The sequence below is a fragment of the Acinetobacter sp. PC34 genome (genome assembly GCF_051789135.1).
Lineage (GTDB): Bacteria > Pseudomonadota > Gammaproteobacteria > Pseudomonadales > Moraxellaceae > Acinetobacter > Acinetobacter johnsonii.
Genome location: NZ_CP196664.1, coordinates 1,786,731 through 1,842,823 on the forward strand (window position 1 = coordinate 1,786,731; position 56,093 = coordinate 1,842,823).

A 56,093-nucleotide genomic window follows, 5' to 3' on the forward strand; every position below is an offset into this window, starting at 1 on the left:
ATCACAAAGCGATAGTTTGGATATTTGGCGTAGAGCAATTTTGCAGCATCTAAAACCAGTGGACCGAGCTTTTCAATTTCACCACGTCGACTTCCCGGCAATAAGGCAATATGCCTTTGGGTCAGATCTAAACCCAGTTCTTCTTTGGCTTGTAAAATTGGGTTTTCCAAAGGCAATTGGCTCGCCAAGGGGTGTCCTACAAACGCAGCAGGAACATCCCATTTTTTATAAAATGCTTTTTCAAACGGAAATAAACACAATACCAAATCAATTGAGGCTTTGATGCCATGAACCCGTCCCTGACGCCATGCCCAAACGGAAGGACTAACATACTGCACGGTTTTTATGGGCAGTTGTTTTTGTTTTAAACTTTTTGAAAGGCGCAGATTAAAGTCTGGCGCATCAATCCCAATAAACACATCGACAGGATGGGCTGTCCATTTCTCTACCAGCCCATCACGTACAGCAAAAAGCTTTTTAATGTCTTTAAGAACCTCAACCAGCCCCATGACCGACAAGATATCCATCGGATAAAAGCTCTTGAAACCCTCTGCAATCATTTGCGGGCCACCAATACCCTCAAATTCTGCATCAATTCCTTGCTCACGAAAACTGCGAATAAGTTTAGCACCTAAAGTATCACCCGATACTTCACCCACTACGATTCCAATTTTAAGTTTCCGATTTTGCAAAGCATTATTCCTTATTTTTCAACCCATGCATCATAACATAGCGTCTTTTGGGATGGGTATTGGTCGAGTCTTTCTATTTATGCTGCAGATATAAAATGAGTGACCTATTTGACTCATATAAAAAGTACGAAAAAAGGCGAGTTAATTTAAATTTTCGATCATTTAAATATTGCACAGGATACCTATTAGAACATAGAATTACTGAGAATCATTATCGTTAATTCTATCTATGCTTTGTTCCTCAAGTTACACTGCTCAATCTCACTATTTTAGTATGTAGACTGCTTAACTCGTGATAGAGATAGCTTTGCTTAAATATTAAATTTAGGTTCGATGCTTAATGAGTACAACGTTAAGCCCCTTTATGACTTCATTCATGTGATCTTTATGCCCCTAAGTCAGCTTAATTACCCTATAACCGTTATGTTTCGGTTTTTGATCGCATTTGGCTTAGGCTATTTATGTACATCCATGTTATCAGAACTGCTTACCCTTAGTTTTCACCTTCACTTCGCTAAAGCAGAATCCATTTATTTGGCGGCTTTTCTATCTCTTATTTTCTTTACCACTTTTGTCATTGTAAGCTTTTGTGCTCAATCCCTGAAAAAGTTAAGCGCTTCAACCATTTCGCTTTCCCTTTGCTTTTTTGTATTGCTGAAGTTCGTAGGTTAAACCATGCAAAAATCTGTTCGCCAATCAATGGCATGGCTACACTCTTGGCTTGGACTAACACTGGGATGGTTATTATTTGCCATTTTTTTAACAGGTGCTGCGACCTATTACCGTCATGAAATAAATTTATGGATGCAACCTCAATTTGCCACCATGCAGGTCAAACAAGACACTGCGATGAATTCGGCATATCAATACTTACAAAAAAATGCTGCAGATGCGCAAAGTTGGTATATCGGCGTAGCTAGTCCGAGTTCACCTGTTAATAAAATCTACTGGCAAAAGGCCGATGGTGGCTACGAAAATAAGACTTTGGATGCGAACACGGGTGAAGAAGTCACCTTATCTGCAACTCAAGGCGGTGAGTTTTTCTATGGCTTTCACTATCAGCTGTATGGTGTGCCCTATTTTATCGGTAGGCTTTTGGTCACTATTGCGGCCTTCTTAATGTTGATCATCCTCATTTCAGGCATCATCACACACAAAAAGATATTCACCGAATTTTTTACCCTAAGAGCCTTCAAGGGTCAACGCTCGTATCTAGACTTTCACAATGTCACCTCTGTTATTGCTTTGCCTTTTTTCCTGACCATTACATTCACTGGTTTAGCCATTTTCTTTTATCTCATTCTTCCCAATGGCATGAAGAAACTTTATCCAGAGCAACCGTTCCAATATTTTGATGAAATTAGAAATATTAGCATCAGCTCTGAGGCTAAACCGACACCTGCTACGATGCGACCGATTGAGTACTTCATACAACAATCTGAGCAGCGTTGGGGGAAAACAGAGATTGACAATATTACGGTCAAACATCCCAACGCCAATATCGCTCAGGTGAACTTGGTTGAGTCAACTGACCGAAGCATCATGCGAAACCAAGCCCAACTCAGCTTTAACGGCGAATCTGGTGCCCTGCTCGGTGACACTCGGAACAATAGCGCAATTGCCACGCTCAATAATGGAGTCTATGGTTTACACATGGCACACTTTGCGCAGCCCTTATTACGCTTTGCGTTATTCTTCTCAGGGCTTTTAGGCTGTGCCATGATTGCGTCTGGACTTTTACTCTGGAGCTTAAAACGTCAGTTACAAAATAAGAAACAAAGTTTCCACTTTGGACATTATGCGGTTAACCGCTTAAATACGGCTGCCATCATTGGCTTGCCGATTGCAATGCTCAGTTATCTTTGTGCAAATCGTTTACTTCAGTTAGAAGCAGGTCAACCCAACTACGAAATCTACGCATTTTTCGGCACTTGGTTACTCAGCTTAGTCATTGCATTGCTCACTCCACAGCAACACCTTTGGAAAACTCAACTGAAAGTCTTCATTTTACTGGCTGTATCTTTGCCTATTTTCAATCTTTACTATTTAATCAGCCACCAATATGTGCATAACTTGAATGAATATTGGTTATTCTTGCGAGTTGATCTTATGATCTTCATCCTTGCGATATTGACTATTTTCTTACATCAAAAAATCCAGCCCATTCAACAAAAAGCTGTACAAAAAATTCAGAAAAAATATGCCAATACTGCGGTTCAGGAGTCCAATTCATGATCTACCTGATTGCAGGACTTCTCATCACTTTCGCGTGCTATGTATTATTTCTGGTGAGCGATAAGCAGCGCCCTAAAACTCAAAAGTCACGTTGGGCCAAGTGTGCAGAACATTATCAAATCTGCCGATATCTGGCTTTTGGTGTACTGGCCGCGACATTAATTTTATTGATTCAATTCACGGGTCGCGGTGTGGGGAGTGTCAGTTTATTTGTATTTGCAACCCCGATACTTTTTATACTGATTTTAAGCATCAATGACTTAAAACCCAAAAAAACAGCTCAATCTAAGTAAGTATTTACTCTACAACTCACACACTTTTTTATTTCGATCATGAGCCAAATAAAAAGGTATGTAAATATATGAGCCAGAACAATTGCAACAGAATTTTAGAGACTAATCAAAATCATTTAAGTTGAAGCACCGTGATTTTTAGTTATAACACGCTAAATAATAAGCACTTTTATAGATATTTTCACGGGGCAAACATTGCGTTCAGCTTTAGATTGGTCACAACAAGAAATCATCATACCCTTTCAACAGCTCTGCAGTTGGTCGAAGCATCATTTTGGCTGGACACTTTTTATTTCCCTCATTTTCAATTTGCTTGTATTTATTTGTTTCCCAAGCAGCTGGATCCCCACTCAGATTCAGAGTAAAACCTTTGATGAAATCACCGTTGAAATCAGTAAAGGACGAATCAGCACGTTGAAATTTAAACAACAGCATCATTTATGGATCGCAAACTGCGCATTGATGGGAGAACCTGTTCAAACACTATGTGACCAGTCATCACATCGTCACCAATTTACGGCAAAGCAGGTCGAGGTTTACTATTTTGAGCATATTTTTTGGAACCTAAAAAATGCAAAAAAGGAGGCATTTATTCATCAGATCACATTAGCTGATCCACGTCAGCAACACTTAGATATGACAGATAGCTCGACCGCAGCGGATTTTGAGCAATGGAAAAAGCATCAGCTAGCCCCTCTTTATATTTTACGAACACTCATAGGTTTCAATCTATGGTGGTTGCTGACAATTGTAGGCTTAAAAATAAAAGCACGGATACAGCTCAAACAATAACTCCTATATCTCTTTTTAGAATAAGTAAATCAACAATCAAGACAACGACTTATATGAAAACGTCATAAGATATGCACGTTTTTTGATATTTTGGCATATAACAATGTTTGGTCCACTCGAATTTATTCTCGCAGGTGTTTTAGTCGGTTTTTGTGTGGGAATTACTGGTGTAGGTGGTGGTTCATTAATGACACCGATCCTCATTAGCCTTTTCAGAATTGAACCTCACATTGCCATTGGTACAGACTTGCTCTATGCCGCAATTTCAAAATTCTGTGGTTCATTTGTACATGCAAAAAAACTAAATATTGTGTGGCCAATTGTGCTTTGGCTTGCAATTGGCAGTATTCCAGCTTCCTTTGCAACGCACTGGGTACTCGACAACTATTTGAGCCAATCTACCCACTACAAAGCCGTGCTCACTATGGTTTTAGGCTTCATGTTGACCATTACAGGTTTATCAATTGTCTTCCGTAATCAAATTGAAAAATTTTTCAACAAATTACGTAAAGATGAGCTCCCAGACATGACCGAAGACTTAGAAAAAGTTCAGCTTCAAACCAGCAATAAACGTAAGTACATTGTGATGATGGGTGTGGTTCTTGGGGTCTTCGTGACACTGTCATCAGTTGGTGCAGGTGCTTTCGGAATCATGGCTTTGGTCATTATGTTCCCAAATCTACCAATGATTCGTATTATTGGTTCTGACGTTGTGCATGCGGTGTTACTTACTTTCGTTGCAGGTATGGGTCACATGACTTCAGGCAACGTCGACTTCCACCTCCTTATGTGGTTATTGGTAGGGTCTATTCCAGCAATTATTATTGGAACACTGATTAGTTCACGTCTTCCTGAAAAAATCATCCGTAAAGTGTTGGGTATTACCCTGTTCGCGCTGGGTGTGAACTTCATGTTGAATCCGATCAAAGCCAAACCAGTGAAGCCAGCCGAAACTGTTCAAGTCATTCAAATTTCAACAGTTAAGAATGCCTCAGTGTAGGCATTCTGATTTAAAATAAACCTAAGATTCATCACTTTTTTTTCAAAGATTCATTCGACTTTTTTATAACCTTTTATCAGCTAAACCGTGTTATATTCAGCTTATAAAGCAACTTAATACGATCGAACCAGTGACGGCAATGAATACTCTACAGTCAAACTCTATTACCCAAAACGACATCGATGACGTGAATTTACAAAGCATTCATCCGCTAGTTACCCCAGCGGAATTAAAAACTGAATTGCCTCTCACTGAGTCTGCATATCAAACTGTACTTCACGGTCGTGAAACGATTCGCAATATTTTAGATGGTAAAGACAAACGCATTTTTGTGGTGATTGGCCCATGTTCAATTCATGACCCAGTTGCTGCTCACGAATACGCAGACCGTTTAAAAGTTTTAAGCGATAAAATTAAAGACTCAATCTATATCGTAATGCGTGTTTATTTTGAAAAACCACGTACCACTGTGGGTTGGAAAGGTCTAATCAATGACCCTGACATGAATGACTCATTCAACATTGAAAAAGGTTTACGCATTGGTCGTAAGCTTTTGGTTGAGTTAAATGAAAAAGGCTTGCCGTGCGCGACCGAAGCACTCGATCCAAACTCACCACAGTACTACCAAGACTTAATCTCTTGGTCAGCGATTGGTGCACGTACGACTGAAAGCCAAACGCACCGTGAAATGTCTTCTGGTCTTTCTTCACCCGTAGGTTTCAAAAATGGTACAGATGGTGGCTTAACTGTTGCAACCAATGCCATGCAGTCGGTGAAACATGGTCACCACTTCTTGGGTCTAAACAACCAAGGCCAAGTGTCTGTTATTCGTACTTCAGGTAACCCGTATGCACACGTGGTACTTCGTGGTGGTAACGGTAAGCCAAACTACGATGCTGGTTCTGTAGCAGAAGCAGAAGCAGCATTGGCTAAAGCGAAAGTCAGCACCAAAATCATGATTGACACCAGTCATGCAAACTCGAACAAAGACCCGTTCCTTCAACCACTTGTTCTGAAAAATATTACCGAACAAATTATTGATGGAAATAAATCTATTATCGGCATTATGGTTGAAAGTCACCTTAAAGGTGGTCGTCAGGAAATTCCTGAAAACCTATGCGATCTTGAATACGGCAAGTCAGTAACCGATGGTTGTATTGACTGGGATACCACAGAAAAGGTATTACTAGAGATGCACGAAGCACTCAAAGACGTTTTACCGAACCGTTAAGTTTTTAAAACGCCATCTTCGGATGGCGTTTTTCATTCTAAGATTAAGAAATAATTATGAACGCTATTGAAACACACTTAAGCCAAACACTTAACTTTCAATTTATCCACGAGCATTTGTTTACTTCTGGACAACCGACTGCTGAGCAATTACAGCAAATTAAAGAGTATGGCGTAAACACGGTCATCAATCTTGCGCTCAGTAATAGCAATAACTATTTAGCCAATGAAGATCAAATCTGTTTAGAGCTCGGTTTGAACTATATACAAGTGCCTATTTCGTGGGATACACCGTCTGATGATCAATGTTTATTGGTCTTAGATATGATTGATCATTTGGTTCAAGAACAAACCATTTGGGTCCATTGCTCAGAAAATTATCGCGTCAGTAGTTTGATGTATTTATATCGTCAATATTATATAAATATCGATATGCCAACCGCACATGAAGCCATGCATCAAATTTGGGAACCGAATGACACATGGACAGGTTTGGCGCATGCTGTTGCCTTACAACTTCAAGGTCGTAAAGCGACACAAGAATTGAAGCTGGCTATGATCAATCCTGATCATTTTGCATGAGAAATCAGCACTGTAGCTGTAGATAAAATACCTTCCTGACGACCCGTAAAACCCAGTTTTTCCGTGGTCGTTGCTTTGATGCTAATCTGTGTGATTTCAACATCAAGAACGTCTGCAATGCTTTGGCGCATCGCTAAATTATGCGGTGCCAACTTCGGACGTTCACATGCCACAGTAATGTCAGCATTATTTAACTGATAACCACGATCTAAAATAAGCTGATAGACATGGTTGAGTAATACTCGACTGTCTGCCCCTTTAAAGCGAGGATCGGTATCGGGAAAGTGCTGACCAATATCGCCTAAAGCCAACGCACCCAATAATGCATCTGTTAAAGCATGCAAAACCACATCACCATCTGAATGTGCTTTTAAGCCGTGTGTATGTGGAATTTGAATACCTGCCAGTGTGACAAATTCACCCTCTTCAAAAGCATGTACATCTAGTCCCTGTCCAATTCGAATATGTGCAACCATGCTCAGTTTCCTTTAAGAAATAAATGATTGAAATCTTGTATTCACGCTTTCTCTTTCGCTATAGTTACAAGCAGCGCAACATAGTGAAAGTATAAGCGATCATGCTGTTGAAAACCGACATAAAACTTATGAAAAAATTTAGTATTTTAGTGTGTCTAAGTTGTCTTTGTACCAGCTTTAGTTATGCTCAAGTCATTAACTGTGATGATCCGACCTCGTCTAGCCTTAAAAAGATCTGTAGCGATCAATTTAAAGACATTCGACAAAAATTAGACACACAATCAATGACTGCTTTTTTAATCAGTGATGCGCCGCAGCGTTTATTGGTCGATACCCATCAGCTATGGCTAAACCGCCTACAGCAATGTAAATCCTTAGCATGCTATCAGCAGCAAATGGACTTCCGAATTGATGATCTGAACTTCTACACATCATTAAATCAAAGTTTGACGCAACACTATTTAAAGTTTGAACATGGGGCCATTGCCAAACAACCTGTGCACCTACAAGTGCATCAGCTGTCTAAAGATAAAATTAAGATCGAAGGTGTTGCATATCGTAGTCCCAATAACCGCATAGAAACCCAAACCATTTCATTTTTGGCCTATACCACACCCGATCAAAAGCAAAACATCACGGACAATGAAAACAACTGTCACTACCAGTTCAACTTTCAAAAAGCCATTCTTTCTGTAAAAAGTGAAAGTAAAGCATGTAATCGTTTTGTTGGTGTGTACCGTGTTTATGACTAAGCTGTTAAACAAATCAAAATAATGGACATCGGGAGGCTAAAGTGGTGCAAGTACTCAAGCAATGCTGCAACCTCCTAGAACAAAAAAAATTGACCATTGCTTTTATCGAAAGTGCCAGTTCAGGTTATCTATCCAGTCAATTTTCGATTTATAAACATAGCGGAGCTGACATTTTGTTGGGTGGACTGGTGAGTTATGACCCCAGTATCAAATGTGAAATTTTAAAGATTGACGCTGCACTTATTCAGCAATATACAGCGGAGTCGATTGAAGTCACTGAAGCTATGGCACTTCACGGGCATCGACTATTTCGTCATGCCGATATTATTGTCTCCTGTACAGGGTTGCTCAAACCTGGTGGAAGTGCGACGCCTGAAAAACCAGAAGGCACCTTTTATATTGCCATTCATTATCAAAACAGTTTAAGTACTTACCATTATTTACTGCTAGGCAGTGCACTCGAGCGACTTGATCAACTTACGAAAAATGTCGCTCAAATGGTCATTGAACGTGTTCAAAATGCTTAAATCTTTACACTAAATTTGATTTTTCTACATTTTGAACCCTTAAACTGAACCATAATCAATAAAAATGTGAAGCGCCTTGTGATGATGAAAATAATCCATCCGCTAGTTTTCAGCACCTTATTTTTTTCAAGCCACAGTTTTGCAACTGTAGGTGGACCACAAAATATTGAAGTTTTAGGACTCGACCAAGCTGATCAAAAAATTTATGTGATGCGACATTATTTAGATGGTCGTGGTCGTTTGCCACAATTGTATTATTATCAACTTAACAGGGCTTTGTTGCACAAACCTATCTCTAAAGGCTTATTCCACAATATAATTCTAAAATGAATAAGCCCACACCTAAAATCTATCGTACAACCAATTGGTCTTCTTATAACAGTGCATTAATAAATCGAGGAAATCTCTCAATTTGGTTTGATCCCAAGACTCAATGGTACGCTCAACCCAAAGGTAAACATGGTCGAAATCAAACTTATTCAGATACAGCCATCCAATGCTGTTTAATGATCAAATCCTTATTTCGTCTTTCTTTACGCATGGTCACTGGCTTTGTGCAAAGTCTCATTCATCTTTGTAGATTAGATTGGACAGCACCAGACTATTCCACCATCTGCAGAAGACAAAAGCATATTGATATTGCAATTAACTATCAAAAAAGCAGTAATGGTCTCCAGCTACTCGTCGATTCTACTGGCTTAAAGTTTCTAGGCGAAGGTGAATGGAAGCGTAAGAAACACCAACCTGAATATCGTCGCCAATGGCGTAAACTTCATATTGGTATAGATGCTGAAACCCTTCAAATACGCGCTATTCAACTCACTACAAATAATGTGAGTGATTCACAAGTGCTTGGTGATTTACTCGATCAGATTCCACAAGATGAGCAGATTGACTCTGTCTATACTGATGGGGCTTATGACACCAAGCAATGCCGTCAAGTAATTGCAGACCGACAAGCACATGCGGTGATTCCGCCAAGAAAAAATGCGAAACCTTGGAAAGATACAAAGACCAGCTCGCTAGAGCGAAATGAATTACTTCGAACAGTTAAACGTTTAGGAAGAACAATATGGAAAAATTGGTCAGGCTATCATCGCAGAAGTCTGATAGAAACCAAGATGCATTGCATCAAATTATTAGGCGATAAACTCCGTGCGAGAAACTTTCAAAGCCAAGTCAATGAGATTCATGCACGTGTGGCCGTATTAAATAAATTTACAGATTTAGGTCGACCTCACACCCAAGTTGCCACTTAAATTTAGATAACTTGGAAGAAGTTTAGCTTTTGAATGTTTGTGCAACAAAGCCCCCCGCATATGTAAGCCCTACTATGTACAGACCAAAGGTAAAGTTGAACGCTTTAATGAATACCTCAAATCGAGACTATATTAATGGCTCAACTAACACCATCTGACGCTGCTATCGGATTCCCTAACCGCTCTGAGGATCAACTACAGCCTAAAAAACTGGCAAGCACTCTGGCCGCTATCTGGTTGATGGTAACTTACCAATCAACATAAGAAGCATTGCTTCATAAGGGATCTAAAATCAGATGTGTTCCAGGGCCTTGGGACGTAATAACTAGTTATTTGCTGGCTCGATGAGCAGTTGTCAGCGAGCAGCTAATATCATACACCTGATTCAGTCAGCAAAGCTGAATGGACTGGATCCGCATGCCCAATTAAGTGATGTGCCGAAAAGGTTGCCGATACATAAAGTGACCCAGATTGAAGTATTACTTCAACACCGATGGAAACCCAACTCAAATTAAAAAAAGCTATGGGGTTTAGCGAATGCTTACAGAATAATGTTGATTTAAGCTGCTTACCATTTGCTTACCAGAATCTAAAAACAAAAAAACCACTTAGGATTAGTACACCTAAGTGGTTGTTTTATATGGTGGGCCCAGACAGACTTGAACTGTCGACCAACGGATTATGAGTCCGCTGCTCTAACCAACTGAGCTATAGGCCCTAATATACTGAATTTGTTATATATCAACAAGTTCAGGCGAAATGAATACTAGCGAAGATTTTTTCAAAAGACAAGCTTTTTCATACATGGTTGTACACTATCCAAACAATCGGGAAAATTTAGATCATCAAACTGACATATCAGGTCTTTCACGATCTTTGAGTTACATACTAAGACTCAAAAGTACTTATAAATACTAGAATAATAAAATTTAATTAAATTGGATAAAAACTAAATACCGGCTTTTTCTTTTTTTCGTGACTCAATGAAAAACTCAACAATTGACCAAATAACCACCAAAACAAAGAGAACGATTGCACATAAAAAAGTCGGAAGATAAGCCATTTTAACAATCCTGAACTTTGTTAAACCAAAGTTAAAGTGTGAAAATGCACACTTTAGTCTTAGACCAAAGTCTAATCTGTCATTTCGTTTATGAATAGTGGTATTTTCATTTTCACCATATTTATTTTCTATTTGATTAGATTTAAAACATCTTAGTGTTCTATTTTTACCCTCTCCTTGTTCAACTGATGAGGATTCAAAACGACTCATAAAAGTGGTAAGTGCAATCAAGTAGGACTTGACTCAAATCGCAAACAAGCAGACATTAGCCTCTTTAAAAAACACTTGTATTTTTATGCTCATGTTAAAAAAATTCATTGGTGAGTCTGCGTTTAAACTCGCAGGCTGGAAATATCATGTAGAACCAAACGTTTTGGAAGATAAGCAAGTCATTATTGGATTTGAACATACTTCTATGTTGGATGCTGTCTTGTCACTGGCGATTTTTCAAATCTACGATATGAAAATCCATACTCTGATTAAAAAAGAATTATTTAAAGGGCCAATGAAGCCCATACTCGAAGCCATTGGTGGTATCGCAGTCGATCGTAAGTCAAATAAAGACATTGTGTCTCAAATGGTTGAACACTTTAGCCAAAATGAAAAATTCAATTTAGTCATTGCACCTGAAGCGACACGTGCCAAAACAGGTGAAGTACGTAAACCTATTCGTACTGGATTTTGGCATATTGCTAAAGCAGCAAATGTCCCTATTGTGCTGATGTACGCGAACTCAAAAACTAAGCAAGGCGGTATTTTTGGAAAAATCTACCCAACAGACCTAGATCATGACTTAGTGCTTATTAAAGCACTTTATAAAGAGCATGTTGGTTTAGATATTGAGATTCCTGAACCTAAGACTGCTGCACAATAAGGTCGTTTAATTAACCTAAAAGAATGTGAAAACCCTATTCTTTTAGGTCTCTGTGAGTGTTTCCCAACAGTTAATTTTTAAAGTGAACTGCCTCATAGGGTAAATTTTAAATAACTGGCTTTATTTCAAACAATTTTAATTCTTTTTTTGTTTGTTCAGGCGATTTTCAGAAAAACACCTACTTTCGCATAAAAAAGTGCTTATGGTAGAATTTGCACAATTTGATAGGCACAAAGCCAATCTACAAGGAGCATATTTCGCATGGCGGGTCATTCCAAGTGGGCCAATATTAAGCATCGTAAAGCAAAACAAGATGCTAGCCGTGGTAAACTTTTTACCAAATTTATTCGTGAATTAACAACTGCTGCAAAGCTTGGCGGTGGTGATGCTGCAAGCAACCCACGTCTTCGTGCAGTTGTAGAAAAAGCGCTTTCTGTAAATATGACACGTGACGTCATCAACCGTGCAATCCAACGTGGTGCCGGTGGTGAAGATAACGATGATTTAAAAGAAATTACCTACGAAGGTTATGGTGTTGGTGGTGTTGCAGTTATTGTGGAAACCATGACTGACAACTTAAACCGTACTGTACCGGATGTCCGTCACTGTTTCTCAAAAACAGATGGTAACTTAGGCACAAACGGTTCAGTTGCTTTCTTGTTCACAAAGCGTGGTGAGATCACTTTTGAAGATGTATCTTTAGAAGATAAAATCATGGACGTGGCACTTGAAGCAGGTGCTGAAGATATCGAAGTGGATGAAAATGAAATCTTAGTCATTACTACACCTGAATCTTTTGGTGACGTACAAGATGCTTTAACTGCTGCAGGTTTAAAATCGGACAATGCTGAAGTGGTCATGAGCCCTTCAACTAAAGCCGAAATCACCGATATCGATCAAGCCAAAAAAATTATGAAAATGATTGATATGCTGGAAGATTTAGATGATGTACAAAACGTATATACCAACGTTGAATTCTCTGACGCGGTATTGGCAGAATTAGACGCCTAATCTACTGCTTTATAAAAATGCGTTCTCAAACATAACTTTGAGAGCGCATTTTTTATGGCTGATTGAATACACTTTCAATAAATTTTGCTTTTTTAGATCGATATTCATCCATCGTTAAATATTGGCTGTCTTGTTTTAATTGGTTATACGCCGTCACTAATTTTTGATTTTCCAACAAACGATCACGAAATATCAGAAAACTTTGCCACCGAGCGTTTTTCACGACCAATTGAATAGTAACATCATCCTGCTGTAGCACCTCTAACATACACAGCTGATGTACTCTTATTGTCGCTGATAATATGCAAACTTTTGAAAGTAGGAAGCCTAATACTCATTAGACTCATACAAGTTCAGCGTGACTTAGACTTTGCTCAACAAACCACTACAGTTAAAAACGTTATATTCTTTAATCACAAAGCTTGAGTGCAGTGCCACCACATGTTCGATTTTACCAATGCGTTTGAGTAAAATATCACTATAGTTTTCCATATCTCTTGCCACAACTTCAACGATAAAGTCTGCCGACTGCCCTGTCACTAAAAAGGCATTGGTCACTTCAGGAATATTTTCTAGCTCTTCTAAAAACTTGGAAAAAGTGTCGGTATCGTGCTTGCTCAAAGATACTTGGAGTAAAACATGTAGACTAAAACCGAGCTTTTGATAGTTAATATCACGCTTAACTTTGGTCATAATGTCGTTATCAATGAGGTGCTTAATACGACGATGTACTGAACTGACCGATAGATTAATACGCTCTGATAATTCGTTTAGATTGATATCTTCATTACTTAAAATTTCTAAAATTTGCTTATCAAAACGATCTAATTCCATTATTTAACTCTCATGACAACTTATGTTTATAGGTGTTTATTTTATATTAAGCATTTCAAATGAAAGATAAAGCTTATTTGCATTTTTTTTCATATATTTTGAGATTGATAAAAAGATATCAGCTTTTTCAAACAAAGAGTGCCATGATCTTTTACAAAGTTGCAAATCAACTGAGAAAATTTCTATTTAGCTTATATAAATCATGATATTGAAAATACAAGAAAGGCAAAGGCTGTCTGTGTCACACATCACCTTTGCCTTGTTTGGCTTAAGCTTATTTTAAACGCCGCGCCAGTCGACTCGAGCATTGCGCTCGGTTTGATAGACTCTTAAAACATACTGCCCCAAGGGTAAATTGGTTAAATAGGTTTTATAAGTACTAAATTCTTCAGATAGACTTTCCTCATGGTCTTTTTCCCAAGGTGTCCCTTTAATTTCCAGCACAGGCGCCAACATCGAACACACAGCAATATCGGCCAAACCTAAACGATCCCCGACAAAGTAACGTCCATGATTAGCAATTAACTTCTCATTCAATACTTCAATTAAACGCTGCATTTCAGCTTTGGAATGCTCTATTTTCTCTGCATTCAACTCATAGCCTTTCGACATCAATGTTTTCATTAAAGGTTTGGTGTATTTTTCAAATTTACGTAAATACCCCTTTTCGCCCAACATAATCTGTAATGATTGATCGTTATCGGACAATGCATGTGCCAACCCCCAACGACGGACATGCAATCCCAAATCATTGGCTAACGTATTAACATCTAAAGCCTCTTTACGAAGCTGTGCTTCATTACGTAACAGTCGATGTTCTGGATAACGCTCATCAAGATATAGTGCAATCTCGGTAGTATCAGCGACCCATTTGTCCTGATCACGCAAAATAGGCAGTTTATTTTGACCGGTCTTTAACTGTGCAAATGCCCGGTGAACCCCAGGCACCACATTTTGTGCGACAAAATCTAGCTCTTTATGATCGAGCAACCAGCGAGCTTTCTCACAAAAATGAGATAAAGGAAACTGGTATAAAGTTCTCATAAATGCTCCACATTTATTTTTCTATTTTGGCTTTTCAGAAAAGCCATCTATTTCAGTTGGATACTTTAGTCACTGTATTTAGGATTTACAATGTACTTTTTACTCAAAACTGCCTAGCAAATGTTCAACAGCCTTTATCAAATTTATACATTTTTTTCTCTACAATATCTCAAATCTTGATAAATAAGACTTTGATCATCCCATTCAGCCCTCAGTTAAATTAGTTATTCCTTATTTTTCAAATACTTAAAATATCATCTAAATGTTTAAACTTAGCATATTTTATTTTTAACTTTTTAGCTGCTAAGTAATTCAAAATCCTTCATTTAATCATTCAAGCAATCCCAAGTAGCGTATAGGCATTAAGTAAAGGTGCTTTTATGTCTCATACACTCTCTAAAAATATTCACGTGATACAAAATGATCAGGATGCGATTAATGCAGCCTATCATGTCGCTGACTTTGCCTTAGAAGGTCGGGATCAACGTGATCAGAACCGTCAGCTTCCTTTTGCTGAGGTCGAGTTATTTAGCCAAAAAGGATTAGGCGGTATTCGTATTCCTCAAGCTTTTGGAGGCGCATTTGTTTCCAACAAAACCTTAGCTCAGGTTTTTCGCATTATTAATAAAGCCGACTCAAGTGTCGGTCAAATTCCACAAAACCAAATTGCGCTGCTCAACATGATTGATCTCTTGGGCAGCGAACAACAAAAACAGTTTATTTTTAATGAAATATTAAACGGTAAACGCCTTGCCAATGGCGGCCCCGAACGAAACACCAAAGACACTAAAACTCTGAGTACAACATTAAGCATGGAGAATGGTCGTTACTATGTCGATGGTGAAAAATTCTACTCTACAGGCAGTAGCTTTGCCCATTGGTTAGCCATTAAAGCCATTCACCCTGAAGGATATGTGGTACTGACTATTGTTGATGCCACAGCACTAGGTGTGGAAGTTATCGATAACTGGAATGGTTTTGGTCAGCGTACAACTTCAAGCGGTACAGTAAAATTACAGCGGGTTGAAGTCGATCCACTACTTATCTTTGATGAGCGGAAACTGGTTGAAGACGTCAATTACCGTGGTGCTTTCTCGCAGTTAATGCAAGTTGCGATTGATGTCGGTATTGCAGAAGCTGCATTTGAAGATACTTTGTCAGCAGTTAAAAAAGCCCGACCAATTGTCGATGCGCAAGTTGAGAAAGCCAGTTTTGAACATTACACCTTACAAGAAGTCGGCAAATCCGCAGTCCTGTTAGATGCCGCTATCCTACTGCTCGATGAAGCTGCTGAATATTTAGATGAGCTCGACCAACTGAGCGTTGTCAGTGCCGAACAAGCAGCTAAAGCCTCTATTTTAGTCGCTGAAGCAAAGGTCTATGCCAATGATGCTGCACTACAAATTTCTGAAAAGCTCCTAGAGCTTGGCGGCAGTCGTTCGAGCCTAAGCCAACATAATTTAGATCAACATTGGCGCAATGCACGTGTGCATACCTTACACGACCCGATCCGCTGGAAGCTGCATGCACTGGGTAACTACTATTTGAACAACACTTTCCCTGCTCGCCACGCTTGGATTTAAGGAGAACGTCATGACTTCATTTCAACCTATTCTTCCACTTCAATCCCAAAACGCGGCATATGCACATATTATTCAAAGCGATGCCGAAGCCTTAGAAATTGCCAAAAATTTAGCTGAGCAGTTTAAACAACAGGCTATCCAACGCGATGCGGAACGTATTTTGCCTTTTGAGGAAATCGAGACCTATAGCCAAACTGGCCTTTGGGCCATTACTGTACCTAAGGAATTCGGGGGAGCCGATGTTTCCAGTTATACTGTCGCACAAATTATTGCGCTAATGAGTGGTGTGGATGGTTCGATTGGACAAATTCCACAGAACCATTTCTATGCCTTAGAGGTTTTACGTAATAACGGTACTGAACAACAAAAGCGTAAACTCTATGCAGAAGTGCTCAAAGGCGCTCGCTTTGGTAATGCCTTGGCTGAGTTTAAAACTAAAAATGCAACACAAAAACAAACTGCACTGAGCCAAACGGAACAAGGCTATGAGGTCAATGGTGAAAAGTTTTATTGCACGGGCAGCCTGTTTGCAGACCGCATACCGACCTTAGTCAAAGATGCCGATGACAAAGAGCTTCTGGTCTTTATCCCACGGAATAACTCAGGACTAGAACTGATTGATGATTGGTCAGGTTTTGGTCAACGTACCACAGGCAGCGGGACAGTCAAATTCAATCATGTCGCTGTAGATGCAGAAGATATTGTTCCTTTCGATACCGCTTTTTCTAGGCCGACTCTGGTTGGGCCTTTTGCACAAATTATGCATGCTGCAATTGAAACGGGTATCGCACGTGCTGCTTTTGAGGAAACACTGGTTCGTGTGCGTCAGGCTCGGCCATGGATTGACTCTGCTGTTGAACAGGCAACCGATGATCCTCTAACTCAGTTTGAACTAGGACGCGTGGTTGCCGATGTGCGTGCCAGTGAAGTCTTACTCAAACAAGCAGCTCGCTCAATCGATGCAGCACGTCCTAATCCAACCATTGATAGCATTGCAAAAGCTTCTCTCGATGTAGCGAAAGTTCGTGCACACAGCACAGAAACCGCTTTAAAAGCCGCTTCGAAATTAATTGAACTAGCAGGCAGTCGTGGTAGTCAGCGTGAAGATGGCTTAGACCGTTTTTGGCGTAATGCCCGTGTTCACACGCTACATGATGCGTCACGTTGGAAATATTACTTCATTGCCAATTATCTTCTTAACGGTGTACTTCCGCCACGCAGAGGGACATTGTAATGACACTATCATCTCAAAATAACAAGCCGAAGCAAATCATCCTGAATGCCTTTGATATGAATAGCGTAGGTCATATCAATCATGGTTTGTGGACACACCCACGTGATGAGTCACATCGTTTTAATGAGCTCAGCTATTGGACCGATTTGGCGCAAACTTTAGAACAAGGTTTATTTGATGGTTTATTTATCGCCGACATTACGGGTGTCTACGATGTTTATCAAAATGGTCTGGATTTAACCCTAAAAGAGTCAATTCAACTTCCAAGCCATGACCCAAGTACACTCGTTTCTGCAATGGCTGCCGTTACACAGCACTTAGGTTTTGGTGTCACTGTAAATTTGAGCTATGAGTCGCCTTATCAGTTTGCACGGCGCTTTGCGAGCCTCGACCATCTAACAAACGGTCGTATTGGGTGGAACATTGTCACGGGTTACTTAGACAGCGCAGAACGGTTAATTGGTCAAAAAGGTTTAAAAGATCACGACTTGCGTTATGAACAAGCTGAAGAGTTTCTCGAACTTTGCTATAAATTTTGGGAAGGTTCTTGGGAAGACGATGCCGTACAAAAAGATAAGTTAAACCGTGTCTTTACCGACCCTTCAAAAGTTCACGCCATACAGCATCAAGGCAAATTTTTCCAAAGCCAGGGCATTTTTCAAGTTTCTCCATCTATTCAGCGCACGCCTGTACTTTATCAAGCGGGCGCTTCAAGCAAAGGCTTAGCTTTTGCAACTCAACATGCTGAAGCCATGTTTATTGGTGCTGACACACCTGAAAAACTGAAACAGCAAGTCGATAAAATTCGTGCGCTTGCATTAAGCCATGGTCGTGATGAGCAAGCCATTAAACTCTTTGTTGGCATTAGTGTAGTTACGGCAGAAACAGACAAACTCGCACAAGAAAAACTCGCCGAATATATTCGCTATGCCAGTCCAGAAGCAGGTTTGGCGCATTTTTCAAGTTCAGTCGGAATTGATTTAGCGCAGTTCACAGATGATGAAGCGATTCCTTATAAACAAACCAATAGCATTGCCTCGGTCAATAACAAATTTAAAGAGCAAAAAGTTACACGAGCGGATTTAAAAGCCCAGCATGTACTCGGTGGACGCTATCCACTGATCGTCGGGAGTGGAAAAACTGTAGCAAAAAAACTCATTCAGCTCTTAGATGAAACTGGCATAGATGGCTTTAATCTCACACGAACCGTCGCCCCAGAGTCACATCAAGACTTTATTCGTTGGGTCATCCCAGAATTACAAGAGCGTGGCCGTTATAAAACCGCCTATGAAACAGGTAGTTTACGCCACAAATTATTCGCTCAAGGTGACCGACTGGCCGCAGACCACCCAGTACAGCAGTATCGATGTCAAAGCTCGTGCGCTCATCCTAAAACACAGCAAAAACAAACTGCATAAATTTTAAAATACGAGAAATATCATGGCTCAAACTGCAAAAACAAAATTTACCGTTATTGGGGTAATTGTCGCTGCCATCGTCATTGTACTGGTGGCGTGGTCTTATCATAAAAAATCGAGTAACTCTGAACTGGTGATTGGGATCAGCCCACCCTTTGCCAATCCATTAAAAGTGGCTGTGGAAGAAGCGAAACAGCAAGGCATCAACGTCAAACTGGTCGAGTTTTCGGATTGGAATACCCCCAATATCACGCTCAACCATGGTGATATTGATGCCAACTATTTTCAGCATCAGCCCTTCTTAGATAACGCCATCAAAGAAACCCAATTTAAACTGAAAGCACTGGATAAAGGCGTCACCACACACGTCGGTTTATATTCAAAAAAATATGACTCGATTGATGCGATTCCTGAAAATGCACGTACAGTTATTCCAAATGATCCAGTAAATCAAGGGCGTGCGCTTTTACTGTTACAACAGGCTAAATTGATTAGCTTAAAAGATCCAAACAATCATCTATCGAACCTGCAAGATATTGTCAGCAATCCTAAAAAGCTCCAGTTTATTGAAGTTGAAGGTCCACAAACTGCGCGTGCCGTTGATGATGCTGACTTGGTCTTTAGCTATCCACATTATTTACGTCTTGCAAAAACCATCGACCCAAATGATGCGCTGATCTTAGATGACAACACCAATACTTTGTATTCGATTTTATTTGTGGTGCGTGACGACTACCAACAGCAACATCCAGAGAAAGCAGCACAACTTGAAAAATTCATCAAGATTTATCAAACATCAGACAAAGTTAAACAGACCTTGAATAGTGAAATTGGTGAAAAACTTTGGTTCTCTGGTTGGAAGTGAGTATAAGCCATGACGCAATCTTTCACTCAAAATCTAAAAAAATGGCTGATTGGCTTAAGCGTCATCGTGGCAATTTTTACTCTAGCGGGTTACCGCTATAGCAAAAGCCATGCGCAAGATGATGTCTTAACGATTGGTATTAGCCCACCTTATGCCGAACTTCTGCAAAGCGTGGCAGATGAGGTAAAGAAACAAGGCATTCAAGTCAAACTAGTTGAATTCTCGGACTGGCATGCGCCAAATGTTGCTGTGCAAAATGGTGACATTGATGCCAACTTTTTTCAGCAAAGTGTCTTTCTGAGCAATGCAATTCGCGAAACAAATTATGATCTGCATGCATTCGCCACAGGAGCAGGAAGTCATGTCGGACTGTATTCAAAAAAATATAAGTCCTTAGATGCACTACCCACTCAAGCACGTGTGGTCATCCCCAATGACCCTGTAAACTCGGCACGCGCCCTAATTTTACTGCATCGTGCAGGTTTGATTCAGCTCAAAGACCTCAACAATGAACTATCTACCGTAAAAGATATTGTGAGCAATCCTAAACAGCTTCAGTTTATTGAAGTAGAAGGCCCACAAACTGCCCATGCGTTTAATGATGCCGATTTAATTTTTGGCTTCCCGCATTATTTAAAAATGGCTAAGGTCACAGATCCGCATCATGCCTTTTTCTTGACCCGATAAACAAGAAATACGCCATTTTATTTGTGACACGTAAAGACTATCCAGATCAAAACCAAAAACTTGCGACTTTTGTGCAAGCATTCCAAAACTCAAAACACGTTCAAGAAATTTTAGATCGTGATTTTGGCCAAGGTCTGTGGTTTGAAGGCTGGAAATAAGGAGAAAAAGAATGGTCAGCTTTGGTTCTCATGTGGATTTTTCAATTCCACATATCAAAATTCGTAACTTAAACAAACACTATGCGGTACAAGGGCATACTGTACATGCACTCAAAAATATTGACCTCGATATCCCGACAGGTAAAGTGTTTGGCATTATTGGCAAAAGTGGTGCAGGTAAATCTTCTCTGCTCCGCACCTTAAATGGTTTAGAACGTATCAGTGAAGGTCATATTCATATTCATCAACAAGACTTGGCGGCATTGAGCCATGCTGAGCTGATTCAGCTCCGCCAACGCATTGGTATGATTTTCCAGCATTTTAATCTAATGTCTGCCAAGACAGTTTATGAAAATGTCGCACTACCCCTCAAAGTTGCCAATTATCCCAAACAAGACATCGAACAACGTGTCAACGAGGTATTACAGTTGGTCGGGCTGAGTGATAAGGCACAGCATTACCCATCACAACTGTCTGGCGGTCAAAAGCAGCGTGTCGGCATTGCCCGTGCATTGGTTCACCATCCTGAAATTTTACTCTGTGATGAAGCAACATCTGCACTCGATCCAGAAAGCACCTCTGTGGTGTTGTCCCTGCTCAAAGAGATTAATCAAAAGTTAGGTATCACCATTGTATTGATTACCCATGAAATGCAAGTGATTCGGGAAATCTGCGATCAGGTCGTGGTCATCGATGCTGGTGAAATTGTGGAATCAGGCGAAGTATGGTCGGTGTTTTCTCAACCCCAACAAAGCATTACCCAAGAACTACTGAATCTAGAACAACTCGATTTGCCTTTTCGCTTAAATGCTGTACCTATGCAGCTTGATACACATGCCATTTTCAAAATTCGCTCGACTTCAGATGCGCATCATCCACCTGACTTAAAAAAGATTTTGGAGCACTTTCCACAAACTGTGCATTTATATCAAAGTCAGGTCGACACCATCCAAAACCATTTAATTGGAACATTGGTTATTGCTGTTCCTACACAGGACTTAGAAATTCAATCGCTACGACAAAAACTAAAAGCGCATGTGACACATGTAGAGGTACTGGGCTATGCACGACCAACTCATTGATTTATTACTGACAGGCACCATCGATACCTTAATCATGGTCGGTGCATCCGCATTTTTTGCCTTGCTCCTTGGTCTGCCAATGGCAGTGGTTCTAGTGAGCACCTCTGAGCATGGCATTTATCCTTCTAAAAGTATTAACCATAGCTTAGGCTGGTTGGTAAATATTACCCGTTCTGTTCCCTTCCTTATTTTGATGGTGGCCCTCATTCCACTCACACGTTGGATTGTCGGCACCAGTTATGGTGTTTGGGCAGCAGTTGTCCCTTTAACCTTGGCGGCAACCCCTTTTTTTGCACGGATTGCAGAAGTCAGTTTACGCGAAGTAGATCAAGGTTTGATTGAAGCTGCGCAAGCTATCGGCTGTAATCGCAGTCAAATCATTTGGCATGTGTTGTTACCTGAAGCGCTACCAGGAATTGTCGCGGGTTTTACCGTGACCATTGTGACCATGATTAACTCCTCTGCCATTGCAGGTGCCATTGGTGCAGGTGGTTTAGGCGATATTGCCTATCGCTATGGTTATCAGCGTTTTGATATGCAGATCATGTTGGCCGTGATTGTCGTGCTTGTAATTTTGGTGATGTGTGTGCAAGCAATTGGAGACAATCTGGCAAATCAACTCGATAAAAGGAAGGTTTAATCCCATTTCCCATATAAAATAGAGCTCTATACTGTACATTTAAGTTTTTTAGCCCCTCCTTTTTCTGAGGAGGGTGTTTCAATATGAAGTTCACGCCATTTTCATGAAAGACTCCAGTCCTTACATAGACAATGATCTACATGCAATGGATCTCTTAAATCTAGTTCCTTTATTAAAAGAAAAGGCTTAAATGAGGAGATTCTGCCCACAACATGATTTACAACTTTGATTCTTCTCCCCTGAGACCTGACTTTGTCATGGCTTTCATGTAAAATCACTGGCAATTTTTATATAACACGTTGTGAGTTATTTCATGGGTTTTAATTGCGGTATTGTCGGCTTGCCGAACGTTGGTAAATCTACACTTTTCAATGCATTGACTAAAGCTGCTATTGCTGCTGAAAACTTCCCATTCTGTACCATTGAACCAAACACAGGCATCGTTCCTGTGCCAGATCCACGTTTAGACAAACTTACCGCGATTGTAAAACCTCAGCGTGTGATTCCAACAACGATGGAATTTGTAGACATCGCAGGTTTAGTTGCTGGTGCATCTAAAGGAGAAGGCTTGGGGAACCAATTCCTTGCAAATATCCGTGAAACGGATGCGATTGCTCACGTTGTACGCTGTTTTGAAGATGAAAACGTCATTCACGTTAACGGTAAAATTGACCCGCTTGATGACATCGCAACCATCAACACGGAACTTGCACTTGCTGACTTAGAAACTGTGACAAAAGCAGTGACTCGTTTAGCAAAATCTGCAAAAGGTGGCGACAAAGAAGCGCTCGCAACCAAAGCGGTTTTAGACAAAATTTTACCTTTACTTGATGAAGGTAAACCTGCTCGCGCAGCTGACCTAGACGACGACGAACGTAAACTGGTTCGTGGTTTTGGTTTAATGACTTTAAAACCAACCATGTATATTGCGAACGTTGCTGAAGATGGTTTTGAAAACAACCCACATTTAGATGCTGTGAAAAAACTGGCAGCTGAAGAAAATGCAATCGTGGTTCCGCTTTGCAACCAAATCGAAGCTGAAATTTCACTGCTTGAAGATGAAGACCGTGCTGAGTTCCTTGAAGCTTTAGGCATGGAAGAGCCGGGTCTAAACGTGGTAATTCGCGCGGGCTATGGTCTTTTAGGTTTACAGACTTACTTCACGGCGGGTGTACAAGAAGTTCGTGCTTGGACCGTTAAAGTGGGTGCAACTGCACCACAAGCGGCGGGTGTGATCCACACTGACTTCGAAAAAGGCTTTATCCGTGCTGAATGTGTTGCTTATAACGACTTCGTTCAATACAACGGTGAAGCAGGCGCGAAAGAAGCAGGAAAATGGCGTTTAGAAGGTAAAACGTATATCGTTCAAGACGGTGATGTTCTACACTTCCGCTTTAACGTATAAGTCGTTCCGAATATAAAAAAACCCGATACCCATCGGGTTTTTTTATAAGCTTAAACCAATCTTAAAAACAGCATTAAATAACATATGAACACCTGATCCGTTTGGATCTCACACAATATTATCACTTCTATTCTTTCGTATTATCGCTAATTTAATCACAGGCATTAATGCCTTCATTGAACAAACGAAAATGAAAAAGATCAGCACATTTATTGCAGCAGGTTTATTCACAACGCTTAGCGCTACAGCATTTGCATGCCCACAAGGAACAACACCGTCGGGTGGTACAGGTGCAAATCATAAAGGTGGTAAGTGCGTCGCAACCATGAACGTGACGAAACATGATCAGGTAATGAAACAAGACAAAACAGCCAAACATGATCCAGCCATGAAGCAAGATAAAATGGTGAAACATGATTCAATGAAAGCCAATGAAATGGCCAATAAATCCCATAAAGATGCTCATGCTCCAAGCCCGAATACACCCAAAGCTCAACCAGATACACGTAAAGTCGCGAAGACATCTTAAAACAGCAGAAAAAAGCCAGTGAAATTCACTGGCTTTTTTCTCGATAAAATAATTCAGTTAATGTGATGTCACAGAGACATATTTATCATCCATTGCAGCACGCTGTTTACGCGCTTCATCTAACATACGTTGTTCGATGTCTTTTCTAAAACCAAGCATAAACACCATTTCCGCCAAAACAAATAATGGTCCGATAGCTAGGCCAATCACATCATCCATAAAGGCCGGTTTTTTCTTCTCATAGAAATGCCCGACAAACTGGAACGCCCAGCCGACGACAAAAATACCAATACTGAGACTTAACCAAAGTCCCAAATCAAACTGTGAAATTTTATATGCCAATGGATAAGCCATGGCATAGATTACTAACATGATCACACCAAAAATTCGATCTAGGCTTAAGTAGTAAACAATACTCGCTAATATCAAAACCATCGCCAAGGTAATTTCAAAACTGCCAATAGTCATGCCAGCTCTTGCGGTTAAGCACATAATTGAAAACACAATCAACGGAATACCCACAAAGTGGGTCACGATATTTTTATGATCAAGATGATAAGCTGCATACTGACTTAATAATTTTTCTAATTTATTCATACTGTATTTCCTTATTGCATGATATTGATCACGATATAGAATAACTTTAAAGGAAAACAGCTCATAAAGTTGTCGTCGACCTGACAAGTTGCTCGATCAATCACGAAAGGACGCGGAATGCTGGAAGTTCAACATCAACAACAATTACTCAATAACAATTGGTTCGCCAAACTACCACAAGCCTATCAACAGTATATTGTGCAACATGCCAAATATATTGAGGTTGCAAAAGACCAAGCTGTTTTTCACTCTGGAGATTTATTTGATGGCATCTATGCAGTCTTGAACGGCGCAATTCGTTTAGGTCATGTCGACATTGAAGGTAAAGAAGCCGTTGCAGCAATCGCTGAACCGATTATGTGGTTTGGAGAAATTTCGTTAATTGATCAGCAACCGCGTTCGCACGATGCGATTGCTATTCAAAAAAGCACCCTGCTCCATCTGCCTAAACGCGATGTTGAGGCGTTTATCCAAGCTACCCCAGAATTTTGGTTTCATATTGCACAGCTTGCTTCACAGAAGTTACGCCTCGCTTTTTTAGAACTGATCGCAATCCAAAGTCAAAATATCAGTCAACGACTGGCTCAACGCTTACTGTTTATTTTAAGCGGTTATGGCAACCATCTGTCGATTACCAATGATGAAATCCATTTATCACAGGAGCAACTGGCTCAAATGCTGATGTGTTCACGCCAAACCATCAACCAAGAACTTCAAAACTTAGAAAAACAAGGAATACTGGCAATTGCTTTTAAAAAGATTAAGATTTTAGATCCTGCAATGCTGCATAAAATGGCACATAGCTCAGAATAGGCAATCAAGTGTGCGCCTTAAGAGCGCAATTCATATAAAAAAGATGTATAAAAATATTGCTTACACGGCGTAACGTCTTGACTATTTTTCTCAACGACTTTGGACTGCTGTGGCAGCATTTGACCAATAATTAATGTAAACATCACAAAAACTAATTTTTTAAATTAACGCTTAAAATTCGACTCAATTCAGATATTTTACTGCATTGGGATAATGTACTATTTTTATTATATTTTTCATTAAAGCTCTAACCATAAAAAAGCGAGTTTTAAAAACTCGCTTTTGGGCATGCTATTTCGGTCTTAGACGCCTACTTTTTTAGGATCCGTATTGCCTAAACTTGGATTATCAATTGCGCCCCGACATTGTGCTTTATCACGTTCATAATCGCTCTGTTTCTGTGCAACACTTGACGAACCGTCTAAGGTCTCACGTGCCCATACTTCTAAGCTGGTCAAGGCTTTACGACACAGTGCGTATTTTCCTTCGGTTACTGAGTCTGTCATTTTGACATTAATACGCCAGTCCGTACTGAGTTTACGTGCAGGATGACGGACTTTGGCTTCAATCTGATCCAATTGCTTGTTATACACCAAGCCATCTACTTCATTGATAAACACCCAAGCACGCTGGGCATATTCCGTAGCATCATTGGTAATTTTTGGCGCAGCCTTAATTTCTACTTTTTGTTCAGGAGCTTGCTCTGACTGCCCACAAGCTTGCAAAAGTAAACTGCTTACAATAATTGCAGTCAGCCCTAAAGTACGTAATTCGAGCTTCAACATGGTTAAACGCCTCAACAAACAATTGGGCACTATGCTAGTGAATTCAGTTACAATACACAATCAATTTTGACCCATTGATAAAGTCTTCTTCAAGGTGTGTTGTGTCCGAACTTAATCCCACTCCTGCACAAGCTGCTGGCTTTTGGCAAGGGGCTAAGGATAGCCAAGCGATTATCTTTACCTATCTACCTGTTTCTTTTGCCTTTGGTGTATCTGCAACCCAGTTTGGCTTTAGTGCATGGGAGGCTTTATTTTTATCCTGCTCAATGTATGCAGGGGCCAGTCAGTTTTTAGTCGTTGCACTATTGGGTAGTAGCACGTCTATTTGGATGACTGCCCTCACTGTGATTGCCTTAGATATTCGTCACTTACTCTATGGCCCTGCGCTACAAAACTTAATTCAAGATAAACTGAACCTAAAGAAAACTGCTATTTGGTCATGGGGGCTAACCGACGAAGTTTTTGCCTCAGGCATGATTAAACTGTCACAACGTCGCCAAGAGTGGTCTGAGTCTTGGATGCTGGGCTTAAGCCTGTTTAGTTGGCTCGCATGGGCTACAGGTTCTTTTCTAGGTGGAATGTTTGCAGACCAAGTCAGTCATTTACCCCAGTTTTTACAAGCCGCTCTAGACTTTCTACTACCTGCACTGTTCTTAAGTTTCTTATTGGCAGCATTTGAAAAGAAACATACCTTCGTGGTGGCTGTGACCATTCTTGTATCTGCCATTGCCTGCTATTTTATTGACTTATCTGCTGCAATTTTTATTGGTATCAGTTCAGGTATATTTGCAGGTTTGTTTAAACACTATGTACTGAAAAAACCAGACCCTGAACATATGGGAGATCAAGCATGAATATCGAAATTATCTTGGTCGGCATTGTAGTGGGTATTGCAAATTTTGCCTCACGCTTTGGCCCATTCTTCGTCATTCAAAAGTTCCAACAAGGTTCACAAAAGCGCGGTGCTCTATGGTTGAAGATTGCATTAGGTTCGATTGGTATCGCGGCGATCAGTTCAATGCTCGTGGTTGCTACTTTGCCACCACTGTTAGATACACCCAATAAAAGTTTTGCCATGTTAGTCGGCTTCATCGTATTAGCTGGACTTTATTTCAAGTTTAAGCAAATCGTCCCTGCCACACTCACCGCGGCGCTTAGCTACGGCTTGGTTTACACCTATATTCCTATGCCTTTTTAACCCATATCTTGCATCCATCAAAACTTAAAGTGCTATTTGAAGCGATTCATCTGTGCAAGTCATTTCCAGCTTGATTGTAAAAGTTTATTGAGCATCTTTTTACATGAAAATTTTGATGTTGGAATGCACAGCATTATAAAAAAAATTGTTGGACAATATCATTAATTTATGTGAATGAACCCTGAACACTTTTAAGAGTTCTGCTATGCTAAAAGCCCATAAAATCAAGCATGGATGATTTACATGAGCGTTACTATTGGTACTCCACTTCAGCCTTCAGCATTTAAAGTTCTGCTATTGGGTTCTGGAGAGCTTGGGAAAGAAGTTGTGATTTCTTTACAACGTTTAGGTGTAGAAGTTCATGCTGCTGACCGTTACGATCATGCTCCTGCAATGCAAGTGGCACACTATGCCTATACCTTAAATATGGCAGATGCGACAGCGCTTAAACAACTCATTCAGGACGTTAAGCCGAATTTAATTGTTCCCGAAATTGAAGCCATTGTGACACAAGTATTGGTTGAAATCGAACAAGATAATATTGCGACAGTCATCCCCTCTGCAAAAGCGGTCAATTTAACCATGAACCGTGAAGGCATCCGTCGTTTAGCTGCGGAAGAACTGGGCTTACCTACATCGGCTTACCGTTTTGCAGATACTTTAGAATCTTTCCGTGCTGCATGTGATGACATTGGTTATCCAAACTTTGTTAAACCGGTCATGTCCTCTTCTGGTAAAGGCCAATCCCGCGTAAAAGAATTTTCAGAAGTAGATGCTGCTTGGGAATATGCGCAAACAGGTGGTCGTGTAAACCAAGGGACTGTGATTGTAGAATCGCAAATTGATTTTGATTTTGAAATTACGCTATTAACAGTTCGCTCTAAAAACCCTGAAACAGGTGAAATTGAAACGTCGTACTGTGACCCAATTGGTCACCGCCAAGACGCAGGCGACTATGTGGAAAGCTGGCAGCCTCAAGCCATGACACCAGCCGCACTTGACGAAGCAAAACGTATTGCCAATAAAGTCACTATCGCATTGGGTGGCTGTGGTATTTTCGGTGTAGAACTCTTTGTCAAAGGCGATAAAGTGTGGTTTAGTGAAGTATCACCACGACCACATGACACTGGTCTTGTGACGCTTGCCTCTCAGTTCCAAAGTGAATTTGAACTACATGCACGTGCGATTTTGGGTCTACCTGTAAATACGGCACGTCATAGCGTTGCAGCGAGCGCCGTGATCTATGCTGGCGTAGATGATAATAACTTATCTTTTTCTGGCTTAAATCTTGCTTTGGCAAACCCAAATACTGATTTACGCATTTTTGGTAAACCAGAAGGCTTTACACGTCGCCGTATGGGTGTTGCGACAGCACGTGCTGAAACAACCGACCAAGCGCGTGAACTAGCAGCACAAGCTGCTGAACTGGTTAGCGTTCATCAAAATTAAGCGTTGTTAAAATATACGGATACGGTTCATGATCAATACTTCTCCACTGCTTAACTATGTCAGCAGTAATCACGACATCAAAGCGATTAATCAATGGCGTAGTGATGTCGAAAATCAATTACAAGAAAGTTTTGATCATGGCCAATCCATTCGTGATGTCATTTTAACGCGTTCAAATATGATCGATGAAGCACTTATTTTCCTATGGAAATATGCAAAACTCGATCAGACAGACTTAAGTTTATTTGCTGTCGGTGGCTATGGTCGCCGAGAGATGCTGCCTTACTCAGATGTAGACATCATGATCTTGTCTGAAGATGAGTTTAGCGAAGAACAAGAGAAAATCATTTCAGTCTTTATTTCCTCACTTTGGGATGTCGGCAATTTCAAGCCCGGCATTAGTGTACGTACCATTGCCAACTGTGTTGAACAAGCAACCTCCGACTTAACAGTTGCCACAGCCCTCATTGAGTCCCGTTTAATTACAGGCAATGAACACTTAGCCAAATGGCCGCGACGCATTGTTTCGCAAACATGGACAGATAAAACCTTCTATGATGCAAAAATGGAAGAACAGGCCAAACGCTATGCACAGCATAACTTTACGGAAAGTAATCTAGAACCCGATATTAAAAACGCGCCGGGTGGCATTCGGGACATTAACCAAATTGGTTGGATTGCTAAGCGGCATTTCCGCGTCAACCGTATTTATGACTTGGTGCACTTAGGCTTTATTTCAGAGTTTGAGTTGGGTGTATTAGAAGAAGCCGAAAGCTTCCTCTGGGAAATTCGTCATCACCTACACCGCCTCACTAAACGTGATGAAAACCGTTTACTGTTCGACTATCAACGTGACATTGCAGCAAAGTTTGGCTATGTGCGTGAAGAAGGTAAATCACCGAATTATCCAATTGAACAATTCATGAAGCGTTACTATCGAAGCGCTCAACAAGTCACCACGCTGAATGAAATGCTGTTGGCTTATTTCAATGAATCTGTGATTACCCCACGCCTACCGAACTATGAGCGTAACATTGAAGAAATCAATGAAAATTTTAAACTAGTCGACGGCAAACTAGCCGTTCAACACCATAAAATTTTCTCTGAAAACCCAAGTGCTATTTTAGAAATTTTCTATATATTGGCTAATCGACCTGAAATTACAGGCATTCGCGCGCGCACTCTACGTCTGTTAATTTTGGCAGCTAAACGCATTGACCAAAAATATAGAGATAATCCATCACATCAAGCCCTGTTTATGGCCATCATTCGCTCACCCCATCGTTTATATGAAACCATGGTGGCAATGAAACGTTATGGCGTTTTAGGCAACTACATTCCTGCGTTTGGGCAGATTATGGGGTTGATGCAGTATGACTTATTCCATATCTATACCGTAGATGCACATACTTTATTATTACTGCGCAACTTAAACCGTTTCAAAGAACCTGAGTTTGCTAAAGACTTCCCTGTCGTCAGTTCAGTGTTCCAACGTCTGGCACGTCGTGACATTGTTTATTTGGCTGCCATTTTCCATGATATTGCTAAAGGCCGTGGCGGAGACCATAGTGAGCTAGGTGCAACCGATGCGATTGAATTCTGTCGTAGTCATGGTTTTACCGAACGCGAATGCAACCTTGTCGCATGGCTCATCCAAAACCATTTACTCATGTCCGTCACTTCTCAAAAGAAAGACATTTCTGACCCCGATGTGGTTAAAGCTTTTGCTGAGAAAATGGGCGACATGGAACATCTCGACTATCTATATACGTTGACAGTTTCGGATATCAATGCAACCAATCCTTCACTTTGGAATACGTGGCGCGCATCTCTTATGCGTCAGCTCTATACCCATGCACGTGACGTGATTCGCTCAGGTTTAGGCCGTCCTGTGGACTATCAAATGCTCATCGAGGACACCAAGTTTTCTGCCAGCGAACAACTGGTCGAAGAGTTTGCACTAGATGATGTCGAAAAAGTCTGGCAAGAACTGGGGGATGAATATTTCCTCAAAGAATCTGCTGATGAAATTGCTTGGCACACACGCGCTATTTTACAGCACGGTGACAACCCTGAACCGCTGGTTTTAATGCGTGCCCAGCGTAAATTTGCTCAAGATGCGGTACAAATCTTTATTTATACCCAAGATCAGCCCAACCTGTTTGCGACAACAGTTGCTATTCTCGATCGTATGAACTTGGATGTACAAGATGCACGTATTATTACCGCGACCAAAGCATTTAGCTTAGACACTTATGTCGTGCTTGACCGTTTTGGTACGCTGCTAACCGACCCTGAACGTGAAGCCAAAGTACTGTCAGCATTAAAAGATGCCTTAGCCAATTCAGATAAATACCCTGGGCTCATGCAACGTCGTATCCCACGTCAACTACGCCATTTCGACATTGAAAACACCGTTGATATTACGCTGAATGAAGCACTGCAACAAAACATGGTCGAAATTGCAACACTTGACCATCCTGGCTTACTTGCCAAAGTGGGCGGGTTGTTTATGATGCAAGGGTTAGATATTCACTCTGCTAAAATTGCCACCCTAGGTGAGCGTGCCGAAGATATTTTCTTTGTCACCAAAAAAGATGGTCAACCCATGACCGAAACTGAAGCTGAAACTTTTGCTGCACAACTAAAATCAGCCTTAGATGAAGCCTCTAGTCAGGTCTGTGGTCAACATTAACAATACACACTGGTATTTTGTTTCATGAACTCGAGTTTATCCCTTTTACACCCTTATCCTTTTGAAAAGTTGAATAAACTATTTCAGGATATTACTCCCGCAGACTTACCTCTCATTCCATTATCGATTGGTGAGCCTAAGCATCCTGCACCCGAGTTTGTGAAACAAGCCATTATCGATAATTTTCAGCATTTATCGACCTATCCAAACAGTAAAGGTATACCCGAATTACGCACCAGTATTGCAAACTGGCTAACCCGTCGTTTTCAACTCAATCAGATTAGTGTAGAAAACAATATATTACCTGTTTCTGGCACCCGTGAAGCAATCTTTTCTTTTGTACAGGCATTGGTAAATCGTGAAGATGCGCCTTATGTGGTTATGCCTAACCCGTTCTACCAAATTTATGAAGGTGCCGCTTTACTTGCTGGAGCAAAACCGTACTTTGTAAATTGCACCGAAGAAAATGGTTATCTCGGTGACTTTGATGCTTTACCTGCTGAAGTCTGGGAGAAAACTGCCCTATTATTTGTCTGTACACCAGGCAATCCGACTGGTGCTGTGTTATCAAAAGAACAATTCAAAAAATTAATCGCACTTTCAGACCAATATGGTTTTGTGATTGCATCGGATGAATGCTATTCAGAGCTTTGGTTTGATACTGCACCTGTGGGCTTACTCGAAGTTTGTGCTGAAATAGGCCGAGACGACTACAAAAACTGTGTCGTATTCCACTCACTGTCTAAGCGCTCAAACTTACCAGGTATGCGTTCTGGCTTTGTCGCGGGTGATGCAGCATTGCTCAAGCCTTATTTGCAATACCGTACGTATCATGGTGCGGCGATGCCTGTACAGCACCAATTGGCTTCGATTGCAGCATGGGATGACGAAGCGCATGTTGAAGCAAATCGTGTGCAATATCGTGCAAAATTTGATTTATTTCAAAAGGAATTGGGCCATATACTGCCCCTACAAAAACCAGATGCAGGTTTTTACTACTGGTTAAAAGTAGATAATGACGAAACTTTTGCAAAAATGCTCATGGAAAAAGCACATGTCAAAGTGCTTCCTGGACGTTATTTGTCACGCGATACTGAGCAAGGTAACCCAGGCGAAAACCATGTACGTCTTGCGCTAGTTGCAGATCTTGCACAGTGTGAACAAGTCATTGCTCGCCTTAAAGCAATTTTATAAATAAGCTCATCTAAAAAAGAAAACCTCCTATAAAGGAGGTTTTCTTTTTTTCATTCGATTAAAAATCAAATGATGCACTAAGCATAAATGTTCGCGGTAAACCAGCAACTAAATAGCCATTATTGGTGTTGCTTGTATTGTTAATATTGTCATATAGACCAACAGAACCCCAATAATCCTGATCAAATACATTATTCACAAGGAAGTTAAATGTTGTTGGGGTTTGACCAAACTGAGTTCTATAACTTGCACCTAAATCAAGCGTAGTCCAATCTTTAACTTTCAAATTATTGTCCAAGCTTGCATAAGTTGAACCTGTATAAGTCAATTGGGCATTCAAAGAAATATCTTGCGGGAGTGGTAATTTCCAATTCGTGCCTAGGTTCGCCTGAAACTTTGGAACCCCTACTTCATAATTTCCATCATAAATAGCTGAGCCAGTATTCTCTTGCGTCGCATGCATCCACGTTAAACCACCTAAAACAGTCAAGGAGTCTGTAAGCTTTCCATAACTGCTCAGTTCTAGCCCCCGATGAACGTATTCACCAGAATCACTAAATACACCATTTTGCATAATGCCACGTTGTTTATTAATATCAAATAAACTTAATGTCACCCCAAGATGGTCATTTTCATATTTGGCACCTACTTCTTTCTGTTCAGCCACAAACGGTTTAATCGATGTGGTCACCCCACCAGTTGTATTTGTTAGACCCTTCGCTAAAGATTCAATGTAGTTGGCATAAACTGAAACTTCTGGAGTAATTTTATAGGTTACTCCAAGTGCAGGCGTCCATTTACTCTCATCATATGCCCCTGTTTTCACTTGAGAATAATTATATGTATCTTGGAGAATCTGCTGATAACGCGCACCCAACATGATAATTAATTTATCATCTAATGCAGTCAGATTATCCCCAATAGCAACACTTCTTAAGCGCGTCCGAGTGGTCAATTTCGGACTATCCATATCTCCACCTGAGAATGCTGGTGTTAAAGCAGCAGGTTGGTCATGTTGAATAGGATGATAAATATTAGAGTTCAATGGATTCCCTGAATCCATAAAATAGGCATTTCTCGTATTTAGTTGAAATGCTGATCCAGAAACAACTAAATTATGTTTAATTGAACCTGTATCGAACTTTCCACGTACCCCTACCTCACCTGTATTGACCATGTCTACACGAGCATTGTCAAAACGGTAGAGTGTACTAGCACCCGTTGAAGCATTTCTTAATGTGTAGCTTGCCAGTGAGTTTTGTTCTTCGCCATGACGGAAACCATATGCTGCATATGCAGTTAGTGCATCATTAAAATCATATTCCGCACGGTAACTTCCAAAAACATTCTCTTCATTTGAATAAGACCATTTTTGAGCATAATTACTAGAACTATCAATAGCCTTTGGTACCAACGTTAACCCAGCACCCAATGTTACATTTGGTCGAGTTGCATTTAAGCGATTGTTGCTATAGCCCATATCACCCGAAAGGCGTAGGCCCTCACCACTATAATCTAGTCCAATAGCAGCAAGCCCTAATGATTTCTTTTCATCATCAACAGACGTATTTCCATCATGGTAGGCGGTGTTTACTCGTACACCAAATTGCTGATCTTTACCAAAACGTCGTGAAATATCATTTGAGATATAGCCACCATTAAAATCGGTACCCACAGTTACCCGATTTAATGGCTCATTTCCTGCTCGTTTTGGTAGAAGATTGATTGCTCCACCGATCCCACCATTACTTGGCATAGCACCGTTTAAAAACGATGAGGCACCCTTTAATACTTCCACACGCTCAAAAAGTTCTGTTGGAATATATTGACGCGGTAATATTGAATATAAACCATTATAAGCAGTGTCATCTGACCCTAAGTTAAAACCACGGATATAGTAGTTTTCTTGAAAATTACCATATCCTCGCCCAACACGTACACTCGGATCTGCTTTTAGCACATCCCCAACACTCTTTGCTTGACGCTCTTGAATATATTGATTGGTATAGCTAGTTAAATTAAATGGCGTATCAAGATTTTTTTGATTCCCAAAAATCCCAACTCGGCCGCCACTTGCAACCTGACCACCAGCGAAAGCTTCCATTAAACCATTTGCAGAAGCATCGGCACTTGCAACTATACGGATTGTTTCCAAAGCTGTAAGATTACTCGCCTGAGATGATGAGTCAGATTCAACGACTACTGGAGCTTCGGCAGCATATGAAATACTGTACCCAGATACACATGCCATCATTAACACCAATGGTTTCAGCTTAACCATTTCCTACCCTTTTTCATCAATCTAAAATTCGAGCCTGATAGTAAATGAGAATTGATCTTAGTCAAACTGATTTAATTCTCATTTAAATTGTAAATTCAAATGAGAATTAATTATTCCATTGTTATAACTTATGACGTCAGACAACTGATTGACTTTTACTTTAAGATTCTCATATTACTAGCCCATCTAATAGCAAAACGATTGCAAAAGAGGCAAAGCAGCACCCTGACATCTTATAAAGCCAATTGAGTCGCTGGGTTAAAAAATGATTCCAACGCTTCCAACTCAATAACTTAAGCAACAGCAGATTCCACATCAGAACCAGTGCCACCATCCAGAGACTCATTAAAAGCAAAGTATAAAAATCAAATTTTGAATAAACCAGCAATATCAAACTACTATAGAACATCATATTTTTAGGATTCAGCAAACTTGACTGTAAACCTTGAGTAAAACATAGAATTCTCGTTTGAGGAGGTGCAGGATCACGCGCTTGAACTTCAACACTCTCATGATGCTTATAGCGAAAACATTGCATAGACAAATACAATAAATAAGCAACACCTAATCCGCGTAGCAACAGCAGAACATAAGCATGAATATGCCCAAGCCACCCCAGTAAAGTAAAAATAAGCGCTAGAATAAAAACATTCCCAGCTACAATACCGAAAACTGTATATCGTGCCCTTCGTTGACCACTGTTTAATGCCGTCATCAGTATCAGGAAAAAATCGGGGCCAGGAGAAAGCAAAGCCACAAAATGCGTCACAGCAATAACAATAAAAAGCTCCATCACTAATCTCTCTTTAAAAGTGAGACAAGCCTAACGATGGATGAAGATCAACTCTTGGATAAAATTGCGCGATGTTGCTTTTGATAGAGCTTAGGCGTAGTGCCCGTTAAATTTTTAAAAACACGATGAAAATGACTTTGGTCACTAAAGCCCAGCGTATAACTCAGTTGCGCTATATCCATACCTTGTTTTAAAAAGGTACGTGCATCATTAATTTTATGATTCAATTGATAAGCGTGCGGCGTCATACCTAAAGACGATTTAAATAGCCGAATAATGGCATACCGACTCAACTGGACTTCTTGCGACATTTGCTCTAATGATAAAAACACATCAGCATCCTGAATCATCGATAAAAGCTGCTTAAACTCTTGCTGTGCATAGTGTTGAGGAGCAAGAAATTCTAGCTGAATATATGGAAATAAAAGCTCAGTAAGTGTTGTGATTAAGGTTTGTTCTTTTTCCCAATAAGACAGTGCAGTATCAAATAATTGACTGTTAAGACAACTGAAGTCATGATACATCTTAGGCTGTTTATACAGCACGGGTTTGAACTGCGGTATGTCTTGATAAGCATCTTTATGTGCAGTTTCTTGTAATAACTGATTCAACCAATGTGCATCTAAATGCATCATTTGGTAGCTCCAAGCCTGATCTGGAACAGGATTACACGCATGTTCTACATGTGCAGGAACCAATACCAAAGTACCAGCGTCTATTTGTTGCGTTCCACCGAAGTGGCTAGTGAAAATGCTGTTACCTTGATCCACCGTTCCAATTGAAAATGTCGGATGACTATGGGCTTTAGAACAAGCACGACTTGCACATGCCCGACGTGTTTCCACATAAGGCATGTGTGGGTCACTCCAAAATTCAACTAAAGCACCTTGCTCTTTCATCACTGACGATACATCAACCGATTATTGTTGTAATGCTTTTTCAATATCTGCCTGAATGGCTTCAGGCTTGGTGGTTGGCGCATAACGATTAATTACTTTGCCATCTTTACCAATCAAGAATTTTGTAAAATTCCACTTAATGCCGCTGCCGAGAATCCCTTTGCTGTTATTGGTTAAATAACGGAATATGGCGTGGGCTTCAGGGCCTTTAACATCAACTTTGGAAAACATGGGAAAAGTCACCCCATAGTTTTTCTGACAATACGTTCCTATTTGCTCATTGCTACCCGGATCTTGCCCCCCAAACTGATTACAAGGGAAGCCTAACACCTCAAACCCTTGTGCATGATATTGCTCGTAAATTTTTTCTAATCCCGCAAATTGTGGTGTAAACCCACATTTACTGGCCGTATTGACGATGAGCAGCACTTCGCCCTTATAGTCAGCAAAGGCTTTATTTTTTCCATCTAACAATTCCGCTTCAAACTGATAAATGTTGGTCATGGATAAGTATCCTCATCACTTTTTTCTTGTGTTTCTAGTTCTAATGAAGCCGAGTTTACACAGTAACGTAAACCTGTAGGCTCAGGTCCATCTGTAAAAACATGGCCTAAATGAGCATCACAGTGATGACATACAATTTCGGTACGCACCATGCCATGTGTTGTATCTTGATGCTCTTCTATCACAGTCGTATTGAGTGGCTTATAAAAACTTGGCCAGCCGCAACCACTGTCATATTTATTTTCAGAATTAAATAATGGCGTACCACAGCAGCGACATACATAAGTGCCGGCTTGTTTAGTATTCCAATATTTCCCCGTAAAGGCTGGTTCCGTCCCCTTTTGTCGCGTAATGCGAAATTCGTCAGGTGATAACTCTCTTTGCCATTCTCGGTCTGTTTTATTGAGTTTTCCCATGATCACGTCCCTTTCTATCTTGCTATTTAAAATAGGATAATCCTATATTTACGTGATTCAACTTAAAATTTCTAGTGTTTAGTTCACAATTTACAAAAGACCTATAATTCCAATAAAAGCAAAAAGAAAGCAATTAATAAAAATGGTAAGCAATTTATTTTCTTAAATGCTTTTTTGTGAGCAAATTTAGTGTTAGTCTTATTGACATTCTTGCTCAGGATTAAAAAAATGTCGCAAAAAAAGAGCGTTATTTTTAAACATCTACTGCCTGTGATTAAACAATATCAACAGGTGGGTTTTACGCATGAAAAAATTGTTGCTTTACTCAGAGATGAACATGATCTCGACCTGGTGACAACTGAAACATTTAAAAGCTATTTATACCGTTATGCAAAAGTGACCTCCACTCTTTCCGAGAACATCAAAATGCCGAACACTCTCCAAACCCCACGCGAAATAAAAAAATCGTCTAAGCTCGAGCATGTATGCTACGACATCCGTGGACCAGTGTTACGAGCGGCCAATGAAATGGAAGAAGCCGGCCATAAGATTATCAAACTCAACATTGGTAACCCTGCACCGTTTGGTTTTGAAGCTCCTCAAGAAATTATTAATGATGTGGCTTTAAACCTGCCAAATGCAGTGGGTTATACCGACTCAAAAGGGATTTTCCCTGCGCGTAAAGCCATCTGTCAGTACTATCAGCAAAAAGGCATCTTAGATATGCATGTCAATGACGTGTATATCGGAAATGGTGTCTCTGAATTGATTATGATGGCCATGCAAGGCTTGTTAGATGATGGTGACGAGATGCTCGTGCCAATGCCTGACTACCCCCTTTGGACGGCTGCGGTAAATCTTTCAGGCGGTACAGCTATTCATTATAAATGTGATGAAGAAAACTTTTGGTATCCCGATATTACGGATATGGAGAGTAAAATCACACCACGTACCCGTGGTATCGTGATTATCAATCCAAACAACCCAACAGGTGCAGTTTATCCACGCCATGTACTTGAGCAAATCGTCGCATTGGCTAAAAAGCATGATTTGATTTTGTTTGCAGATGAAATTTACGACAAAATCGTTTATGACGGTATTGAACATGTTTCTGTAGCAGCATTAGCTGGTGACCAACTCTGTATCTCTTTCAATGGTTTATCTAAAGCATACCGTATTGCGGGTTACCGTTCAGGCTGGATGGCAATCACAGGCGATAAGTCTCGTGCAGTCGACTATATTGAAGGTCTAGACATGCTCGCTTCTATGCGTTTGTGTGCTAACCACCAAGCTCAGTATGCCATTCAAACTGCTTTAGGCGGCTACCAGTCAATCAATGATTTAATTCGCCCAGGTGGTCGTTTATACGAACAGCGTAATATCGCTTGGCAAATGTTGAATGACATTCCAGGCGTATCGTGTGTTAAACCTGAAGGCGCAATGTATTGCTTCCCGAAATTGGACCCAGAAATCTATCCAGTTCAAGATGACGAAAAACTGATGCTTGATCTACTTCGTGCGGAAAAAGTACTTCTGGTTCAAGGCACAGGCTTTAACTGGCCAACACCAGATCATTTCCGTGTGGTGTTCTTACCTGCTGAAAATGAACTACGTGAAGCTATTACCCGAGTAGGTCGTTTCCTTGCGAAAATGCGTTAATTGATCACTTAAAAAAGCCGTACTTTATGTACGGTTTTTTATTTACAAAACTGTAATACTTCACTTTTTAAGTTTGGCATAAGTTTAAATTAAGCAGCCACATTGCTGTGATTCCATGTAAATGATGGGGAGTCGCTTATGGGGACAATTGCGGTAACATCTTGGAAATACAATGCTTCCACACGCTATTTAAAAATTTTCTATGCCGATGGTTCAGGCGAGCTGTACCACCCTGTGCCTGAATTTATTTATAACAACTTAGTTCGATGTAATAATAAAACAGCTTTTGTTCATAAATATTTAGAATATGATTTGCACTTTACGCGCTTAAGTATTCATTAATTTTTGAATCTCAAACAATCAGGATTTATCCTGATTGTTTTTCATGATCCCACGTCACCACCAACAAGCCGGCACCAATCGCTAATGTAGACAGGTTAAACTGCTCGTCCTGCTGAATAATCGCGATGAAGTCCGTGACTTGATCTGCATGCGATAGAACATTATCAACCACCAAAACTCCGCGTGAAACACACATTAGTCGTTTCAAATCTGGCCAATAGTCGACATAAGCATCACGTTCAGCATCTAGCAATATAAAATCAAAGATGGCTTGCGACTGCTTCAAATATTCAGCTGCATCACCCACCCAAAACTCAACACCATTGGATAAATTGAAATCCGCAAGATGGCTAGCGGCTTGTTGACTTCTCCCAGCATCAATTTCTAAAGTGGTTAATCGAGCATTCACTTGTTGCGCTGCATAAGCCAACCATAAGGTTGAGTAACCTGTTGATGTTCCTATTTCTAATATCTGCTGAGGCTGCTGAATATGAACCAGTTGCGCCAAAAATTGTGCAGACTCAGGCTCAATATTGCGAAAGCGCGCAATACGATCTGCTTGCGTACTGTCATGTTCTTGAAAGCGTTGATATAAAGCCGATACTTTACTCAAAAATTCTGCATGCATCATCAAATCCCCCTCTACTTTACTTAGCTTCGTTTATACTTCTTGAATCAGCTTAAAGCGCTCAACTTCACGGTCATCTTCTAGCATTACCGTTTCAGTAAACATGACAAGTGGACGTACCCAAATCGAGTAATCACCATATAAACACTGATAAACCACCAGTTTTTCTTCGGTTTCACTATGTGTCGCTACATGTAAAACTTGATACAGTTGCCCTTTATAATGCTGATAGATACCGCGCTGTAATTGCATCGCTTGCTTCCCTATTTTTTAACTGTCTCGATCATACCTAATTTATACGGCTTAAACTGCAAATCACTTGAAGAATCATTTAAATCCCCCATATAGCTTTATGAAATGATTGAAGAAAACATCTTTAAATCTATAAAACCGATTATTAAAATAAAAACAAACTGTTTTATCTATTTTTAGATTTACTCTATGATTCTTCTATCAAATAATTTTACAGACTGCTTTGGAGAGCTTAACAATGTTAGATCAAAATACTTCAGCTCAATTAAAAACACTTCTTGAACGCCTAGAAGGTCCGATTGAATTGGTTGCGACTTTGAACCGTTCTGAGAAATCAGACAAAATTAAAGAATTGGTTGAAGAAGTTGCAGCACTGTCTCCACTGGTGACTGCACGTTTTGATGGTCAAAACTCACGTGCACCTAGCTTTGGTGTAGCAAAAGCCGGTGAACAACCACGTGTGTTCTTTGCGGGTTTACCGATGGGACATGAGTTTACCTCTTTGATCTTGGCATTGTTACAGACCTCAGGTTATGCACCCAAAGTATCTGATGAAGTTTTGGCCTCAATCAAAGCTTTGGGCATCCAGTCTGACTTTGACGTATTTGTCTCTTTAAGCTGTCATAACTGCCCAGACGTGGTGCAAGCGTTGAACCTGATTGCCATTTACAATCCGGGCACGACAGCAACCATGATTGATGGTGCATTCTTCCAAGACGAAGTCGAAGAGCGCAAAATTATGGCTGTACCGATGGTGTTCCAAGACAATAACCATATCGGTCAAGGCCGTATGACCTTGGAAGAAATTATTGCCAAACTGGATACCAATTCCGCTGCCAAAGAAGCTGAAAAACTCAATGCCAAAGATGCTTTTGATGTTTTAGTGATTGGTGGTGGCCCTGCAGGAAATACCTCTGCCATCTACGCAGCACGTAAAGGCATTAAAACAGGGATCGTGGCTGAACGTATGGGTGGTCAAGTCATGGATACCATGGACATTGAAAACTATACCTCGATTCAAAAGACTCAAGGGCCGAAGTTTGCTGCTGAAATGGAAGCACATGTACGTGAGTACGGTGTGGACATCATGAACTTACAACGTGTTTCTAACATCAAAGGTGCGGATGAGACAGCAAATGGCTTGGTTGAAGTCACTTTAGAAAATGGTGCGAAGCTTGAATCTAAAACAGTGATTCTTTCAACAGGTGCACGTTGGAGAGAAATGAATGTGCCAGGCGAAGCAGAATACCGCACTCGTGGTGTTGCTTACTGTCCACACTGTGATGGTCCACTGTTTAAAGGCAAACGTGTAGCAGTAATTGGCGGGGGGAACTCCGGTGTCGAAGCTGCGATTGATCTTGCTGGGATTGTTGAACATGTAACTTTGGTTGAGTTTGATACCAAACTACGTGCCGACCAAGTGTTGCAAGACAAATTGCATAGCTTGCCTAACACTACGGTGATCCTGAATGCACTCTCGACCGAAGTTGTGGGTGATGGTTCACAAGTGACGGCATTGAAATATAAAGACCGTGCAACTGATGTAGAACATACGGTTGAGCTTGCAGGAATCTTTGTGCAAATTGGTTTATTACCAAACACTGATTTCTTAAAAGAGACTGCTGTTGAGCTTTCAAACCGTAATGAGATTATGATTAACGATCGCAACGAAACCAATGTCAAAGGTGTATTTGCCGCAGGTGACTGTACGACTGTGCCATACAAGCAAATCATCATTGCCACAGGTGAAGGCGCGAAAGCATCTCTATCTGCTTTTGATTATATTATTCGTTCTGGCGTGTAATCCTCTCAGACGCCTCCCTGCTAAAGGCTTATAGGTAACTCAGCTTATAAGCCTTTTTATCACGCTGTTTTTTATAAAAAATTACATTTTTTTAACAATAATGCAGTCTGCTTTACATTCAAAGTAGATTATATTTTGCCCAACCCCTACTTTTGGGTATAAAACGAAAAGGATATGAAAATGAATAAATTACTTATTGCTTTAGGTCTTGCTGCTGCTGTTGTTTTAGTGGGTTGTTCAAAAGAAAAAGCACCTGAAACAGGTGCAACGACAGGTGAACACCTTGAAAATGCTGCTGAACAAGCAGGTCATGACATTAACCAAGCTGCAAGTGAAGCTGTATCTGACACTCAAAAAGCTGCAGATGAAGCATCTGCAAAAATTGGTGCTGCCGCTGACGAAGCTGCTGCGAAAACTGAAGCTGCTGCTGAAGATGTTAAAAATGCCTCTAAAGAAGCAACAGCTCATGTTGCTGGCGCCGTAGAACAAGGTGCTGCTGATGTGAAAGAAAAAGCGCAATAATATTTCTAAACTCAAAAAAGCCTCCCACTCGGAGGCTTTTTTATGGGCTGTGCTATAGTAGATGAAACGTGCATTATTAAATAAATCATAACTTTAAAATTTGAGGATGATCTATCGTCATGTCCTATTCTCACCATGTTGAACCTCATTTAATTCATCGTACTGGTTGGCTACGTGCAGCGGTTTTGGGTGCCAATGACGGCATCATTTCAGTGACCAGTTTGATTATGGGGATGGCGGCCAGTGGCGCAACCAGCCATACCTTACTCATCACATGTATTGCAGGGCTCATTTCAGGTGCAAGCTCTATGGCTGCGGGCGAGTATATTTCGGTGAAGTCTCAATCGGATATTGAAGAAGCCGATTTAAAACATGAAGCTAGGGAATTAGATAAAAACCCGCACTTAGAACTTAAAGAACTGACTCAAATTTATATACAACGTGGACTAGAACCCGAGCTAGCACATGAAGTCGCGGTGCAACTCAGCGCACATGATGCACTGTCTGCACATGCCCGTGATGAAATAGGCATCCATGAAAATACCAGTGCCAAGCCACTTGAAGCCGCGGGTTCTTCTGCCCTCGCCTTTTCACTAGGTGCTCTGTTTCCTATGCTGGCCATTCTCTTAAGCCCTCAAGGTTATCTAACTCAGTCAGTTGCTCTTACAGGGGTACTATCGTTGTTCGGTTTAGGCGCTTTATCAAGTTACTTTTCTGGGACATCTATGTGGAAAGGTGCATTTCGTGTGACGCTATGGGGGATTTTCGCGATGCTGTTTGCCAGTTGGATTGGCTCCCTATTTAATGTGCATGTTTAACGTCAACAACACGATAAGCGTTAACAATCTACCTATTAAAAATGTAAAAAGCCCATGGATTGAATGGGCTTTTTACTATTTACAGCATCATTTATCATCAACTTTAAGCTTGCACATTTTTCTCTGAGCCACTACTCAAATGCACTATTACTGATGGTTGTGCTTCAAGTCTACAGGTGCAACAGCTTATTTTTTTAATTAATATGAATTGTTTAACGTCTGTTCTCCTTCCCATAGCGGCCTAAAACATCATAGAAATGATGAGTCAACGCCATACTTGCATCTCGCTAGATTGTTTTTTCATTCATATAACGCCAGTAGCGTTTAGGAACATATTGCACATGTAGTTTGATATTTGTTCTTGCCTTGATGTTGATACTTTTAAAATAATCTTTCCATAACTGGTCATACAACAGCTCATCATCATCTAATTCAACATTAAAGGACTGACTGTGTCCGACTTTGTGTGCATGATCAATTTGATCCACATCCATCTTCACCTGATGGACGGCTGTCAAATCAAAATAAATCCCAAAATTTCTTTTCTCATCATAAATCAACCATCTTTGATCTTCATATCGGTTTCTAAAATGCCGTTCTATCAACGGTAAAACATTAAAATCTGGCTGTACCAGACTTAAAAACAATCCATCCTTACATTTTTTAAAGCGAACAAAAGCTTCCATACGATGCTTTTCCCTGCCCACTTGTTTGGCCCAGTGCGAAACAGCCAATACATCCGTATGCGCATAGTTACGATCTACCGCATGTGTATTTTTAAATACATAGATACAGAAATTAAAAAGATGTTGATGTGCCTGTTCCTGCTCAGACAGAAAGCAATAATAAAAAGATCGTAGACTTTCAGCCGTAATTTTTTGCTTTAACCCTCGCCAAACTCGCTCTGCGTGTTCGTCATTTGAAGCAACCTCAATACACTCATCAAACAAGCTGGCTTGGGAATTGTTAGATGCAAGCTTGACGTCAAAATCTTTAAACTGAAAGCTTCTATATACACAACTCAGTAGTCCAGTCATGGTTCGATCAAAACGATATATCGACATACTAAAAACCGAAGCCCAGTTGAGGCGAAAGCTGTTTTTGATATTTGGATTGCCCCGATTGCAAAATATGCTGCCGAATCTGGTTCGCTTGTTGTTCTTTTTTAAACTTTGGCGTATCTGCACAGCGAATAAAATGCTGTGCCCGATTGTAAGCAATGCCCATACGCTTTAGTTGATCGATATGAATTTGCCCAAAACGACGAGCTTGCACAATTTTTTTAGCCGATTGAACACCTATACCCGGAACACGTAAAATCATACGATAGTCTGCATGTTGAATATCAACAGGAAAATGCTCAGGGTTACGTAATGCCCAACTTAGCTTCGGGTCGATGTCCAAATCTAAATTCGGATGCTGATCATTCACAATTTCCTGCGCATCAAAACCATAGAAACGCATGAGCCAATCCGACTGATACAGCCGATTTTCTCTTAATAATGGCGGTGCAGAACCCACGACAGGAAGCATTTTTTCCTGTTCATTGATTGGGATATAGCCTGAAAAATACACCCGTTTGAGCTGATACACTTTGTAATGATGATCTGCCATTAAAATAATATCTTTGTCTGTTTCTTGATGTGCGCCCACCACCATCTGAGTGGTTTGTCCAGCGGGTACAAACTTCGGCACATGTTGAATCACACGCCGCTCATCCGTCAACTGAATTAAGCGATCGCGTACAATACCTAAATCCTTTTGTACTTCTGCATGCGATTTTTCTGGTGCAAACTGTTTTAAACCAACTTCTGTCGGCATTTCCAAGTTAATACTCATGCGGTCTACATATAAGCCCGCCTCGGTAATAATCTCTTGGGAAGCACCAGGTATCGTTTTTAGGTGAATATAACCATTAAAGTTTTCTTCAAGACGTAACTTTTTCACCACTTGCAGCATTCGCTCCATAGTGAAATCAGCTGATTTAAAAATACCTGAACTGAGAAATAACCCTTCAATATAATTGCGGCGGTAAAAGTTGATGGTTAAATCCACCACTTCTTGTACAGTAAAAGCGGCTCGCTTGACATCGTTAGAGCGTCTAGAAACACAGTAGGAACAATCAAAAATACAGACATTTGAAAATAGAATTTTAAGCAATGAAACACAGCGACCATCTTCTGTATAACTATGACAAATACCGTTTCCTGTATTTCCCAAACCTTGGTTTTTGTTTTTACGATTGCTACCACTGGACGAACAGGACACGTCATATTTAGCTGCATCAGCTAGAATCTGTAGCTTTTCGCGGATACGATCGGTCATGACGATCCTCGGTAAAATCTAAAATAAAAGTATAAAAAATTTCAGACTAAAAGCATTGCCAATACACATACCCAACGACATGACTTGTCGCTAAAAACCGAAAAATAAACGTGATTGATTTAGATATTTTTCGAGAAAATACTGAATATTATTTGCCAAATTTGCAGTGCTTGGGCAAAGTGTCTATATGTAAAAGGAGCAAGTACATGTCTTTATTATTAGAACGTCTTGAAATTAAACATCCTATCTTCCTTGCACCGATGGCTGGTGTTTCTACACCAGAGCTTGCGGCAGAGGTTTCAAATCAAGGCGGGCTAGGCTCACTTGGATTAGGTGCAAACACCGCAGAAACCGCACGTAGCCAAATTTTAAAAACCCAAGCACTGACCGAACAACCTTTTCAAGTTAATTTTTTCTGTCATCAAAGTATCGAACTTGATCCAACTATCGCACAAACATGGATTGATTTTTTAAGACCTCATTTTGAACAATACGATGCAGAACCACCTACTCAACTGCACTGTATTTATCCTAGCTTTTTGGACAATGATGACTTTTTAAATGTCGTACTTGAAACTCGCCCTAAAGCCGTCAGTTTTCACTTCGGTATTCCGCATCCGCACCAAATACAGGCGCTAAAAGACGCTGGCATTTTAACCATGGTTTCTGCAACCAACTTAGCGGAAGCACGAGCCATTGAAGCAGCAGGGATTGATTTTATTATTGCTCAAGGCATAGAAGGAGGTGGACACCGCGGGATTTTTAATGAACATTTTGATAGCGCATTACGTACGATCGACCTCGTACAACTTCTGACGCAGCACTGTCGGTGCCCGATTATTGCTGCAGGTGGCATTATGAATGGTACACAGGCTCAGCAGATGTTAAGCCTCGGTGCGAGTGCGGTACAGTTGGGGACAGCTTTCGTACAATGCAAAACATCGAATGCCAATGAGGCCTACCGTCATGCACTTTTCCATGAGCACATCACACAAATAAGTGCCAGTATTTCAGGTCGCCCTGCTCGCGGTTTACTGGGTCACTGGCATACTCAAATTGATTTACCGAACCGCCCTGCTGTTGCTGCTTATCCGTACTGTTATGATCTTGGAAAACAATTACATGCCGCAGCGACCAAACAAGGCGATCAAGGCTTTGGTGCATTTTGGGCAGGCACGAATGTTTCGCAAATTCGTGCCATGGAAGCCCCTGACTTAATTAACCAACTGTTGGTTGAAATGCAACAAGTCAGCTATTAAGTCATATTATTCACTTAAAGCTCCATAAATCGAGCTTTATTTATTTAGTTTCCAATAAATTGACCTGTTCAACCTGTACGTCATTCATGGTTTCACCATGAATGAGTAATTGGTCAAAGTAGTCTGCGACCACTTTAAATTGTTCAGTAGTACTTTCCACTTTGTACATGTTCTGACGAAACTCATTACTTGAACGTAAACCTTTGGTGTACCAAGCAATATGTTTACGTGCAATTCGGCAGCCCGAATATTCCCCATAAAATGCATACAGTTCGGCAAGATGTCCAAGTAGAACTTCTTTTACTTCTTGAATGCTTGGTGCAGCCAAATGTTCACCTGTTTCCAAATAATGTGCGATTTCACGAAATATCCATGGACGCCCTTGCGCAGCGCGACCAATCATAATTGCATCTGCACCGGTATAATCGAGTACATATTTCGCTTTTTCTGGACTATCAATATCCCCATTGGCAACCACTGGTATACGAATCAGCTGTTTTACTTCTTTAATTAAATCATAACGAGCCGTATTCAAATACATGTCTTCACGGGTCCGCCCATGCAATGCTAACGCAGCAATACCCGCCTCTTCCGCTCGTTTCGCTACACGCAAGATATTTTCATGACCATTTAAGAAACCCAACCGTGTTTTAAGTGTGACAGGTACATCAACTGCAGCCACAACTTCATCCAAAATTCGAGCCACCAAGTCTTCATCTTTTAAAAGTGCAGAACCCGCCAGCTTATTACAGACTTTCTTGGCAGGACACCCCATATTAATGTCCACAATTTGAGCACCATTTGAGACCTGATATCGTGCAGCTTCCGCTAACTCTTTGGGATCTGATCCTGCAATTTGCGCTGAAATAGGCGCCAATTCACCATCAAAATTAGCACGATATAGGCTTTTTTTACTCATCCGTAACGTTTGGTCTGATGTCATCATTTCACTGACAGCATGCCCTGCACCAAAGTATTTGCACAGAGACCTAAATGGACGGTCAGTTACGCCTGCCATCGGAGCCACAATCAAATTATTTGACAGTTGATACGGACCAATATACATATGAATTCATCACTTTTTCGACCGGCACAGTATACTGCATCTACACTTTCAGCTCATCTTTTATCATGTGTTCTGTGACTACGAAATACTCATAATATAAAAATGCCAGACGAATCTAAAAGGCAACCATATGATAGCCTCTAAATCACATCATTTTTTAAAAAGCATACTTTTTAGGACATTATCTTTGAAAATGAAGTGGTGAATCAATGCCGCACAGGCATGTAAACCCACGAGTGCAATAAAGAGATTCCCTAAAAATTGATGCGCATCTGCAATATAGTCACTCCCCCAAACAGTGCTCAAAAGCGGTAAATTTAACGATAAAACTTGGAAATTATCAGTAAAACTCGATAATGTCATCCAGCCCGCAATTGGAACAATACATAGGCTTAAGTAAAGGAAAAATCTGACCGTTTTAAATAACACTATTTGATAAGAATTAATTATTTCAGTTTTAGGAATACTTTTTCTATACAGAAAAACAAAACTCAATCTCAAAAAAAATAAAATAAATATTAAAATCCCACCTGCAACATGAATCTGGCCTTTCCAGTCTGTTATTGTGGGATCACCTGCAGTCAGATACACCATTGCAACTAAAGCAAGGGTAATCCAATGCATGATTATTATAGGTTTTGGATAGTTATTCTTCATCGCTTTTCCTAAGTTTTAAATATTTTTATAAAACGGAGCTGTTAAAAAAAGCTTAAGCGAAAAATGTAAAAAAAAATAGAATGCTCAGCTTTTCATTCAAGCTAGGCTTTACTTAAACCTTAAAAATCAATTACCTGCCTATCCACTATTTCCAACATCTTGTAGATTAAAGTACTTTTAAGTACAACATCCTTCATCCCTTCAAGTATTCCTTACATCCTTTGTAAAACTTCTGGTTGAACATTTGTGCTACATCAACTTTTCTGATCACAATATTCTGCTATCTTTAATTTATTATTATATCCGTAGCAATAGCCCTAATATCTTTTAGATTGTTCCATAAATTGCATCTTCCATGCACATGACATAGGCAACCATATCAATCATTTTATAGGTTGTTGATTATATTGTATAAACTATAAATCAGCATTATTCATTAATTTAAATTCTAATTTATGATATTAATAAGAATAGGTACAACAATAAAGAAACATAGTGATTCACTCCAATATGCCTCAATATTCTGAACACAAAAAATTAACAGCGACTGAATTAAATAGTTTAATGGCTTTGGCAATTCAGCAATCATTTAATGCGATCGTCATTACAAATGCATGCTTTGAGAATAATGGCCCACACATCCTTTTCTGCAATCCAGCATTTTGTGAAATGACAGGTTATAGCGAAGAAGAGTTAATTGGACAATCGCCCCGTATCTTACAAGGGCCTGAGACAGATCTAACCGTGATTCAGGAATTAAAAGACTGCATATCTCAAGGACTATTTTTCCATAACCATACGATTAATTATCGCAAAGATAAAACACCGTACGATGTAGAGTGGAACATCTCCCCGATTAAAACTGAAACAGGTGAAATCACCCATTTTGTATCCGTTCAACGAGATATCACGGAAAAAAACGAAAGTCTTAAATATCAAGCGATGCTGGTTGCAGCAATCAATACAACACCCGATACGATAGTGATCACGGATGATCAAGCTAAAATTAAATTTATGAATCATGCCGCAGAGGAACTCTCGGGCTACACCCTAGCAGATTTAAAAGATGAACCTATCACAAAATTATATCCACATGATCAAAAGCTGATAGAACTACAAAGAATAAAAAATCAGGATATTGAAAATAAAGACCATGTATATGAAAAGCATTTCTTAGAGCTCGTTTCATCCCCTCTAAAAGACCGTAATGGCACAATTACACACAATGTGAGTATCGGTAGAAATATTAATCATCATATCGAGATCAAGAGTCAACTTGAAGAGTGGGCCAATTACGACAGTTTGACGAGTATTTTTAATCGTCGCTATGGTGAACATCTTCTAGATACCATTCAAAAAGACATGTGCAATGAAGATAACTCTTGCTGCGTGTTATTGGCTGATATCGATTACTTTAAAACCATTAATGATACTCATGGTCATGCATTAGGAGATAAGGTCTTACAACAAGTCATGCATGAGCTCTCCAAAAATTTGCGTAGCAAGGACACTCTCATTCGTTGGGGAGGAGACGAAATATTAATCGTATTACCAAGTATCAAACTAGATTCAGCTTTGAAAATGGCTGATCGACTACGCACAGTCATTGAATCTTGTAAGTTTCCGAGGATTGAAGAAGTGACTATGTCCTTTGGAGTAGTGACTTGGAAAAGGAAAGAGCTTAAAACAACTGTTCTACGAAGAGCAGACGAGCAATTATATCTTGCTAAAGCAAATGGACGTAACTGTATATTTCCACACTCAGTACCTTAAGCTAAAATCCATTTGTAGTACAAAAATCATTCAATTTATCCATTCACAAAAGATTTTTTGCTAGGAATACTTTTTAGCTATGTCATTAAACCACTTATTAACAAAAGTGTTCTGCCTGACATAGCCCTCTTCAAATTATCTAAAATAACTGTTCTATAATTCAAATAGATTTGAGGAGGAGTAATTGGGGCTGATTAAGATAATGTAGTATTAGTCATCACGACCAAATTAAAACTAATAACATTCAGATCAACTTGAAAATTTTACCGCTATTGAGACTTTGGAAGAACATTTCAAAACCAGGACGAATATCTTCGCCATCAACAGTGATATATCTTAAATTTGAATGCAACATTGTGCTGCAAGAGTTTTTATCTACAGTTGCCTGAATAGAGTATTCAGTACCGAATTGATCTTTGACAGTAACATTTTTCTTTAACATTTTTTCTATACCTATAATATTAATTCATTTAAAAAACAATATAATCAAATATTTAGTTAGGCAACTTTATAGTTAAATTTAAATAATTGATTTAAAGCGGTATAGAATGTTCTACCATCTAAATTTAAGTCCACTTCGATTCCAGACTGAAGCAGCACACGCTTACCCACTTCAATAGATTTCAAGCCATCACGGGTATTTTGCATTTTATTTAGAGGAATTAACGAGACTATAATTTCAGTACCATTTGAAGATTTAGCAATTAATGTATTAAGTTTTTTCAAATTTCACCAGTTTTTTTCATATATTCCAACAAGGAATAATTATTTAATTAATAATTTTTAGTCATTAAAAAAGCACTGTTCAGTGCTTTTTTATATTTAATGCTTCTTATAAAGCAACAATATTTACAGCATTTGGGCCTTTTTGACCTTGCTCTATGCTGAATGACACTTGTTGGCCTTCATGCAATGTTTTAAAACCTGAACTAGCGATTTCGCGAAAGTGAGCAAAAACATCTGGACCAGATTCTTGTTGAATGAAACCAAAGCCTTTAGTTTCATTAAACCATTTAACTGTACCGGTAACTGTAGTAGACATAATATATCCTGCTGAATTTTAATAATTTTAGTCAAAAATAAATGACTAGATGTAACTTTGAAAATAATAAAAGTGGAGCTTAAGATCTGAAACAACGGAGGATTATGACTAAAACTGCGATACTTAAAGAAGATTTACTAAACATTACTTTTTTCTAGTTAGGCCAAGTATACATGAAAAAAATAAATATTCAAGTTATTTATAGCTGTCATAAATTTTAATTATATTAAGTGTTCCCTGCAATGAATTGAATCGTCCTTAAAAATAGTAGTTGTAGCATCTAAAAAGCCTTAGTCGTATGTTGAGCTTTAGAATAGCTTGAGCCAAAACATTGAGGCTAGAGATGAAATTTCAAACGTCTCGCATAGGGTGTACTATGGGTTCATTCTGGATAAATAAAATAGCCTTTAAATAAAATTTTTTTAGGATCAATAATGAATAATAAAGTTAGATTAATCTTTTGCATCGCCCTACTCTCAAATTTGGGAGCATGTGTTGGCAATATGAACCCTACAGGCGGCAATGGTAGGCCTGATTATCCTTATTACACCACGACACAACCAATGATCGTGAAAAAGATCAATGTAACTATAGGCACAAAACTAGAATATGAAGAACAACATTTTAAATCAGGCCAACAAGATTCATTACTGAATGAAAAAAAACTCATCAGGATTTCCTTCCCAGAAGATCAATCAATGAATTGGGCTGGTGTACCCATTGGTTTTATTCACAAATATTTTAACTCAGAAATGAAAGGCTTCAGCGTTTATGCACGTTTCAACCAACTCCCAAGCAATAAACAGACACGTTTTTCTCAACTTTGGCAGAAATGTAGTGATGACTTAGGCATTCGTGTTAAAAATACGGATGATTGGACATTCAATCTCAATAATATCGCCGATATCGATAGTTGTAGTGTGAATTATCAACGATACTTTAAAGATAACGTCCAACAACAACATTATCTTGATCAGCTTTACCAAGAAATGCAAAAAGCAGGAACAGTGAAATAGCTCTTGGGTGTTCAAATAATCACAATTATACGAAATCTTCTGTGCCTAAGATTTTTAATACTCGCAAAGCAATGTTTTGATTTAACTTAAATAAGAATAAAGCGCTACACGGCGCTCTATCTAGACTTATGCTGAGAATAATATATTAAATCAAAGTTGTGTGTTTTATTCTTTACAACATAATACTTGGCAGAGTAAAACTTGAAGTGCGACATAAACCACCTAATTAATTTAAAGGGTTTATGGAGTATATAAAATTGTCATACCATCATCTTAACTTTGAAGATCGTACTGCATTAATGCTTGAGTCAAGAAAAGAAGGCTTTTCAGCCAGAAAATTTGCTGAACTCATTAAAAGACATCCTAGTACGATCTATCGTGAGCTTAAAAGAAATAGCATCAATGACGTTTATCAAGCTCGATATGCTTCTGATAACACCTTCGCTAGACGTAGACGTGGTCACAGAAAACTCAAAATCGATTCAATCCTCTGGAAATTTATTGTTGAAGCGATCCGTTGTTTATGGTCTCCTCAGCAAATAGCAAAGCGTTTAAAGACATTTCCTGATTTGGATCAAACAATGAATGTAAGCCATACAACGATTTATTCAACGATACGAGCATTACCCAAGGGTGAGTTGAAAAAAGACTTATTATCCTGTCTGCGTCATGAAAATAAAAAGCGAAAAGCTAACGGTGAACCTAAAAAAGATTCTATATTACAGGATATTAAAACTATTCATGAGCGCCCAGCCGAAGTTCAAGAAAGAAAAATACCGGGTCATTGGGAAGCTGATTTAATTAAAGGTAAAGACAATAAAAGTTCGATAGCAACACTTATTGAACGAAATACACGGCTCTGTATCTTGGCAACATTACCTGATGCAAAGGCAGAATCAGTGCGCAAGGCTTTAACTGAAGCTCTGAAATATTTACCTGCAGAACTGCGTAAAACGTTGACCTATGACCGTGGACGCGAGATGTCAGAACATAAAATACTCGAAGAAGATTTAGGCATAGATGTATATTTCTGTGACCCACATTCACCTTGGCAAAAAGGCACATGCGAAAATATGAATGGTTTAATTAGGCAATATTTACCTAAAGGGATTGATTTAAATCAGGCAGATCAGCATTATTTAAATCAAGTTGCCATGTCACTGAATACTCGTCCTAGAAAGGCGTTAGATTGGCTTACACCATTAGAGAAATTTGCTCAGCTTGTTGATTATCATATGGCTTTTGAAACTGTCGCACCTCATGTTTGAATTCGCCCTTAATGAATTGAAAAAATTACTCCAAAAGCTCTTTATTATATGTACATGAGTGAAACGAATTTCGAAAAAAGGACAACCATCCTAGTGCGCTGAACCCTAGAATGGCCTTGCTGAGAATATTGATCCTAATTGTATAGTTTCAAGTGTTTAACTTAAAAATTAACCCACTTATTTAAGTTGAGCTTAAAACTATAGTTAAAAGCCTTCCAAAACGATTTTTCCTTTCGCTCGGCCAGTTTCAATCAGTTCATGAGCAAGTTTTAAATTTTTCGCATTAATTTTGCCTAAAGTCTGATTCAGCGTGGTTTTAATTCTGTGGTTATCTACCAGTTCTGCAACCTGATGTAATAGCTGAGATTGTTGTTCAATATCTGTAGTATTGAACATTGAACGTGTAAACATGAACTCCCAATGTACAGAAACTGACTTAGACTTAAACTCAACGATATCCAGTGATTTCGGATCATCAATTAAGCCAAACTTTCCTTGTGGAGCAATTAGCTTAGAGATTTGAGGAAGATACGTTTCTGTTTGATTGGTTGAAAAAATATATCGAGGTGCGTCTAAACCCAATGCTTTGATTTGCGTGTTTAAATCTTCGGTATGATCGATGACATAGTCAGCCCCTAAAGACTTAACCCATGCTTTAGTCTCTTCCCTAGATGCTGTAGCAATAACTCTTAAATTTGTCTTCGCTTTGAGTAATTGAATCGCAATAGACCCTACACCGCCAGCGCCTCCAATCACTAAAATATTATCAAATTTGTCTAAATCAACATTGAAACGATCAAATAACATTTCCCACGCTGTAATAGCGGTTAATGGCAGCGCAGCAGCTTCAGCATCACTCAGGCTTTGAGGTTTTAAGCTAACAATACGCTCATCTACTGCTTGATATTCCGCATTACTCCCATCCCGAGTTAAATCACCTGCATACCAGACCTGATCTCCGACTTTAAAATGTTGCACGCCAGAACCGACTTCAACAACCTCACCCACTGCATCCCATCCTAAGATACGTGTGTTGCCTACTGCTACTGGGTTTCGTCTAACCTTAGTATCGACAGGGTTAACCGAGATCGCTTTGACTTTAACCAACAAATCCCGATCTTTTAAGGTCGGCATTGTTTTTTCAATATCTACCAGTGGATTTTGAAATCCATGATCCATACCGTCAATATAAGAAATAGCCTTCATTCACTTGTCCTCTTGTTTTGTTATTTGAGTTTACTTAATATTCTTTTTTAAGTTATACAGACAAATTCGTCTTATAGTTACCAAAAGGATACTATTGAAATGGGTAAGCTAAAACATTCACGTTTTGATTGCACACCAGGATGTTCTGTTGAAGCTGACATAGGCTTACTTGATGGTAAATGGAAGAGTATTATCTTGTGGCATTTATTAGAAGACGACGTTTTAAGGTTTAATGAACTGAGAAAGAAAATTCCAAATGTCACTCAAAAAATGCTCACTAGACAATTACGTGAACTTGAAGAGGATCAACTGATTCTACGAAAGGTTTATGCCGTTGTTCCACCTAAAGTAGAATATCGATTATCTACACTCGGTACTTCTTTAGCACCTATTTTGGTTGCATTAAAACAATGGGGGGATAAAAATATTGGTTTATTTGGAAAACCCATTATGCCTTTAGAATCAGAATAAGACTTAAACCTGTTTTACGTCACTTACAACTCTGATGTTTTCTAGAAATACTGTGCTTTCACTGCTTACACACCATTCCAGTAACTTGTATAAAAG

General features: G+C 39.7%; 58 protein-coding genes, 1 tRNA gene and 3 pseudogenes (1 of these 62 only partly in view). 38 read left to right on the forward strand and 24 right to left on the reverse strand.

Translation table 11 applies throughout. The annotated features are described in order from the left end of the window. Positions 1–692, reverse strand: partial view of a lipid-A-disaccharide synthase gene (lpxB, locus tag ACSC9N_RS08620; protein WP_010326605.1) — the 5' portion only. Its footprint begins 481 nt before the window's first position; the window shows 692 of its 1,173 coding nt (coding positions 1–692); it begins with the start codon at positions 690–692; its stop codon lies off the left edge, out of view. A gap of 675 nt (positions 693–1,367) precedes the next feature. Here lpxB and ACSC9N_RS08625 point away from each other — a divergent pair. The 6 genes from ACSC9N_RS08625 to ACSC9N_RS08650 all read left to right on the forward strand — a co-directional run bounded on the left by ACSC9N_RS08625 (position 1,368) and on the right by ACSC9N_RS08650 (position 6,824). Then, entirely contained in the window at positions 1,368–2,927 is a 1,560-nt protein-coding gene (locus ACSC9N_RS08625; protein WP_010326603.1) for a PepSY-associated TM helix domain-containing protein, read from the forward strand. Further along, positions 2,924–3,220, forward strand: a complete 297-nt coding sequence (locus tag ACSC9N_RS08630; protein WP_010326602.1) for a hypothetical protein — start codon at positions 2,924–2,926, stop codon at positions 3,218–3,220. The genes ACSC9N_RS08625 and ACSC9N_RS08630 overlap by 4 nt, the downstream gene beginning before the upstream one ends. 195 nt (positions 3,221–3,415) lie before the next feature. After that, the gene (locus tag ACSC9N_RS08635) at positions 3,416–4,012 is read left to right on the forward strand and encodes a hypothetical protein (protein ID WP_029575011.1); all 597 of its coding nucleotides are present in this window, start codon (positions 3,416–3,418) and stop codon (positions 4,010–4,012) included. A 103-nt stretch (positions 4,013–4,115) separates the two neighbouring features. Continuing rightward, the gene (locus tag ACSC9N_RS08640; RefSeq protein ID WP_010326599.1) at positions 4,116–5,012 is read left to right on the forward strand and encodes a sulfite exporter TauE/SafE family protein; all 897 of its coding nucleotides are present in this window, start codon (positions 4,116–4,118) and stop codon (positions 5,010–5,012) included. A 139-nt stretch (positions 5,013–5,151) separates the two neighbouring features. Further along, complete coding sequence (locus ACSC9N_RS08645; protein WP_010326598.1) at positions 5,152–6,243, forward strand: 3-deoxy-7-phosphoheptulonate synthase; 1,092 nt, start codon at positions 5,152–5,154, stop codon at positions 6,241–6,243. A 56-nt stretch (positions 6,244–6,299) separates the two neighbouring features. After that, on the forward strand, positions 6,300–6,824 hold the full coding sequence (locus tag ACSC9N_RS08650) for a protein tyrosine phosphatase family protein (protein WP_439036023.1): 525 nt from the start codon (positions 6,300–6,302) through the stop codon (positions 6,822–6,824). Here ACSC9N_RS08650 and ispF read toward each other — a convergent pair. Further along, a complete protein-coding gene (gene ispF, locus ACSC9N_RS08655; RefSeq protein ID WP_010326596.1) occupies positions 6,812–7,300 on the reverse strand; it encodes a 2-C-methyl-D-erythritol 2,4-cyclodiphosphate synthase in 489 nt (162 codons plus the stop codon). The genes ACSC9N_RS08650 and ispF overlap by 13 nt on opposite strands. Positions 7,301–7,401: 101 nt before the next feature. On the opposite strand from ispF, the gene ACSC9N_RS08660 reads away from it, so the two are divergent. The 5 genes and pseudogenes from ACSC9N_RS08660 to ACSC9N_RS08680 all read left to right on the forward strand — a co-directional run. Further along, positions 7,402–8,052 carry an A1S_1983 family putative colistin resistance protein gene (locus ACSC9N_RS08660; RefSeq protein WP_029575009.1) on the forward strand — a complete coding sequence of 217 codons (651 nt, stop codon included), beginning with the start codon at positions 7,402–7,404 and terminating at the stop codon, positions 8,050–8,052. 44 nt (positions 8,053–8,096) lie between these two features. Beyond that, positions 8,097–8,579, forward strand: a complete 483-nt coding sequence (locus ACSC9N_RS08665; protein WP_010326594.1) for a CinA family protein — start codon at positions 8,097–8,099, stop codon at positions 8,577–8,579. A gap of 84 nt (positions 8,580–8,663) precedes the next feature. After that, positions 8,664–8,894: pseudogene (locus ACSC9N_RS08670) on the forward strand (aminotransferase); the annotation flags it as partial. Between the two features lie 11 nt (positions 8,895–8,905). Then, positions 8,906–9,838 (forward strand): IS5-like element ISAha1 family transposase, encoded by a 933-nt coding sequence (locus ACSC9N_RS08675; RefSeq protein WP_004637176.1) that lies wholly within the window; start codon positions 8,906–8,908, stop codon positions 9,836–9,838. Between the two features lie 148 nt (positions 9,839–9,986). Continuing rightward, positions 9,987–10,353 (forward strand): annotated as a pseudogene (locus ACSC9N_RS08680) (transposase domain-containing protein); the annotation flags it as partial. Positions 10,354–10,479: 126 nt separating this feature from the next. Here the strand turns inward: ACSC9N_RS08680 and ACSC9N_RS08685 are convergent. Together ACSC9N_RS08685 and ACSC9N_RS08690 are read right to left on the reverse strand one after the other, a co-directional pair. Beyond that, positions 10,480–10,556, reverse strand: a tRNA-Ile gene (locus ACSC9N_RS08685). A 231-nt stretch (positions 10,557–10,787) separates the two neighbouring features. After that, a complete protein-coding gene (locus tag ACSC9N_RS08690; RefSeq protein WP_035330454.1) occupies positions 10,788–11,111 on the reverse strand; it encodes a hypothetical protein in 324 nt (107 codons plus the stop codon). 91 nt (positions 11,112–11,202) lie between these two features. Here ACSC9N_RS08690 and ACSC9N_RS08695 point away from each other — a divergent pair, with 91 nt between their 5' ends. Next, positions 11,203–11,775 carry a 1-acyl-sn-glycerol-3-phosphate acyltransferase gene (locus tag ACSC9N_RS08695; RefSeq protein ID WP_029575008.1) on the forward strand — a complete coding sequence of 191 codons (573 nt, stop codon included), beginning with the start codon at positions 11,203–11,205 and terminating at the stop codon, positions 11,773–11,775. Between the two features lie 261 nt (positions 11,776–12,036). Continuing rightward, a complete protein-coding gene (locus tag ACSC9N_RS08700) occupies positions 12,037–12,786 on the forward strand; it encodes a YebC/PmpR family DNA-binding transcriptional regulator (protein WP_010326591.1) in 750 nt (249 codons plus the stop codon). Positions 12,787–12,838: 52 nt separating this feature from the next. Here ACSC9N_RS08700 and ACSC9N_RS08705 read toward each other — a convergent pair whose 3' ends face one another. The 3 genes from ACSC9N_RS08705 to ACSC9N_RS08715 all read right to left on the reverse strand — a co-directional run bounded on the left by ACSC9N_RS08705 (position 12,839) and on the right by ACSC9N_RS08715 (position 14,664). After that, complete coding sequence (locus ACSC9N_RS08705) at positions 12,839–13,054, reverse strand: GrpB family protein (protein ID WP_010326590.1); 216 nt, start codon at positions 13,052–13,054, stop codon at positions 12,839–12,841. 95 nt (positions 13,055–13,149) lie between these two features. Further along, a complete protein-coding gene (locus ACSC9N_RS08710) occupies positions 13,150–13,620 on the reverse strand; it encodes an Lrp/AsnC family transcriptional regulator (RefSeq protein ID WP_004693423.1) in 471 nt (156 codons plus the stop codon). 279 nt (positions 13,621–13,899) lie between these two features. Then, the gene (locus ACSC9N_RS08715) at positions 13,900–14,664 is read right to left on the reverse strand and encodes a glutathione S-transferase family protein (RefSeq protein WP_010326589.1); all 765 of its coding nucleotides are present in this window, start codon (positions 14,662–14,664) and stop codon (positions 13,900–13,902) included. 380 nt (positions 14,665–15,044) lie between these two features. Here ACSC9N_RS08715 and ACSC9N_RS08720 point away from each other — a divergent pair, with 380 nt between their 5' ends. The 9 genes and pseudogenes from ACSC9N_RS08720 (at position 15,045) to ACSC9N_RS08760 (ending at position 24,265) form a co-directional block, all read left to right on the forward strand. Beyond that, positions 15,045–16,247 carry an SfnB family sulfur acquisition oxidoreductase gene (locus ACSC9N_RS08720; RefSeq protein WP_010326588.1) on the forward strand — a complete coding sequence of 401 codons (1,203 nt, stop codon included), beginning with the start codon at positions 15,045–15,047 and terminating at the stop codon, positions 16,245–16,247. Positions 16,248–16,257: 10 nt separating this feature from the next. Then, positions 16,258–17,481 (forward strand): SfnB family sulfur acquisition oxidoreductase, encoded by a 1,224-nt coding sequence (locus tag ACSC9N_RS08725; protein ID WP_058952060.1) that lies wholly within the window; start codon positions 16,258–16,260, stop codon positions 17,479–17,481. Beyond that, the gene (locus ACSC9N_RS08730) at positions 17,481–18,899 is read left to right on the forward strand and encodes an LLM class flavin-dependent oxidoreductase (RefSeq protein WP_010326586.1); all 1,419 of its coding nucleotides are present in this window, start codon (positions 17,481–17,483) and stop codon (positions 18,897–18,899) included. The genes ACSC9N_RS08725 and ACSC9N_RS08730 overlap by 1 nt, the downstream gene beginning before the upstream one ends. 22 nt (positions 18,900–18,921) lie before the next feature. Beyond that, the gene (locus ACSC9N_RS08735) at positions 18,922–19,764 is read left to right on the forward strand and encodes a MetQ/NlpA family ABC transporter substrate-binding protein (RefSeq protein WP_010326585.1); all 843 of its coding nucleotides are present in this window, start codon (positions 18,922–18,924) and stop codon (positions 19,762–19,764) included. A gap of 9 nt (positions 19,765–19,773) precedes the next feature. Then, positions 19,774–20,609, forward strand: a pseudogene (locus ACSC9N_RS08740) (MetQ/NlpA family ABC transporter substrate-binding protein). An 11-nt stretch (positions 20,610–20,620) separates the two neighbouring features. Next, on the forward strand, positions 20,621–21,691 hold the full coding sequence (locus ACSC9N_RS08745; protein WP_010326584.1) for a methionine ABC transporter ATP-binding protein: 1,071 nt from the start codon (positions 20,621–20,623) through the stop codon (positions 21,689–21,691). Then, a complete protein-coding gene (locus ACSC9N_RS08750) occupies positions 21,672–22,331 on the forward strand; it encodes a methionine ABC transporter permease (protein ID WP_010326583.1) in 660 nt (219 codons plus the stop codon). Before ACSC9N_RS08745 ends, ACSC9N_RS08750 begins: the two co-directional genes overlap by 20 nt. A gap of 313 nt (positions 22,332–22,644) precedes the next feature. Beyond that, positions 22,645–23,736 (forward strand): redox-regulated ATPase YchF, encoded by a 1,092-nt coding sequence (ychF, locus tag ACSC9N_RS08755; RefSeq protein ID WP_004693442.1) that lies wholly within the window; start codon positions 22,645–22,647, stop codon positions 23,734–23,736. Positions 23,737–23,926: 190 nt separating this feature from the next. Beyond that, a complete protein-coding gene (locus tag ACSC9N_RS08760) occupies positions 23,927–24,265 on the forward strand; it encodes a hypothetical protein (RefSeq protein ID WP_010326582.1) in 339 nt (112 codons plus the stop codon). 57 nt (positions 24,266–24,322) lie between these two features. Here ACSC9N_RS08760 and ACSC9N_RS08765 read toward each other — a convergent pair whose 3' ends face one another. Beyond that, on the reverse strand, positions 24,323–24,862 hold the full coding sequence (locus ACSC9N_RS08765; protein ID WP_010326581.1) for an Mpo1 family 2-hydroxy fatty acid dioxygenase: 540 nt from the start codon (positions 24,860–24,862) through the stop codon (positions 24,323–24,325). A 117-nt stretch (positions 24,863–24,979) separates the two neighbouring features. Here ACSC9N_RS08765 and ACSC9N_RS08770 point away from each other — a divergent pair, with 117 nt between their 5' ends. Continuing rightward, positions 24,980–25,675: a Crp/Fnr family transcriptional regulator gene (locus ACSC9N_RS08770; RefSeq protein WP_010326580.1), complete on the forward strand. Its 696-nt coding sequence runs from the start codon at positions 24,980–24,982 to the stop codon at positions 25,673–25,675. A gap of 302 nt (positions 25,676–25,977) precedes the next feature. Here ACSC9N_RS08770 and ACSC9N_RS08775 read toward each other — a convergent pair whose 3' ends face one another. Further along, positions 25,978–26,460, reverse strand: coding sequence for a hypothetical protein (locus tag ACSC9N_RS08775; protein WP_004693449.1), 483 nt, complete (start codon positions 26,458–26,460; stop codon positions 25,978–25,980). Between the two features lie 101 nt (positions 26,461–26,561). Here ACSC9N_RS08775 and ACSC9N_RS08780 point away from each other — a divergent pair, with 101 nt between their 5' ends. From ACSC9N_RS08780 to dapC, 5 genes are all read left to right on the forward strand, one after another. Next, positions 26,562–27,314 carry an AzlC family ABC transporter permease gene (locus ACSC9N_RS08780; RefSeq protein WP_010326579.1) on the forward strand — a complete coding sequence of 251 codons (753 nt, stop codon included), beginning with the start codon at positions 26,562–26,564 and terminating at the stop codon, positions 27,312–27,314. Next, a complete protein-coding gene (gene ygaH / locus ACSC9N_RS08785) occupies positions 27,311–27,658 on the forward strand; it encodes an L-valine transporter subunit YgaH (RefSeq protein WP_004980107.1) in 348 nt (115 codons plus the stop codon). The genes ACSC9N_RS08780 and ygaH overlap by 4 nt, the downstream gene beginning before the upstream one ends. A gap of 234 nt (positions 27,659–27,892) precedes the next feature. Further along, a complete protein-coding gene (gene purT / locus ACSC9N_RS08790; RefSeq protein ID WP_171056718.1) occupies positions 27,893–29,107 on the forward strand; it encodes a formate-dependent phosphoribosylglycinamide formyltransferase in 1,215 nt (404 codons plus the stop codon). Positions 29,108–29,135: 28 nt separating this feature from the next. After that, positions 29,136–31,802 carry a [protein-PII] uridylyltransferase gene (glnD, locus tag ACSC9N_RS08795; RefSeq protein WP_010326577.1) on the forward strand — a complete coding sequence of 889 codons (2,667 nt, stop codon included), beginning with the start codon at positions 29,136–29,138 and terminating at the stop codon, positions 31,800–31,802. Positions 31,803–31,826: 24 nt separating this feature from the next. After that, the gene (gene dapC / locus ACSC9N_RS08800) at positions 31,827–32,996 is read left to right on the forward strand and encodes a succinyldiaminopimelate transaminase (RefSeq protein WP_395475181.1); all 1,170 of its coding nucleotides are present in this window, start codon (positions 31,827–31,829) and stop codon (positions 32,994–32,996) included. Positions 32,997–33,054: 58 nt separating this feature from the next. Here dapC and ACSC9N_RS08805 read toward each other — a convergent pair whose 3' ends face one another. The 5 genes from ACSC9N_RS08805 to msrB all read right to left on the reverse strand — a co-directional run bounded on the left by ACSC9N_RS08805 (position 33,055) and on the right by msrB (position 37,889). Next, complete coding sequence (locus tag ACSC9N_RS08805; protein WP_010326575.1) at positions 33,055–35,277, reverse strand: TonB-dependent receptor; 2,223 nt, start codon at positions 35,275–35,277, stop codon at positions 33,055–33,057. Positions 35,278–35,446: 169 nt separating this feature from the next. Continuing rightward, the gene (locus ACSC9N_RS08810; protein ID WP_010326574.1) at positions 35,447–36,070 is read right to left on the reverse strand and encodes a LysE family translocator; all 624 of its coding nucleotides are present in this window, start codon (positions 36,068–36,070) and stop codon (positions 35,447–35,449) included. Positions 36,071–36,117: 47 nt separating this feature from the next. Then, the gene (locus ACSC9N_RS08815; RefSeq protein WP_439036137.1) at positions 36,118–36,969 is read right to left on the reverse strand and encodes an AraC family transcriptional regulator; all 852 of its coding nucleotides are present in this window, start codon (positions 36,967–36,969) and stop codon (positions 36,118–36,120) included. A 21-nt stretch (positions 36,970–36,990) separates the two neighbouring features. Next, the gene (locus ACSC9N_RS08820; RefSeq protein WP_439036024.1) at positions 36,991–37,473 is read right to left on the reverse strand and encodes a glutathione peroxidase; all 483 of its coding nucleotides are present in this window, start codon (positions 37,471–37,473) and stop codon (positions 36,991–36,993) included. Continuing rightward, positions 37,470–37,889 (reverse strand): peptide-methionine (R)-S-oxide reductase MsrB, encoded by a 420-nt coding sequence (gene msrB, locus ACSC9N_RS08825; protein ID WP_005399615.1) that lies wholly within the window; start codon positions 37,887–37,889, stop codon positions 37,470–37,472. Before msrB ends, ACSC9N_RS08820 begins: the two co-directional genes overlap by 4 nt. A 228-nt stretch (positions 37,890–38,117) precedes the next feature. Here msrB and ACSC9N_RS08830 point away from each other — a divergent pair, with 228 nt between their 5' ends. Both ACSC9N_RS08830 and ACSC9N_RS08835 read left to right on the forward strand, forming a co-directional pair. Further along, positions 38,118–39,548, forward strand: coding sequence for a pyridoxal phosphate-dependent aminotransferase (locus ACSC9N_RS08830; protein WP_010326571.1), 1,431 nt, complete (start codon positions 38,118–38,120; stop codon positions 39,546–39,548). A 138-nt stretch (positions 39,549–39,686) separates the two neighbouring features. Beyond that, on the forward strand, positions 39,687–39,890 hold the full coding sequence (locus ACSC9N_RS08835; protein WP_004980128.1) for a KTSC domain-containing protein: 204 nt from the start codon (positions 39,687–39,689) through the stop codon (positions 39,888–39,890). 25 nt (positions 39,891–39,915) lie between these two features. Here ACSC9N_RS08835 and ACSC9N_RS08840 read toward each other — a convergent pair whose 3' ends face one another. Together ACSC9N_RS08840 and ACSC9N_RS08845 are read right to left on the reverse strand one after the other, a co-directional pair. Continuing rightward, positions 39,916–40,521, reverse strand: coding sequence for an O-methyltransferase (locus tag ACSC9N_RS08840; protein WP_010326570.1), 606 nt, complete (start codon positions 40,519–40,521; stop codon positions 39,916–39,918). A 30-nt stretch (positions 40,522–40,551) separates the two neighbouring features. Beyond that, positions 40,552–40,770, reverse strand: coding sequence for a DUF1653 domain-containing protein (locus tag ACSC9N_RS08845; protein ID WP_010326569.1), 219 nt, complete (start codon positions 40,768–40,770; stop codon positions 40,552–40,554). A 238-nt stretch (positions 40,771–41,008) separates the two neighbouring features. Between ACSC9N_RS08845 and ahpF the strand changes: the two genes are divergently transcribed. The 3 genes from ahpF (at position 41,009) to ACSC9N_RS08860 (ending at position 43,914) form a co-directional block, all read left to right on the forward strand. Beyond that, positions 41,009–42,574, forward strand: a complete 1,566-nt coding sequence (gene ahpF, locus ACSC9N_RS08850) for an alkyl hydroperoxide reductase subunit F (protein ID WP_010326568.1) — start codon at positions 41,009–41,011, stop codon at positions 42,572–42,574. Between the two features lie 180 nt (positions 42,575–42,754). Continuing rightward, the gene (locus ACSC9N_RS08855; protein ID WP_010326567.1) at positions 42,755–43,096 is read left to right on the forward strand and encodes a hypothetical protein; all 342 of its coding nucleotides are present in this window, start codon (positions 42,755–42,757) and stop codon (positions 43,094–43,096) included. Positions 43,097–43,215: 119 nt separating this feature from the next. Beyond that, positions 43,216–43,914, forward strand: a complete 699-nt coding sequence (locus ACSC9N_RS08860; protein WP_010326566.1) for a VIT1/CCC1 transporter family protein — start codon at positions 43,216–43,218, stop codon at positions 43,912–43,914. A 287-nt stretch (positions 43,915–44,201) separates the two neighbouring features. Here ACSC9N_RS08860 and ACSC9N_RS08865 read toward each other — a convergent pair whose 3' ends face one another. Next, positions 44,202–44,978: a TIGR03915 family putative DNA repair protein gene (locus ACSC9N_RS08865; RefSeq protein WP_029575007.1), complete on the reverse strand. Its 777-nt coding sequence runs from the start codon at positions 44,976–44,978 to the stop codon at positions 44,202–44,204. A 1-nt stretch (position 44,979) separates the two neighbouring features. After that, positions 44,980–46,239, reverse strand: a complete 1,260-nt coding sequence (locus tag ACSC9N_RS08870; protein ID WP_010326564.1) for a putative DNA modification/repair radical SAM protein — start codon at positions 46,237–46,239, stop codon at positions 44,980–44,982. A gap of 206 nt (positions 46,240–46,445) precedes the next feature. On the opposite strand from ACSC9N_RS08870, the gene ACSC9N_RS08875 reads away from it, so the two are divergent. Next, positions 46,446–47,498, forward strand: a complete 1,053-nt coding sequence (locus tag ACSC9N_RS08875; RefSeq protein ID WP_010326563.1) for an NAD(P)H-dependent flavin oxidoreductase — start codon at positions 46,446–46,448, stop codon at positions 47,496–47,498. Between the two features lie 40 nt (positions 47,499–47,538). Here ACSC9N_RS08875 and dusB read toward each other — a convergent pair whose 3' ends face one another. Both dusB and ACSC9N_RS08885 read right to left on the reverse strand, forming a co-directional pair. Then, positions 47,539–48,564 carry a tRNA dihydrouridine synthase DusB gene (gene dusB / locus ACSC9N_RS08880; protein ID WP_004980152.1) on the reverse strand — a complete coding sequence of 342 codons (1,026 nt, stop codon included), beginning with the start codon at positions 48,562–48,564 and terminating at the stop codon, positions 47,539–47,541. 150 nt (positions 48,565–48,714) lie between these two features. After that, positions 48,715–49,221, reverse strand: a complete 507-nt coding sequence (locus tag ACSC9N_RS08885) for a cytochrome b (RefSeq protein ID WP_029575006.1) — start codon at positions 49,219–49,221, stop codon at positions 48,715–48,717. Between the two features lie 510 nt (positions 49,222–49,731). Here ACSC9N_RS08885 and ACSC9N_RS08890 point away from each other — a divergent pair. Beyond that, on the forward strand, positions 49,732–50,994 hold the full coding sequence (locus ACSC9N_RS08890; protein ID WP_010326561.1) for a sensor domain-containing diguanylate cyclase: 1,263 nt from the start codon (positions 49,732–49,734) through the stop codon (positions 50,992–50,994). Positions 50,995–51,238: 244 nt separating this feature from the next. Here ACSC9N_RS08890 and ACSC9N_RS08895 read toward each other — a convergent pair whose 3' ends face one another. The 3 genes from ACSC9N_RS08895 to ACSC9N_RS08905 form a co-directional block, all read right to left on the reverse strand. Beyond that, positions 51,239–51,436 carry a hypothetical protein gene (locus tag ACSC9N_RS08895; RefSeq protein ID WP_010326560.1) on the reverse strand — a complete coding sequence of 66 codons (198 nt, stop codon included), beginning with the start codon at positions 51,434–51,436 and terminating at the stop codon, positions 51,239–51,241. A 56-nt stretch (positions 51,437–51,492) separates the two neighbouring features. Then, complete coding sequence (locus tag ACSC9N_RS08900) at positions 51,493–51,720, reverse strand: hypothetical protein (protein WP_004980159.1); 228 nt, start codon at positions 51,718–51,720, stop codon at positions 51,493–51,495. Positions 51,721–51,826: 106 nt separating this feature from the next. Continuing rightward, a complete protein-coding gene (locus ACSC9N_RS08905; RefSeq protein WP_004693506.1) occupies positions 51,827–52,036 on the reverse strand; it encodes a cold-shock protein in 210 nt (69 codons plus the stop codon). 434 nt (positions 52,037–52,470) lie between these two features. Here ACSC9N_RS08905 and ACSC9N_RS08910 point away from each other — a divergent pair, with 434 nt between their 5' ends. Further along, the gene (locus ACSC9N_RS08910; protein WP_395475183.1) at positions 52,471–53,052 is read left to right on the forward strand and encodes a hypothetical protein; all 582 of its coding nucleotides are present in this window, start codon (positions 52,471–52,473) and stop codon (positions 53,050–53,052) included. Positions 53,053–53,294: 242 nt separating this feature from the next. Continuing rightward, positions 53,295–54,320, forward strand: a complete 1,026-nt coding sequence (locus ACSC9N_RS08915) for an IS30-like element ISAba125 family transposase (protein ID WP_004994718.1) — start codon at positions 53,295–53,297, stop codon at positions 54,318–54,320. 204 nt (positions 54,321–54,524) lie between these two features. Here ACSC9N_RS08915 and ACSC9N_RS08920 read toward each other — a convergent pair whose 3' ends face one another. After that, positions 54,525–55,526, reverse strand: a complete 1,002-nt coding sequence (locus tag ACSC9N_RS08920) for a zinc-binding alcohol dehydrogenase family protein (RefSeq protein WP_010326558.1) — start codon at positions 55,524–55,526, stop codon at positions 54,525–54,527. A gap of 99 nt (positions 55,527–55,625) precedes the next feature. Between ACSC9N_RS08920 and ACSC9N_RS08925 the strand changes: the two genes are divergently transcribed. Then, on the forward strand, positions 55,626–55,997 hold the full coding sequence (locus tag ACSC9N_RS08925; protein WP_010326557.1) for a winged helix-turn-helix transcriptional regulator: 372 nt from the start codon (positions 55,626–55,628) through the stop codon (positions 55,995–55,997). Positions 55,998–56,093: the final 96 nt, after the last annotated feature.

Excerpts from the sequence above, each read along its gene's own strand:
- ACSC9N_RS08910 (WP_395475183.1), top strand. The coding sequence starts at position 52,471 with ATGAATAATAAAGTTAGATTAATCTTTTGCATCGCCCTACTCTCAAAT.
- ACSC9N_RS08730 (WP_010326586.1), top strand. The coding sequence starts at position 17,481 with ATGACACTATCATCTCAAAATAACAAGCCGAAGCAAATCATCCTGAAT.
- ACSC9N_RS08775 (WP_004693449.1), bottom strand. The coding sequence starts at position 26,460 with ATGTTGAAGCTCGAATTACGTACTTTAGGGCTGACTGCAATTATTGTA.
- glnD (WP_010326577.1), top strand. The coding sequence starts at position 29,136 with ATGATCAATACTTCTCCACTGCTTAACTATGTCAGCAGTAATCACGAC.
- ACSC9N_RS08675 (WP_004637176.1), top strand. The coding sequence starts at position 8,906 with ATGAATAAGCCCACACCTAAAATCTATCGTACAACCAATTGGTCTTCT.
- ACSC9N_RS08745 (WP_010326584.1), top strand. The coding sequence starts at position 20,621 with ATGGTCAGCTTTGGTTCTCATGTGGATTTTTCAATTCCACATATCAAA.
- ACSC9N_RS08920 (WP_010326558.1), bottom strand. The coding sequence starts at position 55,526 with ATGAAGGCTATTTCTTATATTGACGGTATGGATCATGGATTTCAAAAT.
- ACSC9N_RS08885 (WP_029575006.1), bottom strand. The coding sequence starts at position 49,221 with ATGAAGAATAACTATCCAAAACCTATAATAATCATGCATTGGATTACC.
- ACSC9N_RS08760 (WP_010326582.1), top strand. The coding sequence starts at position 23,927 with ATGAAAAAGATCAGCACATTTATTGCAGCAGGTTTATTCACAACGCTT.
- ygaH (WP_004980107.1), top strand. The coding sequence starts at position 27,311 with ATGAATATCGAAATTATCTTGGTCGGCATTGTAGTGGGTATTGCAAAT.
- ACSC9N_RS08630 (WP_010326602.1), top strand. The coding sequence starts at position 2,924 with ATGATCTACCTGATTGCAGGACTTCTCATCACTTTCGCGTGCTATGTA.
- ACSC9N_RS08770 (WP_010326580.1), top strand. The coding sequence starts at position 24,980 with ATGCTGGAAGTTCAACATCAACAACAATTACTCAATAACAATTGGTTC.
- ACSC9N_RS08715 (WP_010326589.1), bottom strand. The coding sequence starts at position 14,664 with ATGAGAACTTTATACCAGTTTCCTTTATCTCATTTTTGTGAGAAAGCT.
- ACSC9N_RS08625 (WP_010326603.1), top strand. The coding sequence starts at position 1,368 with ATGCAAAAATCTGTTCGCCAATCAATGGCATGGCTACACTCTTGGCTT.
- ACSC9N_RS08650 (WP_439036023.1), top strand. The coding sequence starts at position 6,300 with ATGAACGCTATTGAAACACACTTAAGCCAAACACTTAACTTTCAATTT.
- ACSC9N_RS08890 (WP_010326561.1), top strand. The coding sequence starts at position 49,732 with ATGCCTCAATATTCTGAACACAAAAAATTAACAGCGACTGAATTAAAT.
- ACSC9N_RS08895 (WP_010326560.1), bottom strand. The coding sequence starts at position 51,436 with ATGTTAAAGAAAAATGTTACTGTCAAAGATCAATTCGGTACTGAATAC.
- ACSC9N_RS08915 (WP_004994718.1), top strand. The coding sequence starts at position 53,295 with ATGGAGTATATAAAATTGTCATACCATCATCTTAACTTTGAAGATCGT.
- ACSC9N_RS08905 (WP_004693506.1), bottom strand. The coding sequence starts at position 52,036 with ATGTCTACTACAGTTACCGGTACAGTTAAATGGTTTAATGAAACTAAA.
- ACSC9N_RS08875 (WP_010326563.1), top strand. The coding sequence starts at position 46,446 with ATGTCTTTATTATTAGAACGTCTTGAAATTAAACATCCTATCTTCCTT.
- ACSC9N_RS08835 (WP_004980128.1), top strand. The coding sequence starts at position 39,687 with ATGGGGACAATTGCGGTAACATCTTGGAAATACAATGCTTCCACACGC.
- msrB (WP_005399615.1), bottom strand. The coding sequence starts at position 37,889 with ATGGGAAAACTCAATAAAACAGACCGAGAATGGCAAAGAGAGTTATCA.
- ACSC9N_RS08810 (WP_010326574.1), bottom strand. The coding sequence starts at position 36,070 with ATGGAGCTTTTTATTGTTATTGCTGTGACGCATTTTGTGGCTTTGCTT.
- ACSC9N_RS08805 (WP_010326575.1), bottom strand. The coding sequence starts at position 35,277 with ATGGTTAAGCTGAAACCATTGGTGTTAATGATGGCATGTGTATCTGGG.
- ACSC9N_RS08710 (WP_004693423.1), bottom strand. The coding sequence starts at position 13,620 with ATGGAATTAGATCGTTTTGATAAGCAAATTTTAGAAATTTTAAGTAAT.
- ACSC9N_RS08845 (WP_010326569.1), bottom strand. The coding sequence starts at position 40,770 with ATGCAATTACAGCGCGGTATCTATCAGCATTATAAAGGGCAACTGTAT.
- ACSC9N_RS08700 (WP_010326591.1), top strand. The coding sequence starts at position 12,037 with ATGGCGGGTCATTCCAAGTGGGCCAATATTAAGCATCGTAAAGCAAAA.
- ychF (WP_004693442.1), top strand. The coding sequence starts at position 22,645 with ATGGGTTTTAATTGCGGTATTGTCGGCTTGCCGAACGTTGGTAAATCT.
- ACSC9N_RS08855 (WP_010326567.1), top strand. The coding sequence starts at position 42,755 with ATGAATAAATTACTTATTGCTTTAGGTCTTGCTGCTGCTGTTGTTTTA.
- ACSC9N_RS08815 (WP_439036137.1), bottom strand. The coding sequence starts at position 36,969 with ATGAAAGAGCAAGGTGCTTTAGTTGAATTTTGGAGTGACCCACACATG.
- ACSC9N_RS08860 (WP_010326566.1), top strand. The coding sequence starts at position 43,216 with ATGTCCTATTCTCACCATGTTGAACCTCATTTAATTCATCGTACTGGT.
- dapC (WP_395475181.1), top strand. The coding sequence starts at position 31,827 with ATGAACTCGAGTTTATCCCTTTTACACCCTTATCCTTTTGAAAAGTTG.
- ispF (WP_010326596.1), bottom strand. The coding sequence starts at position 7,300 with ATGGTTGCACATATTCGAATTGGACAGGGACTAGATGTACATGCTTTT.
- ACSC9N_RS08725 (WP_058952060.1), top strand. The coding sequence starts at position 16,258 with ATGACTTCATTTCAACCTATTCTTCCACTTCAATCCCAAAACGCGGCA.
- ACSC9N_RS08820 (WP_439036024.1), bottom strand. The coding sequence starts at position 37,473 with ATGACCAACATTTATCAGTTTGAAGCGGAATTGTTAGATGGAAAAAAT.
- ACSC9N_RS08830 (WP_010326571.1), top strand. The coding sequence starts at position 38,118 with ATGTCGCAAAAAAAGAGCGTTATTTTTAAACATCTACTGCCTGTGATT.
- ACSC9N_RS08865 (WP_029575007.1), bottom strand. The coding sequence starts at position 44,978 with ATGTCGATATATCGTTTTGATCGAACCATGACTGGACTACTGAGTTGT.
- dusB (WP_004980152.1), bottom strand. The coding sequence starts at position 48,564 with ATGTATATTGGTCCGTATCAACTGTCAAATAATTTGATTGTGGCTCCG.
- ACSC9N_RS08640 (WP_010326599.1), top strand. The coding sequence starts at position 4,116 with ATGTTTGGTCCACTCGAATTTATTCTCGCAGGTGTTTTAGTCGGTTTT.
- ACSC9N_RS08870 (WP_010326564.1), bottom strand. The coding sequence starts at position 46,239 with ATGACCGATCGTATCCGCGAAAAGCTACAGATTCTAGCTGATGCAGCT.
- ACSC9N_RS08925 (WP_010326557.1), top strand. The coding sequence starts at position 55,626 with ATGGGTAAGCTAAAACATTCACGTTTTGATTGCACACCAGGATGTTCT.
- ACSC9N_RS08840 (WP_010326570.1), bottom strand. The coding sequence starts at position 40,521 with ATGATGCATGCAGAATTTTTGAGTAAAGTATCGGCTTTATATCAACGC.
- purT (WP_171056718.1), top strand. The coding sequence starts at position 27,893 with ATGATTTACATGAGCGTTACTATTGGTACTCCACTTCAGCCTTCAGCA.
- ACSC9N_RS08705 (WP_010326590.1), bottom strand. The coding sequence starts at position 13,054 with ATGTTAGAGGTGCTACAGCAGGATGATGTTACTATTCAATTGGTCGTG.
- ACSC9N_RS08765 (WP_010326581.1), bottom strand. The coding sequence starts at position 24,862 with ATGAATAAATTAGAAAAATTATTAAGTCAGTATGCAGCTTATCATCTT.
- ACSC9N_RS08720 (WP_010326588.1), top strand. The coding sequence starts at position 15,045 with ATGTCTCATACACTCTCTAAAAATATTCACGTGATACAAAATGATCAG.
- ACSC9N_RS08750 (WP_010326583.1), top strand. The coding sequence starts at position 21,672 with ATGCACGACCAACTCATTGATTTATTACTGACAGGCACCATCGATACC.
- ACSC9N_RS08735 (WP_010326585.1), top strand. The coding sequence starts at position 18,922 with ATGGCTCAAACTGCAAAAACAAAATTTACCGTTATTGGGGTAATTGTC.
- ACSC9N_RS08645 (WP_010326598.1), top strand. The coding sequence starts at position 5,152 with ATGAATACTCTACAGTCAAACTCTATTACCCAAAACGACATCGATGAC.
- ACSC9N_RS08695 (WP_029575008.1), top strand. The coding sequence starts at position 11,203 with ATGTTAAAAAAATTCATTGGTGAGTCTGCGTTTAAACTCGCAGGCTGG.
- ACSC9N_RS08660 (WP_029575009.1), top strand. The coding sequence starts at position 7,402 with ATGCTGTTGAAAACCGACATAAAACTTATGAAAAAATTTAGTATTTTA.
- ahpF (WP_010326568.1), top strand. The coding sequence starts at position 41,009 with ATGTTAGATCAAAATACTTCAGCTCAATTAAAAACACTTCTTGAACGC.
- ACSC9N_RS08690 (WP_035330454.1), bottom strand. The coding sequence starts at position 11,111 with ATGAGTCGTTTTGAATCCTCATCAGTTGAACAAGGAGAGGGTAAAAAT.